The 52,425-nt window shown below is 64.9% G+C and carries 60 protein-coding genes, 1 tRNA gene, 1 pseudogene and 1 riboswitch (2 of these 63 running past the window's edge); of the genes and pseudogenes, 33 read left to right on the plus strand and 29 right to left on the minus strand.

The genetic code is table 11. From position 1 onward, the window contains the following. Together QMG28_RS13820 and QMG28_RS13825 are read right to left on the minus strand one after the other, a co-directional pair. Positions 1–876: pseudogene (locus QMG28_RS13820) on the minus strand (DDE-type integrase/transposase/recombinase); its annotated part reaches 78 nt to the left of the window's first position; the annotation flags it as partial. 57 nt (positions 877–933) lie between these two features. Then, positions 934–1,797 carry a DMT family transporter gene (locus tag QMG28_RS13825; protein WP_281842903.1) on the minus strand — a complete coding sequence of 288 codons (864 nt, stop codon included), beginning with the start codon at positions 1,795–1,797 and terminating at the stop codon, positions 934–936. A gap of 235 nt (positions 1,798–2,032) precedes the next feature. Here QMG28_RS13825 and QMG28_RS13830 point away from each other — a divergent pair, with 235 nt between their 5' ends. The 3 genes from QMG28_RS13830 (at position 2,033) to QMG28_RS13840 (ending at position 4,704) form a co-directional block, all read left to right on the plus strand. Then, entirely contained in the window at positions 2,033–3,208 is a 1,176-nt protein-coding gene (locus tag QMG28_RS13830; RefSeq protein ID WP_281842904.1) for an aspartate aminotransferase family protein, read from the plus strand. 1 nt (position 3,209) lies between these two features. Next, a complete protein-coding gene (argF, locus tag QMG28_RS13835) occupies positions 3,210–4,136 on the plus strand; it encodes an ornithine carbamoyltransferase (RefSeq protein WP_281842905.1) in 927 nt (308 codons plus the stop codon). 64 nt (positions 4,137–4,200) lie between these two features. Then, positions 4,201–4,704, plus strand: a complete 504-nt coding sequence (locus QMG28_RS13840) for an isochorismatase family protein (protein WP_281842906.1) — start codon at positions 4,201–4,203, stop codon at positions 4,702–4,704. On the opposite strand, the gene QMG28_RS13845 is transcribed toward QMG28_RS13840, so the two are convergent. Then, positions 4,701–5,447 carry a GNAT family N-acetyltransferase gene (locus QMG28_RS13845; RefSeq protein WP_281842907.1) on the minus strand — a complete coding sequence of 249 codons (747 nt, stop codon included), beginning with the start codon at positions 5,445–5,447 and terminating at the stop codon, positions 4,701–4,703. The two genes, QMG28_RS13840 and QMG28_RS13845, sit on opposite strands and share 4 nt — an antisense overlap. A gap of 78 nt (positions 5,448–5,525) precedes the next feature. Then, positions 5,526–6,350 (minus strand): sulfotransferase family protein, encoded by an 825-nt coding sequence (locus tag QMG28_RS13850; RefSeq protein WP_281842908.1) that lies wholly within the window; start codon positions 6,348–6,350, stop codon positions 5,526–5,528. A 155-nt stretch (positions 6,351–6,505) separates the two neighbouring features. On the opposite strand from QMG28_RS13850, the gene QMG28_RS13855 reads away from it, so the two are divergent. From QMG28_RS13855 to QMG28_RS13880, 6 genes are all read left to right on the plus strand, one after another. Further along, positions 6,506–8,083: a DUF5928 domain-containing protein gene (locus tag QMG28_RS13855; protein ID WP_281842909.1), complete on the plus strand. Its 1,578-nt coding sequence runs from the start codon at positions 6,506–6,508 to the stop codon at positions 8,081–8,083. An 8-nt stretch (positions 8,084–8,091) separates the two neighbouring features. Beyond that, positions 8,092–8,472 carry an HIT domain-containing protein gene (locus QMG28_RS13860; protein WP_281842910.1) on the plus strand — a complete coding sequence of 127 codons (381 nt, stop codon included), beginning with the start codon at positions 8,092–8,094 and terminating at the stop codon, positions 8,470–8,472. Positions 8,473–8,541: 69 nt separating this feature from the next. After that, positions 8,542–8,724 carry a zinc-finger domain-containing protein gene (locus tag QMG28_RS13865; protein WP_281842911.1) on the plus strand — a complete coding sequence of 61 codons (183 nt, stop codon included), beginning with the start codon at positions 8,542–8,544 and terminating at the stop codon, positions 8,722–8,724. Positions 8,725–8,928: 204 nt separating this feature from the next. Beyond that, positions 8,929–11,733, plus strand: coding sequence for a DNA polymerase I (gene polA / locus QMG28_RS13870; RefSeq protein ID WP_281842912.1), 2,805 nt, complete (start codon positions 8,929–8,931; stop codon positions 11,731–11,733). Positions 11,734–11,956: 223 nt separating this feature from the next. Beyond that, on the plus strand, positions 11,957–12,754 hold the full coding sequence (gene pcaD, locus QMG28_RS13875) for a 3-oxoadipate enol-lactonase (RefSeq protein WP_281842913.1): 798 nt from the start codon (positions 11,957–11,959) through the stop codon (positions 12,752–12,754). Continuing rightward, positions 12,751–13,461 carry an alpha/beta fold hydrolase gene (locus QMG28_RS13880; protein WP_281842914.1) on the plus strand — a complete coding sequence of 237 codons (711 nt, stop codon included), beginning with the start codon at positions 12,751–12,753 and terminating at the stop codon, positions 13,459–13,461. The genes pcaD and QMG28_RS13880 overlap by 4 nt, the downstream gene beginning before the upstream one ends. A gap of 3 nt (positions 13,462–13,464) precedes the next feature. On the opposite strand, the gene QMG28_RS13885 is transcribed toward QMG28_RS13880, so the two are convergent. Beyond that, positions 13,465–14,328, minus strand: coding sequence for a 2-oxo acid dehydrogenase subunit E2 (locus QMG28_RS13885; RefSeq protein WP_281842915.1), 864 nt, complete (start codon positions 14,326–14,328; stop codon positions 13,465–13,467). A gap of 84 nt (positions 14,329–14,412) precedes the next feature. Further along, entirely contained in the window at positions 14,413–15,297 is an 885-nt protein-coding gene (locus tag QMG28_RS13890) for a LysR family transcriptional regulator (protein WP_281842916.1), read from the minus strand. A gap of 182 nt (positions 15,298–15,479) precedes the next feature. Here QMG28_RS13890 and QMG28_RS13895 point away from each other — a divergent pair, with 182 nt between their 5' ends. After that, a complete protein-coding gene (locus QMG28_RS13895) occupies positions 15,480–16,187 on the plus strand; it encodes a DUF4386 domain-containing protein (RefSeq protein ID WP_281842917.1) in 708 nt (235 codons plus the stop codon). Positions 16,188–16,250: 63 nt separating this feature from the next. Further along, positions 16,251–16,934 (plus strand): NAD(P)-dependent oxidoreductase, encoded by a 684-nt coding sequence (locus QMG28_RS13900; protein WP_281842918.1) that lies wholly within the window; start codon positions 16,251–16,253, stop codon positions 16,932–16,934. A 13-nt stretch (positions 16,935–16,947) separates the two neighbouring features. On the opposite strand, the gene QMG28_RS13905 is transcribed toward QMG28_RS13900, so the two are convergent. The 6 genes from QMG28_RS13905 to QMG28_RS13930 all read right to left on the minus strand — a co-directional run bounded on the left by QMG28_RS13905 (position 16,948) and on the right by QMG28_RS13930 (position 19,153). Continuing rightward, positions 16,948–17,024, minus strand: a tRNA-Arg gene (locus QMG28_RS13905). Positions 17,025–17,082: 58 nt separating this feature from the next. Then, positions 17,083–17,265 (minus strand): CTP synthetase, encoded by a 183-nt coding sequence (locus QMG28_RS13910; RefSeq protein WP_281842919.1) that lies wholly within the window; start codon positions 17,263–17,265, stop codon positions 17,083–17,085. 93 nt (positions 17,266–17,358) lie between these two features. Next, a complete protein-coding gene (locus tag QMG28_RS13915) occupies positions 17,359–17,535 on the minus strand; it encodes a CTP synthetase (protein WP_281842920.1) in 177 nt (58 codons plus the stop codon). Next, positions 17,532–18,023, minus strand: coding sequence for a cytochrome b (locus QMG28_RS13920; protein ID WP_281842921.1), 492 nt, complete (start codon positions 18,021–18,023; stop codon positions 17,532–17,534). Before QMG28_RS13920 ends, QMG28_RS13915 begins: the two co-directional genes overlap by 4 nt. A 73-nt stretch (positions 18,024–18,096) precedes the next feature. Continuing rightward, positions 18,097–18,606 carry a PhnA domain-containing protein gene (locus tag QMG28_RS13925; protein ID WP_281842922.1) on the minus strand — a complete coding sequence of 170 codons (510 nt, stop codon included), beginning with the start codon at positions 18,604–18,606 and terminating at the stop codon, positions 18,097–18,099. A 298-nt stretch (positions 18,607–18,904) separates the two neighbouring features. Beyond that, positions 18,905–19,153: a PA2433 domain-containing protein gene (locus QMG28_RS13930; protein ID WP_281842923.1), complete on the minus strand. Its 249-nt coding sequence runs from the start codon at positions 19,151–19,153 to the stop codon at positions 18,905–18,907. An 873-nt stretch (positions 19,154–20,026) separates the two neighbouring features. Between QMG28_RS13930 and QMG28_RS13935 the strand changes: the two genes are divergently transcribed. Both QMG28_RS13935 and QMG28_RS13940 read left to right on the plus strand, forming a co-directional pair. Then, positions 20,027–20,491 (plus strand): hypothetical protein, encoded by a 465-nt coding sequence (locus QMG28_RS13935; protein ID WP_281842924.1) that lies wholly within the window; start codon positions 20,027–20,029, stop codon positions 20,489–20,491. A gap of 366 nt (positions 20,492–20,857) precedes the next feature. Then, positions 20,858–21,031 (plus strand): hypothetical protein, encoded by a 174-nt coding sequence (locus QMG28_RS13940; protein ID WP_281842925.1) that lies wholly within the window; start codon positions 20,858–20,860, stop codon positions 21,029–21,031. Positions 21,032–21,160: 129 nt separating this feature from the next. On the opposite strand, the gene lepA is transcribed toward QMG28_RS13940, so the two are convergent. After that, positions 21,161–22,960: a translation elongation factor 4 gene (gene lepA, locus QMG28_RS13945; protein ID WP_281842926.1), complete on the minus strand. Its 1,800-nt coding sequence runs from the start codon at positions 22,958–22,960 to the stop codon at positions 21,161–21,163. A gap of 108 nt (positions 22,961–23,068) precedes the next feature. Beyond that, on the minus strand, positions 23,069–24,271 hold the full coding sequence (locus QMG28_RS13950; protein ID WP_281842927.1) for a glycerophosphodiester phosphodiesterase family protein: 1,203 nt from the start codon (positions 24,269–24,271) through the stop codon (positions 23,069–23,071). Between the two features lie 236 nt (positions 24,272–24,507). Here QMG28_RS13950 and QMG28_RS13955 point away from each other — a divergent pair, with 236 nt between their 5' ends. Further along, a complete protein-coding gene (locus QMG28_RS13955) occupies positions 24,508–25,455 on the plus strand; it encodes a 1-phosphofructokinase family hexose kinase (RefSeq protein WP_281842928.1) in 948 nt (315 codons plus the stop codon). Between the two features lie 87 nt (positions 25,456–25,542). After that, on the plus strand, positions 25,543–25,857 hold the full coding sequence (locus tag QMG28_RS13960; protein ID WP_281842929.1) for a hypothetical protein: 315 nt from the start codon (positions 25,543–25,545) through the stop codon (positions 25,855–25,857). A gap of 3 nt (positions 25,858–25,860) precedes the next feature. Here QMG28_RS13960 and QMG28_RS13965 read toward each other — a convergent pair whose 3' ends face one another. From QMG28_RS13965 to rpmB, 6 genes are all read right to left on the minus strand, one after another. Beyond that, positions 25,861–26,313 carry a low molecular weight protein-tyrosine-phosphatase gene (locus QMG28_RS13965; RefSeq protein WP_281842930.1) on the minus strand — a complete coding sequence of 151 codons (453 nt, stop codon included), beginning with the start codon at positions 26,311–26,313 and terminating at the stop codon, positions 25,861–25,863. A 39-nt stretch (positions 26,314–26,352) separates the two neighbouring features. Beyond that, the gene (locus QMG28_RS13970) at positions 26,353–26,778 is read right to left on the minus strand and encodes a hypothetical protein (protein WP_281842931.1); all 426 of its coding nucleotides are present in this window, start codon (positions 26,776–26,778) and stop codon (positions 26,353–26,355) included. 54 nt (positions 26,779–26,832) lie between these two features. After that, positions 26,833–27,066 carry a YdeI/OmpD-associated family protein gene (locus tag QMG28_RS13975; RefSeq protein ID WP_281842932.1) on the minus strand — a complete coding sequence of 78 codons (234 nt, stop codon included), beginning with the start codon at positions 27,064–27,066 and terminating at the stop codon, positions 26,833–26,835. Between the two features lie 71 nt (positions 27,067–27,137). Beyond that, a complete protein-coding gene (locus QMG28_RS13980; RefSeq protein WP_281842933.1) occupies positions 27,138–27,608 on the minus strand; it encodes a copper chaperone PCu(A)C in 471 nt (156 codons plus the stop codon). A 47-nt stretch (positions 27,609–27,655) separates the two neighbouring features. Beyond that, positions 27,656–27,997, minus strand: a complete 342-nt coding sequence (locus tag QMG28_RS13985; protein ID WP_281842934.1) for a hypothetical protein — start codon at positions 27,995–27,997, stop codon at positions 27,656–27,658. Between the two features lie 98 nt (positions 27,998–28,095). Next, positions 28,096–28,383 carry a 50S ribosomal protein L28 gene (gene rpmB / locus QMG28_RS13990; protein ID WP_281842935.1) on the minus strand — a complete coding sequence of 96 codons (288 nt, stop codon included), beginning with the start codon at positions 28,381–28,383 and terminating at the stop codon, positions 28,096–28,098. 227 nt (positions 28,384–28,610) lie between these two features. On the opposite strand from rpmB, the gene hypF reads away from it, so the two are divergent. Continuing rightward, entirely contained in the window at positions 28,611–30,848 is a 2,238-nt protein-coding gene (gene hypF, locus QMG28_RS13995) for a carbamoyltransferase HypF (RefSeq protein ID WP_281842936.1), read from the plus strand. Between the two features lie 4 nt (positions 30,849–30,852). Here the strand turns inward: hypF and QMG28_RS14000 are convergent, their stop codons facing one another. Beyond that, the gene (locus tag QMG28_RS14000) at positions 30,853–31,647 is read right to left on the minus strand and encodes a zinc metalloprotease (protein WP_281842937.1); all 795 of its coding nucleotides are present in this window, start codon (positions 31,645–31,647) and stop codon (positions 30,853–30,855) included. A 215-nt stretch (positions 31,648–31,862) separates the two neighbouring features. Here QMG28_RS14000 and QMG28_RS14005 point away from each other — a divergent pair, with 215 nt between their 5' ends. Beyond that, complete coding sequence (locus tag QMG28_RS14005; RefSeq protein WP_281842938.1) at positions 31,863–32,054, plus strand: hypothetical protein; 192 nt, start codon at positions 31,863–31,865, stop codon at positions 32,052–32,054. A gap of 6 nt (positions 32,055–32,060) precedes the next feature. Here the strand turns inward: QMG28_RS14005 and QMG28_RS14010 are convergent, their stop codons facing one another. Both QMG28_RS14010 and fabB read right to left on the minus strand, forming a co-directional pair. Then, positions 32,061–32,849 carry an enoyl-ACP reductase FabI gene (locus QMG28_RS14010; RefSeq protein WP_281842939.1) on the minus strand — a complete coding sequence of 263 codons (789 nt, stop codon included), beginning with the start codon at positions 32,847–32,849 and terminating at the stop codon, positions 32,061–32,063. A gap of 5 nt (positions 32,850–32,854) precedes the next feature. Next, positions 32,855–34,084, minus strand: coding sequence for a beta-ketoacyl-ACP synthase I (gene fabB, locus QMG28_RS14015; RefSeq protein ID WP_281842940.1), 1,230 nt, complete (start codon positions 34,082–34,084; stop codon positions 32,855–32,857). A 205-nt stretch (positions 34,085–34,289) separates the two neighbouring features. Between fabB and QMG28_RS14020 the strand changes: the two genes are divergently transcribed. After that, a complete protein-coding gene (locus tag QMG28_RS14020; RefSeq protein WP_281842941.1) occupies positions 34,290–34,934 on the plus strand; it encodes a dihydrofolate reductase family protein in 645 nt (214 codons plus the stop codon). An 18-nt stretch (positions 34,935–34,952) separates the two neighbouring features. Here the strand turns inward: QMG28_RS14020 and fabA are convergent, their stop codons facing one another. Beyond that, positions 34,953–35,462 (minus strand): bifunctional 3-hydroxydecanoyl-ACP dehydratase/trans-2-decenoyl-ACP isomerase, encoded by a 510-nt coding sequence (gene fabA / locus QMG28_RS14025; RefSeq protein WP_281842942.1) that lies wholly within the window; start codon positions 35,460–35,462, stop codon positions 34,953–34,955. 189 nt (positions 35,463–35,651) lie between these two features. Here fabA and irrA point away from each other — a divergent pair, with 189 nt between their 5' ends. After that, positions 35,652–36,077 carry an iron response transcriptional regulator IrrA gene (gene irrA, locus QMG28_RS14030; RefSeq protein ID WP_281842983.1) on the plus strand — a complete coding sequence of 142 codons (426 nt, stop codon included), beginning with the start codon at positions 35,652–35,654 and terminating at the stop codon, positions 36,075–36,077. 82 nt (positions 36,078–36,159) lie between these two features. Here the strand turns inward: irrA and QMG28_RS14035 are convergent, their stop codons facing one another. Both QMG28_RS14035 and QMG28_RS14040 read right to left on the minus strand, forming a co-directional pair. Beyond that, entirely contained in the window at positions 36,160–36,588 is a 429-nt protein-coding gene (locus QMG28_RS14035) for an FKBP-type peptidyl-prolyl cis-trans isomerase (protein ID WP_281842943.1), read from the minus strand. A gap of 144 nt (positions 36,589–36,732) precedes the next feature. Continuing rightward, positions 36,733–36,978 carry a hypothetical protein gene (locus QMG28_RS14040; protein WP_281842944.1) on the minus strand — a complete coding sequence of 82 codons (246 nt, stop codon included), beginning with the start codon at positions 36,976–36,978 and terminating at the stop codon, positions 36,733–36,735. A gap of 242 nt (positions 36,979–37,220) precedes the next feature. On the opposite strand from QMG28_RS14040, the gene QMG28_RS14045 reads away from it, so the two are divergent. Next, on the plus strand, positions 37,221–37,805 hold the full coding sequence (locus QMG28_RS14045; protein ID WP_281842945.1) for a HupE/UreJ family protein: 585 nt from the start codon (positions 37,221–37,223) through the stop codon (positions 37,803–37,805). 2 nt (positions 37,806–37,807) lie between these two features. Here QMG28_RS14045 and QMG28_RS14050 read toward each other — a convergent pair whose 3' ends face one another. After that, positions 37,808–38,674 (minus strand): hypothetical protein, encoded by an 867-nt coding sequence (locus tag QMG28_RS14050; RefSeq protein ID WP_281842946.1) that lies wholly within the window; start codon positions 38,672–38,674, stop codon positions 37,808–37,810. A gap of 110 nt (positions 38,675–38,784) precedes the next feature. Here QMG28_RS14050 and miaB point away from each other — a divergent pair, with 110 nt between their 5' ends. From miaB to trmB, 9 genes are all read left to right on the plus strand, one after another. Further along, positions 38,785–40,104, plus strand: a complete 1,320-nt coding sequence (gene miaB / locus QMG28_RS14055) for a tRNA (N6-isopentenyl adenosine(37)-C2)-methylthiotransferase MiaB (protein ID WP_281842947.1) — start codon at positions 38,785–38,787, stop codon at positions 40,102–40,104. A 251-nt stretch (positions 40,105–40,355) separates the two neighbouring features. After that, a complete protein-coding gene (locus QMG28_RS14060) occupies positions 40,356–40,874 on the plus strand; it encodes an OmpA family protein (RefSeq protein ID WP_281842948.1) in 519 nt (172 codons plus the stop codon). After that, positions 40,871–41,200 carry a hypothetical protein gene (locus QMG28_RS14065; RefSeq protein WP_281842949.1) on the plus strand — a complete coding sequence of 110 codons (330 nt, stop codon included), beginning with the start codon at positions 40,871–40,873 and terminating at the stop codon, positions 41,198–41,200. Before QMG28_RS14060 ends, QMG28_RS14065 begins: the two co-directional genes overlap by 4 nt. A 167-nt stretch (positions 41,201–41,367) precedes the next feature. Further along, positions 41,368–42,381 carry a PhoH family protein gene (locus tag QMG28_RS14070; RefSeq protein WP_281842950.1) on the plus strand — a complete coding sequence of 338 codons (1,014 nt, stop codon included), beginning with the start codon at positions 41,368–41,370 and terminating at the stop codon, positions 42,379–42,381. Positions 42,382–42,468: 87 nt separating this feature from the next. Then, entirely contained in the window at positions 42,469–42,957 is a 489-nt protein-coding gene (gene ybeY, locus QMG28_RS14075; protein WP_281842951.1) for an rRNA maturation RNase YbeY, read from the plus strand. 23 nt (positions 42,958–42,980) lie between these two features. Beyond that, entirely contained in the window at positions 42,981–43,877 is an 897-nt protein-coding gene (locus tag QMG28_RS14080; protein ID WP_281842952.1) for a hemolysin family protein, read from the plus strand. Beyond that, positions 43,870–45,432 (plus strand): apolipoprotein N-acyltransferase, encoded by a 1,563-nt coding sequence (gene lnt / locus QMG28_RS14085; RefSeq protein ID WP_281842953.1) that lies wholly within the window; start codon positions 43,870–43,872, stop codon positions 45,430–45,432. The genes QMG28_RS14080 and lnt overlap by 8 nt, the downstream gene beginning before the upstream one ends. A 13-nt stretch (positions 45,433–45,445) precedes the next feature. Continuing rightward, a riboswitch (SAM-SAH riboswitch) is annotated at positions 45,446–45,493 on the plus strand. Between the two features lie 6 nt (positions 45,494–45,499). Continuing rightward, positions 45,500–46,681, plus strand: a complete 1,182-nt coding sequence (metK, locus tag QMG28_RS14090) for a methionine adenosyltransferase (protein ID WP_281842954.1) — start codon at positions 45,500–45,502, stop codon at positions 46,679–46,681. A 96-nt stretch (positions 46,682–46,777) separates the two neighbouring features. After that, positions 46,778–47,491, plus strand: coding sequence for a tRNA (guanine(46)-N(7))-methyltransferase TrmB (gene trmB, locus QMG28_RS14095; protein ID WP_281842955.1), 714 nt, complete (start codon positions 46,778–46,780; stop codon positions 47,489–47,491). Positions 47,492–47,589: 98 nt separating this feature from the next. On the opposite strand, the gene QMG28_RS14100 is transcribed toward trmB, so the two are convergent. Together QMG28_RS14100 and QMG28_RS14105 are read right to left on the minus strand one after the other, a co-directional pair. Continuing rightward, positions 47,590–48,360 (minus strand): DUF8453 domain-containing protein, encoded by a 771-nt coding sequence (locus QMG28_RS14100; RefSeq protein WP_281842956.1) that lies wholly within the window; start codon positions 48,358–48,360, stop codon positions 47,590–47,592. Next, positions 48,318–48,527, minus strand: a complete 210-nt coding sequence (locus tag QMG28_RS14105; protein WP_281842957.1) for a DUF6471 domain-containing protein — start codon at positions 48,525–48,527, stop codon at positions 48,318–48,320. Before QMG28_RS14105 ends, QMG28_RS14100 begins: the two co-directional genes overlap by 43 nt. Positions 48,528–48,630: 103 nt before the next feature. Here QMG28_RS14105 and QMG28_RS14110 point away from each other — a divergent pair, with 103 nt between their 5' ends. The 4 genes from QMG28_RS14110 to QMG28_RS14125 form a co-directional block, all read left to right on the plus strand. Continuing rightward, positions 48,631–49,593: an IS1595 family transposase gene (locus QMG28_RS14110; RefSeq protein WP_281842984.1), complete on the plus strand. Its 963-nt coding sequence runs from the start codon at positions 48,631–48,633 to the stop codon at positions 49,591–49,593. 213 nt (positions 49,594–49,806) lie between these two features. Beyond that, on the plus strand, positions 49,807–50,181 hold the full coding sequence (locus QMG28_RS14115; protein ID WP_281842958.1) for a GIY-YIG nuclease family protein: 375 nt from the start codon (positions 49,807–49,809) through the stop codon (positions 50,179–50,181). A 536-nt stretch (positions 50,182–50,717) separates the two neighbouring features. After that, positions 50,718–52,070: a 3-phosphoshikimate 1-carboxyvinyltransferase gene (gene aroA, locus QMG28_RS14120; protein WP_281842959.1), complete on the plus strand. Its 1,353-nt coding sequence runs from the start codon at positions 50,718–50,720 to the stop codon at positions 52,068–52,070. After that, a protein-coding gene (locus tag QMG28_RS14125; RefSeq protein ID WP_281842960.1) for a hypothetical protein crosses the window boundary here: on the plus strand, positions 52,067–52,425 show its 5' portion. It continues 163 nt past the right edge of the window; the window shows 359 of its 522 coding nt (coding positions 1–359); the start codon lies at positions 52,067–52,069; its stop codon lies off the right edge, out of view. The genes aroA and QMG28_RS14125 overlap by 4 nt, the downstream gene beginning before the upstream one ends.

A 52,425-nucleotide genomic window follows, 5' to 3' on the forward strand; every position in this document is an offset into this window, starting at 1 on the left:
GTAAGTCGCCAGCCCGCTGAGTGTCTTCAGCCGACCTGCGAAGTTGTAAGCATCCAGGAAGTCACCGAGATGTCGGCGCAACTGATCGCGGCTGTCGTCGTGACAGCGTTTCAGCGATGCGTCTTTGATCGTGCGGCTCATCCACTCGACCTGGCTATTGCTCCACGGATGATTGGACTTGGTCAGGCGATGTTCAATCCCGTTGGCTTCGCAGATCAGATCAAACCGCATCTTGCGGAACGTGATGCTGCCGCGGTTCCGAGGCTGCTCCGCGACCTGGATGCCGTTATCCGTCAGGATCGTATGGATCTTGTAGGGCACCGCTTCCAGAAGGTGCTCGAGGAACTACCAAGCTGTCTTCCGATTGGCCTTCGCGACCAGTTGGGCCACGGCGAACTTGCTGGGTCGGTCAATGGCCACAAAGAGACAGAGCTTGTCTTCTTCTGTCCTGACCTCGGCGATATCGATGTGGAAATCGCCGATAGGGGAGCGTTCGAACTTCTGGCACTTGGGTTTGTCGCCTGCGACGTCTGGCAAACGGGATATCCCATGCCGTTGAAGACAGCGGTGCAATGAAGATCGCGTCAGATGAGGGATCGTCGGTTGCAGGGCGTAAAGACAGTCGTCCAGCGGTAGCAATGTGTGCCGTCGGAACACAACGATCATGGCTTCCTCTTCTTCGCTGAGAACGGTTGAACGCGGCTTCCGAGGCCCGGTCTTGCGATCCTCGACGGTCTGTCGCTCGTGCCCCCTGGCCACCGGTTTGGGGCTGATCCCCAGCTCACGGCTCAGCTCCGCGATCGAAGCTTGCGATCACTGTATGTGCGGCCTGACTGCGTACGTGGTCGAGGCGCTGCCGGGACGAATTTGTCCCACAGGGCTTCCTCCCATTCCAACGATAGGAGCGCACCATCTAACCATGGGATCAAACGGCTAGGCCCGTCTTCCCTCGCGCCATGCCATAAGCAGCCCGCCGGTGAGGATGATGCCGGCACCGGCGAAAGAGAGCGCATCGGGCACGGCCCTGAACATGCCGAAATCGTAGAGCGTCGCAAAGATCAGCGTGGCGTAGGAAAACGGCATCACGAAGCTCGCATCGGCCCGGCGCAGGGCCTGGATATAGAGCGATTGCGCCGTCGCCATCATCAGCCCGAGCGCGGCGAGGATGGCCCATTGTTCCGGGCTGGGCCATTGCCAGACGAACAGCGCCGCGATGGTGGCGATCACCACGCCAAGGCTGTTGTTGATCAATAGAATCTGGAATGGCTTTTCGCGCCCGGTGAGCGCCTTCAGGATGACGATCTCGGTGCCCATAACCGCCGCCGCGCCGAGCGCGATCAGCGCGCCGGGCTCGAAGGTGCCGGGGCCGGGGCGGATCAGCACCAATGCACCGGCAAATGCGATAGCCGCCGCCAGCCAGCGCCAGGGGCCGACCTTTTCGTGCAGGAACAGGATGGCAAGCAGCATGGCGAAGACCGGGTTGGTGAAGGTGATCGCCGTCGCGTCGGAGAGCGGGATGAACTGCACGGCGGCGAACATCCCCGTCACCCCGGCCCAGCCTGCCAGCGTGCGGGCAAGATGCACCTTCATGTCCGGCCGGGTGAAGCGCGGGCGCAGCACGGCCGCCGCACTCCAGAAGCCGAGGAAGGCGAAGAGGAAGCGCCCCTGGCTGATCTGCAGCGGATGCAGCCCGGCTTCGCCCGCGCCGGCCATCTTGGCAAGCAACGTGGTGCCCGCGATGAAGGCGGTGGCGGCAAGCATGAAGGCCACGGCAACAAGGGGGTGCGATTTATCCATCTCGCCGGGTTACGCGCAAAGCCCGGGCGTGGAAAGGGGATAGACTTGGCCGGCCAAAAGCCCTATCAGCGCGCCATGACCGCAACGCATACATATGCCGAGACCCGACGCCGACGCCTCCGCGCCTGACGTCCCGCTGTCATATCCGCGCCATAGCGGCGCAATCCCCCTCACAAATATTGACATGAGCCTGCCCCTGCGGCACCCAAAGGCTTCTTTTGTAAAGGATGATCCGATGATCCCGTCCGTTCTGCCCACCTATGCGCGCGCCCCTCTCTCCTTCGAAAGCGGCGAAGGCTCCTGGCTGACCACGACGGATGGCCGACGCTTCCTCGATCTGGGCGCCGGCATCGCGGTGAATGCGCTGGGCCATGCGCATCCGGCGCTGGTCGCCGCGCTCACCGGGCAGGCGAATAAGCTCTGGCATGTCTCCAACCTTTACGAGATCCCGGGCCAGAAGGCGCTGGCCGACAAGCTGGTGGCGGCGACCTTTGCCGATACCGTGTTCTTCACCAATTCGGGCACCGAGGCGCTGGAACTCAGCGTGAAGATGGTGCGCAAATACTGGTATGAGAAGGGCCAGCCCGAGCGGATCGAGATCATCACCTTCGAGGGTTCCTTCCACGGCCGTTCGACGGCGGCGATTGCCGCCTCCGGGTCGGAGAAGATGGTGAAGGGGTTCGGGCCGCTGATGCCGGGCTTCACCCATCTGCCCTTCGGCGACATGGAGGCGCTCAAGGCCGCGCTCAGCGACAAGACCGCCGCCGTGCTGATCGAGCCGGTGCAGGGCGAGGGTGGCATCCGCCCGCTGCCCGACGCCGATCTGCGCGCGATGCGGGCGCTGTGCGACGAGGCCGGGGCGCTGCTGGTGCTTGACGAGGTGCAATGCGGCATGGGCCGGACCGGCAAGCTCTTTGCCCATGAATGGGCCGGGGTCACGCCCGACATCATGATGGTGGCCAAGGGCATTGGCGGGGGCTTTCCGCTCGGCGCCGTGCTGGCGACGGAAAGCGCCGCCGGCGGCATGGTCGTCGGCACCCATGGCTCGACCTATGGCGGCAACCCGCTCGGCTGCGCTGTGGGCGGGGCGGTGATGGATATCGTCTCGGACCCGGATTTTCTGGCCGGGGTGAACCGCAAGGCCAGCCATCTGCGCCAGGGCCTTGAAGGGCTGGTGGCGATCCATCCCGACATTTTCGAAGATGTGCGCGGGGTGGGGCTGATGCTGGGCCTCAAATGCAAGCCGACCAACACCGATCTGGTGAAAGCGGGCTATGACCAGCATGTGCTGACCGTTCCCGCCGCCGACAACGTGGTGCGCCTGCTGCCCGCGCTGACCATCTCCGACGACGACATTTCCACGGCGATCGAGAAGCTCGACGCCGCCGCAGCCCAGGTGAAAGGGGCCTGAGATGAGACATTTTCTCGATATCAACAAGACCGACCCCGCCGACCTTCGGCAGATGATCGACCATGCGCGGGAGATGAAGCAAACCCGCGCCGGGCTGCCCAAGGGCACGCCCGACCCCGAGCAGCCGCTGAAGAACCACATCGTCGCGCTGATCTTCGAAAAGCCCTCGACGCGCACCCGCGTGAGCTTCGATGTGGGCGTGCGCCAGATGGGCGGCGAGACCATCGTGCTCACCGGTTCGGAAATGCAGCTTGGCCATGGCGAAAGCATCGCCGACACGGCGCGGGTGCTGTCGCGCTATGTCGATCTGATCATGATCCGCACCTTCGACGAAACCTCGCTGATCGAACTGGCCGAGCACGCCACGGTGCCGGTGATCAACGGGCTGACCGACCGCACCCATCCCTGCCAGATCATGGCCGATGTGCTGACCTTCGAGGAGCGTCACGGCCCGATCGCCGGGGCGAAGGTGGTCTGGGCCGGCGACGGCAACAACGTCGCCGCCTCGATGATCCAGGCCGCCGGGCAATTCGGCTTCGACCTTACCTTCACCGGCCCCGGCCAGCTCGACCCCGAGGCGGTGTTCATCGAGGAGGCGCGGGCGAAAGGCTCGAAGATCGAGATTGTCCGCGATCCGGAAGAGGCGGTGAAGGGCGCCGACCTTATCGTCACCGATACCTGGGTGAGCATGCATGACAAGGTTTCGACCCGCGAGCGGCGCCATAACCTGCTGCGCCCCTACCAGGTGAACGAGCGGCTGATGGGCGCGGCCAAATCCGATGCGGTGTTCATGCATTGCCTGCCCGCGCATCGCGGCGAGGAGGTGACTGACGCGGTGATGGACGGGCCGCAATCGGTGATCTTCGACGAGGCGGAAAACCGGCTGCACGCGCAAAAGGCGGTGATGCGCTGGTGCCTCGGAATGTGATAGATTGGCGAGGCCGGGGGGCGCTGCCCCCCGGACCCCCCGGAGTATTTCCACCAGGAAAAAGATGAATGAGATGCAGACCGCGCTACTGGTGATCGACATGCAGGTGAGCCTGCTGGCTGACGAAACGCCGAACCCCGACGAGATCGTGCCGGCGGTGCAGGCGCTGGTGGCGGCGGCGCGGGCGACCGGGGTCGAGGTGATCTGGATCACCGACAGACGGATCGGCCCAGACGGGGCGCTGATCCCCGATCTCGTGCCGGATGCGACCGAGCTTTGCATCGAAAAAGGGGAATGCGATGCCTTCGACGGCACCGATCTGGAGGCTGAGCTGACCATTCTGGGCGTGGAGCGGCTGGTGATCTGCGGCATGCAGTCCGATGCCTGTATCGACGCCACCACGCGCGCGGCCTCGGCCAACGGCTTTGCCGTGGTGCTGGCGGCGGATGCCCACACCACCCACGCTTTCGATGGTCGCGATTTCCGGGCGGTGATCGCCGATGAAAACGCCGCGCTGGCGCAGGTGGAGCGGGTGACGGTCAAACCGTCGGACGCGATCTTCGCCTAGGACAGCCGCGCCACGATCTGCTTTTCGAGCAGGTAATGGTACGAGACGAGCCTGCCGTCATGCACCAGCGCATAGGTGCCGTAGGGCGAGGGCGACAGCCTGCGCAGGTCGTCGGCGGTTTCGATCACCCGGTCATGGAAGGCGAGGCCGAGCCGGTCGGCGGCGCGGCTTGCATGCATGGCGGCGTCTTCGAGATAGGGGCATTGTGCCGAGCGCAGCACGGTCAGCCCCGGCTCGCAGGCTTCGGCCTTGGTGTGCCAGCCGCCGGAGAGATGCGGAACCGTGCCGCTCTCGAAGGTTTTGGCGGTGAGCTGGAAGCCATGCTCGGCGCGGTCGATGCAGGTGTAACCGCGATGTTCGAGCACACCGGGCGAGATCAGCCAGTTGCCGCTGCCGGTGAGCGCGGCGATGCCGCGAAAGCCAGCCTCCCGCGCCCAGGTTTCGGCGGTATCGAGCAGCGCGCCGGCATGGCCCTGCCCCTTCGAGGCGCCGACCACCCAGAGGCAATGGATCACCATGTAATCCTCGGCGTCGTCGATGGCCCGCCAGCATTTCGCGCCCGGCATGAATTCGATGAAGCCGCGCTCGCCCTCGCCCAGCAGCCGCAGTTGCAGCCCTTCCGCGAAACGGTTCAGAAGCCAGGCACGCTTGGCCTGCCAGGCGGGCGATTTGCGCGCGCTCATCTTGCAGAAGAAACCGTAATCATCGACGGTTTCGGCGGTGACGGTGATGATATCGACCATCGCGGACCTCCCGGAACACAATGTGCCGGGTTCATCCTGCGATGTCGTTGATTCGGGTCAAGCGGGCGCTGCGCGGGCCTAGCCGTTCGGCCCCAGCTTCTTGTGCACTTCGTCGAGGTCGATCTCGCCGATCGGCTTTTTATTGGCCGGATTGTCGAAATCGTATTTGAAGAGCTGGAAATCGCGCTTGTAGATCTCCCACACCAGGTGCTTCGACAGATCGTCGAAATAATCCTCCACCGGATGCGCCCGTTCCGGCCCGTGGCCGGCGCTTTCGTTGAAGCGGGGGATCTTCTTGAGATTGACCTTTTTCGGCGTTTTGATGTTGTCGAGCACCACCTTCATCCCATCGTTGAAGTTCTCGATGTGGAAGATGTGATCGTAGGTGCCGCCATTATGGATGAAGGTCGAGATATGGCCCGACATCGCCGACCAGTGAATATCGGGGTCCATCGGACGGCGGAAGCGGATCGTATCGCGTGCGAAGAGCAGGAAGCGGCGGAAGCTCTCGATCTGGTCGAACTCGAAGTCGTTTTCCGGGCTGCCGACCTCGATGCCGTATTTCTGGATCAGGAGCGGAACGAGGTTGCCCCGGTAGCGCCGCCCGTTGCGCTGGATGCCGCAGATCTTGTCGAAAAAGCTTGAAAGAACACGGGTGTAGGGGTTGCGCACCGCGGTGAAAGCATAGCTTTTGTGGCCGCTTACATTGGCCTCGATCACCGGCTGGCTCGCCTCGATGGACCATTTGTGCAGGCCCTCCTCGGCATCGTGCACATCGCCATCGTAGAAGGTGCCGTGATCGGAATAGAACATGATCTGGCCGATGGTCGAGCAGGCGCATTTGGGCACCACGCGATAGACCACGCTCTCGCTCTGCGTCATCCAGGTTCCGGGGAAGCCCATCTCTGCCGTTTGCTCCTCAAGCGCCCTCTCCGTTCGCGCTTGAGGGGGCAATAGCTTCTTTTGACGCAAAAAAGCAAACAAACCCTGTAAGTTCAATGGTCCTTTACGGTATTGATGGCAACAATCCCCGCTGACTCGTCGTAACGGTTTCCTGCATGGCCAAAATTGCCTTCATCCTGCTCAGCCACAAGGACCCGAGGGCCATCATCAATCAGGCCCAGCGGCTGACCGCGGCGGGGGACTACATCGCGATCCATTTCGACGCGCGCTCGTCCAGGGCGGATTACGAGATGATCCGCGGCGCGCTGGCCGACAACCCGTCCGTCGCATTCGCCAAAAAGCGGGTCAAGGCGGGGTGGGGCGAGTGGTCGCTGGTGGAGGGCACACTGGAGGCGGTGAAGGCGGCGGTGGACGCCTTTCCGCGCGCCACGCATTTCTACATGGTGTCCGGCGATTGCATGGCGATCAAATCGGCGGAATACGCCCATGAATTCCTCGACAGCGAGGATGTGGACTACATCGAGAGCTTCGACTTTTTCGAGAGCGACTGGATCAAGACCGGGATGAAGGAAGACCGGCTGATCTACCGCCACTACTTCAACGAGCGCAGCCAGAAATGGCTGTTCTACAACTCCTACGAATGGCAGAAAAAGCTGGGGCTGAAGCGCGATGTGCCCGCCGATCTGCAGATCATGATCGGCTCGCAATGGTGGTGCCTGCGCCGGCGCACCATCGAGTGGATTCTCGACTTCATCGCGAAGCGGCCCGATGTGATGCGTTTTTTCCGGTCCACCTGGATCCCCGACGAGACCTTCTTCCAGACCCTCGTGCGCCACATGGTGCCGGCGGACGAGATCAGCACCCGCACGCTGACCTTTCTGATGTTCACCGATTACGGGATGCCGGTGACCTTCTACAACGACCACTTCGATCTGCTGCTGAGCCAGGATTACCTGTTCGCGCGCAAGATCAGCCCTGAGGCGCATGAGCTCAAACGCCGTCTTGGCGCGCTCTACGCCGCCGAGGGGGTGGAGTTCAAACTTTCCAACGAGGGGCGCTCGCTGTTCAAGTTTCTCACCGGGCGGGGCCGGATCGGCCAGCGCTTCGCGCCGCGCTTCTGGGAGGCGGAGAGCACGCTTGGGCGCGACCGCGAGCTGCTGATCATCGTGGCCAAGAAGTGGCATGTGGGCAAACGGCTGCTCGACCGGGTGAAGCAGGTGACGAATATTCCGGTCATCGAATACCTGTTCGATGAAGAGGCCACGCCGTTGCCCGATCTCGGCGGCATCCAGTCGACGCTGGAGAAGCGCACCCGCCACCGCCGGGCGCTGATGCGGATGCTCTACGATTACTTCGAGACCGACCGGCTCGCCATCGCGCTCGATCCGAACAACATGGATCTGCTGCGCGATTTCTACGCCGACCGCTCCACCACCCGGCTGCTCGAAGTGGAAAGCGAATTTGCCGATGACTGGATTCTCGGCCATGCGAAGCGGGTGGGGCTGGCGGGCGAGCGCACGCCCGAGGATGCGCTGGCCAAGCTCCTGCCCACGGTGCGCTCGGATTTCTATTTCGAGAGCGACCGGATCCGCGATGCCGACTTTCCCAACGCCTACCTGATGCGTGAGACGGCAAGCCCGGAAGAAAATGCGCCGGCTCTTGCCAAGTTTCTCACGATCCCGGAAGAAAGGGCGCTTGAGATCGCACGCACCGAATATCTCTTCACCGATTAGGGGGCCGCATGGGCTACGATTACGACAGCGACAACATCTTCGCGAAAATCCTGCGCGGGGAGATCCCGAACGATACGGTGCTCGAAACCGCGCACAGCCTTGCCTTCAACGATATCGGCCCGCAGGCCCCGGTGCATGTGCTGGTGTTGCCGAAGGGGGCTTATGTGACCTGGGACCATTTCGCCGCCGAGGCCAGCGCCGAGGAGGTGATGGATTTCACTCGCGCGATTCACGCGGTGATCGAAAAGCTGGGGCTCGATCCGGCCAGCGGCGGTGGCGGCTACCGGCTGATCATGAATACCGGCCCCGATGGCGGGCAGGAGGTGGCGCATCTGCACGCGCATATCCTTGGCGGCAAGGATATCGGCAAGATGGTCAGCGACGGCTGAGCCGCTTCGCCCTTGCCCGCACCATGCGGGGCGTTATCATGCCCCGGCGCAACATCCAGAGGCCCTGACATGACCACGCCCGTTCCCGAGACGAAGATCATCGACAAGAAGAAATTCGCCTGTGATGGCGGCGGCCCGGCGGATGGGCATCCGCGTGTCTGGCTGACCATTCCCGATGACCAGGGCTGGGTCGAGTGCCCCTATTGCGATACGAAATACGTCTACGGCGAAGAGATCAGGGAAGCGGGCTGAGGCTGCGGCGGGCTGGGAGCGGCGGTTGGCGTCAACCTTCCGTCAACCATGCCCGGCGACGAGGTGACCGTAAGAACTCATTGATTTTTCTGGGTTTCTCTGGCGCCTTGCCATCGACCTCAGAATCCGGAAATCCGGATAAGTGGATTTCGAGCGACGGCTGCGCCTGCGGATGCGCCGCGATGCCAAGGAAAGGACAGGCCCATGAGTTTCGGCAAGGGATGCCATCTTCACCTGGTTGACGGATCGGCCTTCATCTTCCGCGCCTACCACGCGCTGCCGCCGCTCACCCGCAAATCCGACGGGCTGCCGATCGGTGCAGTAGCCGGGTTCTGCAACATGCTCTTCAAGCAGGTCGAGGACGCCAAGGGCGACGATGCGCCGACCCATGTTGCGGTGATCTTCGACTATTCCGGCAAGTCGTTCCGCAACGATATGTATCCCGACTACAAGGCCAACCGCCCGCCCGCGCCGGAAGATCTGGTGCCGCAATTCCCGCTTACCCGCGATGCCACCCGCGCCTTCAATATCGCCTGTATCGAGAAGGAAGGCTTCGAGGCCGACGACATAATCGCCACCTATGCCCGCCAGGCGCGCGAGGCCGGGGGGCGGGTGACGATCATCTCGTCCGACAAGGACCTGATGCAGCTCGTCGGCGGCGGGGTCGAGATGCTCGACGCGATGAAGAACAAGCGGATTGGCATCGAGGGGGTGGAGGAAAAGTTCGGCGTCGGCCCGGAGAGGGTGGTGGATGTACAGGCGCTGGCGGGCGACTCGGTCGACAACGTGCCGGGCGCGCCGGGGATCGGGATCAAGACGGCGGCGCTGCTGATCAACGAATACGGCGATCTCGATACGCTGCTGGCGCGTGCCGAAGAGATCAAGCAGCCCAAGCGGCGCGAAGTGCTGATCGAAAAGGCCGACCAGATCCGCATGAGCCGCGATCTGGTGCGGCTCGATGACGATGTGCCGGAGCTCGAACCGCTTGAGGCGCTGGAGCTGAAAGACCCCGACGCCGAGGTGCTGCTGCCCTTCCTCGCCTCGATGGAGTTCCGCTCGCTCAGCAAGCGGATTGCCGACACGCTGGGGGTGGAAAGCCCCGACATTCCCGAGCCGCCCGCGCCCGCCGCATCGTCCGAGGAAGCGGCCGCCCCCGACCTGCCGCCCATCGACCCGGACAAATACGAACGGGTCGACACGATGGCGGCGCTGGCGCGCTGGACGGCGCTGGCGGCGGAGCGCGGCTATGTGGCGGTGGATACCGAAACCACCTCGCTCGACGAGATGCAGGCCGAGCTTGTCGGCATCTCGCTCGCGGTGCTGCCCGGCGAGGCCTGCTACATCCCCGTGGGCCACAAGAAGGGCGGGGCGGACGATCTGTTTGGCTCCGACGAGCTGGCCGAGGGGCAGCTGGGACTCGACGAAGTGCTGGCGGCGCTGAAGCCGGTGCTGGAGGACGCCGCGATCCTCAAGATCGGCCAAAACATGAAATACGACGCCAAGATCTTCGCCCGCCACGGGGTGAAGGTGGCGCCGATCGACGACACGATGCTGATGAGCTACGCGCTCTATTCCGGCCTGCACAATCACGGGATGGATACGCTTTCCGACCGCTATCTGAGCCACGAGCCGATCCCGATCAAATCGCTGCTCGGCACCGGCAAATCGGCGATCACCTTCGACCGGGTGCCGGTCGACGAAGCGGTGAAATACGCCGCCGAGGATGCTGATATCACGCTCAGGCTGTGGCAGAGCTTCAAGCCGCAGCTTCACCGCGCCCAGGTCACCACCGTTTATGAAACGCTGGAGCGCCCGCTGGTGCCGGTGCTGGCGCAGATGGAAATGAACGGCGTGCAGGTGGACCGTGACACGCTCAGCCGCATGTCCAACGCCTTTGCGCAGAAGATGGCCGGGCTGGAGGCGGAAATCCACGATCTGGCGGGCCAGAGCTTCAATGTCGGCTCGCCGGCGCAGCTTGGCGAAATCCTGTTCGAAAAGTTGGGGTTCGAGGGCGGCAAGAAGGGCAAGACGGGCAAATATTCCACCCCGGCGGATGTGCTTGAAGACCTCGCCACCGAGCATGAATTGCCGGGCAAGGTGCTCGACTGGCGCCAGCTTTCGAAGCTGAAATCGACTTATACCGACGCGCTTCAGGCCCATATCAACCCCGAGACGGGGCGGGTGCATACCTCCTACGTCCAGACCGGGGCCAATACCGGCCGGCTCGCCTCGACCGATCCGAACCTGCAAAACATTCCCGTGCGCACCGAGGAGGGGCGGCGCATCCGCGAGGCGTTCGTCGCCCCCGAAGGCAAGGTGCTGCTCTCGCTCGACTATTCCCAGATCGAGCTGCGTATCCTCGCCCATGTGGCCGGGATCGAAAGCATGCGCGAGGCGTTCAGGGACGGCGAGGATATCCACGCCGCGACCGCCAGCGAGATGTTCGACGTGCCGCTTGCCGAGATGACGCCGGAGACCCGCCGCCGCGCCAAGGCGATCAATTTCGGCGTGATCTACGGCATTTCCGGCTTCGGCCTTGCCCGCAACCTGCGCATTCCGCGCGCCGAGGCGCAGGCCTTCATTGACCGCTATTTCGAGAAATACCCCGGCATCAAGGAATATATGAACGACACGGTGGGCTTTGCGAAAGACACCGGCTTCGTCCAGACGTTGTTTGGCCGCAAGATCCACACCCCCGAGATCAACGCCAAGGGGCCGCATGCCGGCTTTGCCCGCCGCGCCGCGATCAACGCGCCGATTCAGGGCACGGCGGCCGATATCATCCGCCGGGCGATGATCCGGATGCCCGCGGCCATCGAGGGATTGCCGGTGAAGATGCTGCTGCAGGTGCATGACGAATTGATCTTCGAGGTGGATGAGGGCGCGGTGGAGGACGCCATCGCCGCGATCCGCGCGGTGATGGAGGGGGCTGCCGATCCGGCGGTGAAGCTTTCCGTGCCGCTGGTGGTGGATGCCGGGCAGGGCGCGAACTGGGCCGAGGCGCATTAACCTTCGTTGAGATGTGCCGGGGAGGGGCCGGGTTTGCCCCGGAATCCGGGATGAAAAACCCTGTAAAACCGGGGTTACTGACCGGCTTGCCGGCGCTGCTCCGTCTCCGGAAATCCGGATAAGTGGAGTTCGGGGCCCGGCAACGCCGCCCCGCCAATGCATTGCCCATTCACCCCGCCCGGCCCGCCGCTTATGATCGTGCCAACCCGCACAGGAGGCCCACATGCATTTTGCCGATCTCGGTGACATCCGCGTTCATTACGACGATCGCGGCCCGCAGGATGGCCCCGCTGTCGTCTTCGCCAACGCACTGGGCACCGACTTTCGCATCTGGGACGGGGTGATCGCGCATCTGCCCGGGGGGCTGAGGCTGATCCGCTACGATATGCGCGGCCACGGCCTCACCACCTGCCCGGAGGCGCCCTATTACATGGGCGATCTCGTGAACGACGCGGCGAAGCTGATGGAGCATCTCGGGGTGAAGGATGCCGTCTTCGTCGGCCTCTCCATCGGCGGGATGATCGCGCAGGGGCTGGCGGCGGAGCGGCTGGATCTGTTGCGCGCCATCGTGCTTTCCAACACCGCCGCCAAGATCGGCACCCACCAGATGTGGCATGACCGGGTGCATGCGGTGCGCGATGGTGGCATCGAGGCGGTGGCGGACGCCAAGTTGGAGCGCTGGTTCGCCCGGACCACCCGCGCCGAGCGCCCCCAGCTTGTGAGCGGCATTCGCGCCATGCTCACCCGTCAGCCGGTGGAGGGCTATATCGGCTGCCTGGAGGCGATCGGCGAGACCGATCTGGTCGAAAGCACCGCCCGGCTGCGCCTCGCCACGCTCGGGATCGCGGCCAGCGAAGATGGCTCGACGCCGCCCGATCTTGTGCGCGAAACCATCGAATCCATCCCCGGCTCGAAATTCCACCTGATCCGCCGTGCGGGCCATCTCGCCTGTGTCGAGGCGCCTGCCGAATACGCCGCCGCGCTGGAAGGGTTTCTGCGCGAGGTGGGGCAGATCGCGTGACGCGCTTCTTGCTTGTCCACGGCTCGGCCCACGGGGCCTGGTGCTGGCGCGATGTGATCCCGGCGCTGGAGGCGCTGGGCCATGAGGCGGTGGCGCTGGATCTGCCGGGCAGCGGCGATGATCCGACGCCGCCGGAGGCGGTGACGCTGGAGGGCTATGGGCAGGCGATCCTCGGCGCGCTCGACCGGCCGAGCGTGGTGGTTGGTCATTCAGCGGGTGGCTTCGCGATCCGGCAGGCGGCGGAGATCGACCCCAGTCACATCCTCCGCCTCGTCTATCTCTGCGCCTATGTGCCCCGCCCGGGTGCGAGCTTGGTCGACTTGCGCAAGGAAGCGCCGGAGCAGCCGCTCGCGGGCGCGCTGGAGCTCAATCGCCCCCGTACCGCCTTCCGGTTCCGCGACGAGGCCGTGCGGCAGAACCTCTGCGCCGATTGCCCGCCCGATGCCACCGACTATGCCCGCCAGCACCTCGGCTGGCAGGCCATTGCGCCACAGGCCACGCCGCTGCGCTTTACCGGCAAAGGCGCGGCGGTGCCTCAGAGCTACATCCTCTGCGAGCAGGACCGCACCATTCCCCCGGCGCATCAGCGCCGGATGTCGGCGGGCTTCGCGCCGGGCGATCTTTACAGCCTGCCCACCGGCCACTCGCCGTTTCTGGCCGCACCGCAAGCGCTGGCGGACGTGCTGGACGGGATTGTGCGGGGGTAGCGCCTAAAGCGCCCCCGGCCCGCTATCCTCCTCCCGCTCCAGAAGCCAGGGCTGCTCGATCCAGTCCTGGATCAGATCGAGCGAGCGGGCGGCGTAATAGCCGTCGACGATGCGTTCGTCGAGCGTATAGCGCACGGTGACGACGGGGCGGATTTCGATCTCGCGCCGCTTGGTCACCACCGCCTCGTCGCGCGCCCGGCCCACCACGGCGAAGATCGGCAGGGTGCCGTGTTCGAACAGGTGGTGATAGGCTGCGTCGATGCCGATGGAGCCGAGGTTGGAGACCATGATGCTCGCATAGAGCGGGTCATTGGCCGAGAGCGAGGCGGGCGTGATGTTGAGCCAGTCGCCCAGCTTCTGCAGCTTCGGCAGCAGCGGGATGAGCCAGCGCGGCAGCATTTTCTGGATCAGCGAAACCTCGCGTTCCGAATGGGTTTTGGCCGCCGCCCGCCCGTCGCCGATCACCGCTTCGGTGCGCTCGAAGGCGCCGGCGAGGCCCAGCCCCTCGGGGTAGGTCTGTTTGACGACCGTGAGCCTGGCATCGTCGTCGCGCGCCTTCAGGACCGAGATCGAGATGGCCACGTCGTCGCGCTGATAGAGCCGCCGCCCGGCGATGAAACGGTTGATCCGGGGGCGTTCATGCATCACCCGGGCGATGGCGGCGAGGTAGATGTGGAAGAACCTGAGCGGCACGCGGGCGCCGCCCTCGTTCCAGCGTTCGAGGTAGTCGAGCGTTTGCGAGATGTCGATTTTCTGTTCGTAGAACACCACGGCATCGCCGCGCCGGGGCAGCAGGTAGGGCATGAACAGGCGAACCTTGGGCGCCTTGCGCACGCGGGTGCCGTCCGGCCGGTCGCCTGAGAACATCGCTTTTCCTCCCCCCGAGGGCGCGCAAGCACCGCGCTGGCTCAGACATTGCGCGCAAATTGGATTTGCGGTCAATGCCTTGGGCTATTTCAACCCATCGGCCAGAAAGTCGAACACGAAGCGCAGGCGGCGGTTGCGGTGAATCTCGCGATGCGCCACCAGCCAGACCGGAAAGGGCATCGGCGCGAGGCCGGGCAGGGCGCGGCGCACGCGTGGTTCGGCGTCGCCGATCCGCTCGTCGATGATGCCAAGCCCCATGCCGCGCTTCACCATCTCCCACATGACGAGAAAATCGGCGCATTGGAGGGGGAAGTTGCCCTCGGTCAGTTCCATCCCGAAACGGTTGAGCAGGCCGAGCAGCACGCCGGGATTGTCGGGGGCGATGAAGCTGGCGCGGGCAAGGTCGCGCGCCTCGTGGAGCGGGCCGAGACTGTCGAGATAGGCGTTGCTGCCATAGAGCCGCGCCCCGGCCTCGCGGATCTTGCGCGCCACAAGGTCCGGCTCTTCGGGGCGGAAGTTGCGCACGGCAATGTCGGCCTCGCGGCGCAGGAGATCGGAGGCGCTGTTCGACACGACGAGTTGCACCCTGATCCGGGGTTCGGCCTCGCGCAGCTTTTCGAGGATCGGCGGCAGCAGCAGCCCGGCATAGGCATCGGAGGCGGCGATGGAAACCTCGCCTTCCATCGCCTCGTTCTGGCCGAAGGCGGTCATCGACATCCGGCTCGCCGCCTCGCCCATGACGCGGGCGTGGTCTATCAGCTCATGGCCTGCCGGGGTGAGCCGCAGGCCCCGCCCGACCCGCTCGAACAGCACCACGCCAAGCTCCTGCTCCAGCGCATCCACCTGCCGCCCGAGCGTGGGCTGCGCCAGACCCAGCGCCCGCGCCGCCGCCGAGAGCGAGCCCTCTTCCGCCGTCACGAGAAAGGCCCGCGCCCTGTTCCAGTCGAAATTCACCGAACGCCAATCCATGCGTATGTGCATACCAGATCGGCAAGGCTGGTCAATTTTATTGAGAGCGCCCTTGCGGTAATGTGAGGTCAAGGTCGGAACAGACACCGGCCACATGACAACCAGACCAGAGACCAGACCTTCACCCGCAGCCCTCCCCGGCACGGGACGGGAAAGCTCTACCCTATTGAAAGGAAACGATCATGTCCGTCTTCTCCGATCCCCAGTCGCGTGGCTTCGCTCGTGTCACCGGCCTGTTCTATCTCTCCGTCGCCTTCATCGGCCCCTTCGCCATTCTCTATGTGCCCGCCCAGATCGGCGTGCCCGGCGACGCGGCGGCAACCCTGAACAACCTGATCGCCAAACGCGGGTTGTTCATGGCCGGCGCTGGCGGCGAAGCGGCGATCATGCTGATCGAGGTCGTCCTCGCTGCACTGCTCTACACCATGTTCCGCGTGGTGAACCCGACCCTCTCGGCCATGGCCGGGCTGGCGCGCTTCGGCGAGGCGGCGGTGATGGGGGCGATGCTGCTGTTCTCGGCGGCCGCGCTCAGCGTCGCCGATCCGGCCACGGCGTTCGGCGGGATCGACGAAGTACAGCGCGCCGGGCTCGCGGCGACGATGGTGCACGCGCATGATGCCGGCGTCTGGGTCTGGCAGCTCTTCTTCGCGCTGCACCTGGCGATCCTCGGCCAGCTCGTCGCCCGCTCGGGGCTCTACCCCCGCCTGATCGGCCACGCGATGACGCTCGGCTCGGTCGGCTATGTGCTCGACACGATGTCGGCCTTCGCCTTCCCGAACTCCGGGGCCCTCGCCATGGTCACCGGCGTATTCCTCGCCATCGTCACCCTCGCCGAAGTGAGCTTCGCGCTCTGGCTGATCATCCGCGGCCCGCGCCGGGCCGCCGCCTGACCCCAACCGGTGCGGGGCCCCGTGCCCCGCACCGACCGCAACTCCCACAGAAAGGTTCATCCCATGAAACGCATCTGCATCATCGGCATCTCCGGCAAACTCGGCCAATACATGGCCCAACACGCCCTCGACCGCGGCTTTGACGTGGTCGGCGTCTGCCGCCCCGAAAGCCTGGGCAAGCTCGACCGTTTCGGCGACAGGATCAAAGTCTATCCCGGCCGCACCAACGACCGCGCGGTGATCGAACAGGCGGTGAAGGGCTGCGATGGCGTGCTCACCGTGCTCGCCCCCTGGGGCACCGACGATTACGCCTCCGGCACGGCCAAAGCGGTGCTCGACTTCGCCGAACCCGGCGCGCGGCTGATCTTCTCCTGCGGCTGGCATATCAGCCGCGACGGCAAAGACCGCTATTCCTGGAAGCTGAAAACCTTCGTCGCCGTCTTCGGCAAGCTCGCCAAATGGATGCGCGCCGTCGACCTCGACGACCAGGTCCGCGCCACCGACATGATCTTCGCCTCCGACACCGCCTGGACCGTGGTGCGCGGCTCGGATCTGGAAGAGGGCGACAGCGAGGGCCTGCCGGTCTGGTCCGCCCATGTCGGCGACCCGGTGCTTGCCTCCAATCGCACGCGCCGCACCGACTTCGCCCTGTTCATGGTCCACGCCCTGACCGATGACCGGCTGATCCATGAGGCCCCGGCCATCGTCAGCCGCCTGAGCGCTTCGGCGCGGGCCATGGCGGCGTGACAGTGTGAGAGACTGGCGACCCCTGAAGGACTCGAACCCTCAACCTGCGGATTAGAAGTCCGCTGCTCTATCCAGTTGAGCTAAGGGGCCGCACCCGGTGAGATAGCCTCACGGGTCGGCCCCTTGCAAGTCATTCAGGTGGGAAGGCTCAGACGTTTTCGCGGATCTTCCTGGCGACCACCCAGGCCACCGGGATCGCCACGACGAAACCCGCGAGCGACGACCACAGCACCGGCTGCATCGTCGTCATGCCCATGGTGAGTGCGGCGACCATGAAAGAGCCGGCGAGGGTGGCGCCGACAAAGATATACACGAGAAAGAAAAGACCCATTGGTTACGTCCTTTTGGCTCTGCGCGATCTCGCGGAAAAGCTGCAGGGCAGATGTGCCTTTGTCCTTGATCCAGATCATGCCCGACCGGCGCTTCAGCGCATCCGCCGGGCCACCAGCAGGGCAATGGGCCAGCTTGCCGCATAACCGGCAATGGCCGCCCCGAGGAGCGGCCAAAGCCCGGTGACCCCGGCCACCAGCGCGACGACGACGAAGACGAAAGCCAGCGTCGAGCCGATCATCGAGCCGAGAAACAGGATCAGCCGGCTCATGCCTCCGGCTTGCCCATCCGCGTCATCACATCGGATTTCAGCACGAGCTGCTGATAGAACGCGCCGGCGATATGCAGCAGCACGAGGATCAGCACCAGCGCCCGGAGCACGCCATGGACCTGCGCCGCCGCCTCGACGCTGCCGAACCACGCCACAGCGCCGGACAGGGCGGTGAGCAGCAGCAGCAGGTACAGCCCGATATGGGTGAGGTTGGCGGCAAGCTTGAGCATCGGCGGCTCGTTCTCCGGCAGTTCCGGCGCGCCGCGCTTCACCTTGATCGCCATCCGCCAGATGACCAGCAGCAGGATCAGGATGCCGCCGATGACATGCGAGAAGACAAGCGCCGAAGGCTCGAACGTGCCGTCACGCAGATAACTGCCCCAGGCATCGACGATGTTGTTGTGAAACAGGAACTGCAGGGCAACGAGCAGAAATACGACCCAGTGCAGGGCGATCTGGGTGCGGGTGTAACCTTTTGGCGCGGACATGAAAGCCTCCGATGTTGAAACGGGTACAGGTGGTACGAAGACCCTGCCCGGTTCCGTCGCACGGAGCAATGGGTCACTTTTTCTTCACGAAGCGGGTCAGGATCACGATGCGCTGGCCTTCGACCCGGCCTTCGATCTGGCCGGGATTGTCCGCCACGAGGGAAATGCCGCGCACGGCGGTGCCCCGCTTGGCGGTGAAGCCCGCGCCCTTCACCGGAAGGTCCTTGATCAGCACCACGGTATCGCCAGCGCTGAGCGGCGCGCCATGCGCATCCGCATGGCCGCTGCTGGCGGCGACGGTGTCGGCCCAGGCTTGAGTGTCGTCGTCGAGATAGAGCTGGTCGGCGAGGTCGCGCGCCCAGTCTTCGTCGGACAGGCGGGCGAGCATCCGCGCGGCGAGCACCTGAATGGCCGGCTCCTCCGACCACATCGCGCTGGCGAGACCGCGCCAGTGGTTCGGCTCGGGCGTGCCGTCGATCTGCTCCGCGCAGGTGGCGCAGATCTGCGCGGTGGCGTCAGCCGGGCCACCCGGGACGGCAAAGGCGGCAAGAGGCGCATCGGCGCCGCAGAGAGGGCAGGTCATGGCAGGGCTCCTTTGGGGGTGGGGCGGGGATAGGGCGGATTGGGGGGAGGGGCAAGGGTGGGATGTGAGAACACGCGCCCTGCGGGGGAGCCGGCACGGCGATTGATCCCGGAGACGACCGTGCCCCCGCGTGATCCCGTTTGGCCTCAGCGTCCTCGTGCTGGCCCCTTGCGAAGCCCTCAGGAGCGCAGACCGGCATCCCCGGCCCCCGGAACGGCGGCCGGGGATGCCGCGCAATCGGTGTAGCGCGCGTCATCCATTTTCGGCAGAGGCGCCGACGACGAGACGCGCGGAGCGGCTACATCGCGGTGAGGCCGAGCAATTCCAGCGCCTTGTGCAGCGCATCGACCGACGCCTGATGCTCGCCGGCACCATGCAGCCGTTCACCTTCGGCGCGCAGATCCATGACCTCGGCCAGTTGTTCCTCGTTCAGATCCGTTCCGGCGGCCAGCGCCGCGTCGATCTCGGCCATGTCGGCGGGGCATTGAAAGGCAAAAGCCGGGCTGGCCAGAACTGCGACCGCGGCGGCGATGAGGTACTGTTTCATGACATTCCTCCCTGTTGACCGGCCGTTCCGGTCACGACCGGTACGGGCAGGATACCACAGTGCGGGGGCAGGGCGGGGTCACGTCTTGGTGCTGGGCGGAATTGCGCGCGGTGAAACAGGTCGGGCAAGATATGTGGACGGAACGGGCCATGTCTTGCGTAGGCCGGACTTCAGCCCGACATATTGACTGCTTGCCCTCACCCTCCTCACGCTGGCGTCGTGCGAAACCATCAAGGGGGCGGGGCGGGATATCTCGACCGCGGGGATGTGGTTGAGGGGACGGCGAGGTCAGTGCAGCGGGCGATTTGAGGGGGGGGTGTGCAGGTGAGACTTTAGGGGAGCAGTAACCGACCTTTCAGACGCACGAAGATAGACCGGTGGGTTGTCTCCGCCTATTCTTGCTGGCCGGCAAGGTTGCAGACCCAGTCCTCGTCCGACAGGCGCATGAGCATCCGCGCGGCGATTTTCTGCAAGGCGGGCTCACCCGGCGACGTCGCCCCCCCCCAATGGATCGGCCCAGGCTTCCCATCGATTCCGCTCCGCACCGGTGGTGCAGATATCAGCAGAGGCATCGGCAGGGCAGCCGGGGATAGGGAAGGGTTGGGTAGGTGCTCGTGATTTGGCAATAGTCTCACAGAATTCTTAGGAGCGTGATTCTTACTTTGTTCTCGCTTCGCGAAAGAAAAATTGTTGCTAAAATACAACAAAATTTCAGGAATAGAATTCTCAAAAAGTCGGTTTGACACAATATTTAGTGTGGAGTCAAAAAGAGATACTATATATTGTATCGACTCCATGGTTCCGTCGCGAACAAAGTCTGTCACTTGCGCGTTTGGCCTGCTAAGTCTACATTGGCCGAAAGGAGGCAAGGCAATGTCTGACGAAATGGATCTATGGCAGTTTCTTGAGGCTCGCGAAGAGGAAATTGTGAGGAAACGGAAAGAGCTTCTAACTGAGCTGGAGGCACTCAGAAATGCCCGCGCGTCTTTGGAGAAAGAACGGCGCGACAAGGATCGAGAAGACGGCTCCGAACGAATGACCATCAAGGAGATGGTTCGGAGCGTTTTGTCCAGAAACCCAGAAGGTGGAACCTCAGATCAAATAATCAACTGGATCAACCAAATTCACGCGTCTGAGGTCGCGAGAACAAGCCTTTCTCCGCAGTTATCTCGTTTGAAAGCGGACGGAATCGTGATGCTGGATGAAGACACGGGGATTTGGAAGCTGCGGAACGAGGAACTGCGGATGGAGCAGTTGCTACGATCGAATAGATCGACGCACGAAAGGTCCCGGAATATGCTGAGATACTTTGAGGATGAGCAGAAAAGGAGATCTTAAGACAGAAACAACCAGAAAAAGAAAAGGCCAGCCAAGCCGGCTGACCCTTCCCTCAACGTGCGAGATGCCTCGCGAAGTCGACTAGCAATCAACTCTTCGCAGACTCTCGCGCCAAATTCAATACGCCAAGTCCAAAGGAGACATTTAATGGCGCGATACTACGTAAACAAAAATGCACAATCGAATGGTGACCACGAAGTGCACAAAGTTGGCTGCGCTTGGATGCCCGAGCAGGAAAACCGCATCTATTTGGGCGATTTCAATTCCTGCCAAGAAGCCGTCCGAGCGGCCAGGCAGTACTTTCCTAAATCCGACGGGTGCGCGTTCTGCTCGCCTGCGTGTCACACGAGATAGGAAGGAATAGAAATGGCAACCAACCCTCCCTCTGGTGATGGCCACCGCAACGGCATGGTCAAGGGCCGGTCGCAGACAAGGACGTCCTCGGGCAACTACGTCAAACGTGACACGAAGACCGGACGCTTCATGGATGTGAAAAGCTCCAGCAAGACGCCCTTCAAAGGTGTTCGCAAAGAAAAGTGAAGTGCGGTGAGCGGCTCTAGGGTCGCTCACCCATCCATCTTCAACGCCAAGCCCATCACTCAACCCCACCGGGGTGCGCCCGCAGAGTTTCTGTGAAACTCGCTTCCGCGCACTCACCCTGAAAATGGATCAGGAATCCATTTTGAGTGCGGAAATAAACGCCTCCTGCGGGATATCCACCTTCCCGAACTGGCGCATCTTCTTCTTACCCGCTTTCTGCTTCTCCAGCAGCTTCTTCTTCCGGGTCGCGTCGCCACCATAGCATTTCGCCGTCACGTCCTTGCGCAGCGCCGAAAGCGTTTCCCGCGCGATCACCTTGCCGCCGATCGCCGCCTGGATCGGGATCTTGAACATGTGGCGCGGGATCAGGTCCTTCAGCTTCTCCACCATCGCCCGGCCGCGCGTTTCCGCGCGGTCGCGGTGGACCATGATCGAGAGCGCGTCCACCGGCTCTTCGTTCACGAGGATCTGCATCTTCACCAGATTGTCGGCGCGGTAGCCGGTCAGCTGGTAGTCGAAGCTGGCATAGCCTTTGGTGACCGATTTCAGCCTGTCGTAGAAGTCGAACACCACCTCGTTCAGCGGCAGATCGTAGACCACCATGGCCCGCGAGCCGGCATAGGTGAGGTCAAGCTGGATGCCGCGCCGGTCCTGGCAGAGTTTGAGCACGTCGCCGAGGTAATCGTCGGGCACGAGGATCGTCGCCTTGATGCGCGGCTCCTCGATGGTTTCGATATGCGACGGGTCGGGCATGTCGGCGGGGTTGTGCAGCTCGCGCAGCGTCCCGTCCTTCATGTGGATCTGGTAGACCACGCTGGGCGCGGTGGTGATGAGGTCGATATCGTATTCGCGCTCCAGCCGGTCGCGGATCACCTCAAGGTGCAGCAGGCCGAGAAAGCCGCAGCGGAAGCCGAAGCCGAGCGCGGCGGAGGTTTCCATCTCGTGGCTGAAAGAGGCGTCGTTCAGCGCCAGTTTCTCGATCGCGTCGCGCAGGTCTTCGAACTCGTTCGAATCGACCGGGAAGAGGCCGCAGAACACCACCGGCACCGAGGGGTGGAAGCCCGGCAGCGGCGCCTCGCAGCCCTTCTTTTCGGTGGTGATCGTGTCGCCCACCTTGGTGTCGCGCACCTGCTTGATCGAGGCGGTGATGAAGCCGATCTCGCCGGGGCCGAGCTCATCGACGGGCATCATGCCGGGGCGGAACACGCCGACGCGGTCGACGGGGTAGATCGCGCCCGTCTGCATCATCCTGATCCGGTCGCCCTTGCGCAGCTTGCCGTCCATGATCCGCACCAGCACGACCACGCCGAGGTAAGGGTCATACCAGCTATCCACCAGCATGGCCTTGAGCGGCGCATCGAGCGTGCCGGTGGGGGCGGGCAGGTGGGTGACGATGGCTTCCAGCACCTCGTGGATGCCCACGCCGGTCTTGGCGCTGACCTGGATCGCGCCGGACGCGTCGATGCCGATCACGTCTTCGATCTGCTCGGCCACCCGTTCGCAATCCGAGGCGGGCAGGTCGATCTTGTTGAGCACCGGCACGATCTCGTGGTCGGCGTCGATGGCCTGGTAGACATTGGCCAGCGTCTGCGCCTCGACGCCTTGCGTCGAGTCCACCACCAGCAGCGAGCCCTCGACCGCGCGCATCGAGCGCGAGACTTCGTAGGCGAAGTCCACATGGCCTGGGGTGTCGATCAGGTTCAGCACGTATTGCTCGCCGTTATCGGCCTCGTATTCGAGCCGGACGGTCTGCGCCTTGATGGTGATGCCCCGCTCGCGCTCGATATCCATCGAGTCGAGGAGCTGCTCTTTCATGTCCCGGTCGGCGACGGTTTTCGTCTCCTGGATCAGCCGGTCGGCAAGGGTGGACTTACCGTGGTCGATATGGGCCACGATGGAGAAATTGCGGATATGAGCGAGGTCTGTCATGCGCCCGGATATGCGGGGGATTTCGCAATCCGTCAATGGGGGACAGATGGGCGCGCGGGCAGGTGGCGAAGGGCGGCCACGGGGCCGCCCTTCGCAGCGGCGTGAGCCTCAGAGGCCCATGCAATTGGCGTAGTAGGTCACCGTGGCCGGCCAGTCGGAGAACATGCCGGCGATGCCCACATCCTGCGCCAGAACGTCGAGCACGGTGAGGTAATAGCCGTCATTGTCGATCACGTCGGCCGCCGACTGGTAGTACCAGCCGCCGCCGGTGGCGAGCGGGCCGGAACGTTCGAGCGTCCAGCCGATCAGGGTAAGCCCGGCCTCCTTCGCGGCCTTGGCATAGGCGGAGGCGGCGACCGCGCCGTTCTGCGAGGTGATCATCATGTTGATCGAGGGCGCGAGGTAATTCACCCCCGCCTCGACCAGCGCGGCGAAATCCTCGTTCCAGGTTTCCGGGTTCTGCTCGTCGAACCCGTCATGCCATTCGACGAGATAGACCGCCTGAGCTCCGAAGTCCGGCTCGTTTTCGACCCAGTATTTCACCACCGACAGATCAAAGCTCTGCGGCCAGACATCGGCCGGGTCGATGCCGGCGGCCTTGTATTCGTCGATCATCTTCTGGGCGTAGGCATCCATCGTGAAGCCGTCGAAGGGCATCTCTTCGGCGGGGGTCTTCAGCTCGGGGGTGAACTTGCCGCCGAGGGATTTGATCAGCTCGATTGATTGCGCGTGGGTCAGCAGCGTGCCGCCGGCCGCCGCATAAAGATCGGTGCGCCAGGCGGGGGTGGCATCCATATAGGCGTCCACCGTGGTGGCCTTGGCATTGGCCGCGTCCATCTTGCCGGTAAGGCTCAGGAATTCGGTGAGGGTGATGTCGGAGGTGCGGCACTCGGCCTTGGCGTTCGCATCGCCCGAAGCCGGGGCGAAGGGCGTGGTGCACTTCGCCGCGAGGTCGGTGGCGAGAATGTTGGTGGTGGTGTGCAGATCGTTCTGCGCATGACGGCAGACCAGTTCCTTATCAGCGGTGAACGCCACGTCGCATTCGATGATGCCCGCACCCTGACGGGCGGCGGCGGTGTAGCTCTCGGCGGTGTGCTCGGCAAACATCAGCGCCGCGCCGCGATGGCCGATGGAGAAGAGCGTGGGGCTGGGTTCGGTCCCGGCGCAGGCGGCGAGCTTGTCCTTCAACGCGCCGTCATTCATCTGGTCGACGAGGAAGAGCGGACGCGAGCCGAGCTCGACGGGCTCGGCGAAAGCGGCGCCGGCGGCCAGTGTCGCGGCGACGGCAAGAGCGATGGGTTTGGTGAACATGGGATGTCCTCTGAGAAATCTGCGATGGCCCTCACAATGCGCGGCGATGAAACAGCGGCGTGACGGGCGGGCAAAAGCTTCGTGAAATCGTGCCGGGGGCCGGGCCGGTCGCCGCACTCGACTGCGGCAAAAGGGCCTGGCCGCCGCATTGCGGCAAGCCCGGCCAGATCGCGGTTGTGACCGCAGGCTGCCGCTTGTAATGTTCGCGCTAACGATCTCGGACGGACGAGTCAGCAATGAGCAACATCCTCACCGTTACCCTCAACCCGGCGCTCGATATGTCGACCACGGTCGACCGCGTGCTGCCGGAGGAAAAGCTGCGCTGCGAGGCGCCGGTGCTGGAAGCCGGCGGCGGCGGGATCAACGTGGCGCGCGCGATCGGCGCGATGGGCGCGCGTGCCCATGCCTTCGTGGCGATCTCGGGCTATCACGGGCAGCAATTCCTCGACATTCTGCGCCAGGAGCCGCTGGTGCCCGAGGTGTTTCACACCCATGGCGAGACCCGCCAGTCGCTTGCGGTGATCGACCGGACGACGGGCGAGCAATACCGCTTCGTGATGCCGGGGCCGGGCTGGTCGCCCGAACAGGCGCAGGACGCGCTCGATGCGATTGCCCGGGTAACGCCGCAACGTGGCTATGTGGTTCTGTCGGGCAGCCAGCCGCCGGGCGTGCCCCTGCACTTTCCCACCCAGCTTGCGGCGCAGATGCAGGATCACAGTGCCCGGCTGATCCTCGACACTTCCGGCAAGCCGCTGAAAGCGTTGCTCAATGTGGGCTCCGCCCGCCAGCATGTGCTGCGGCTTGACGGGGCCGAGAGCGAAGATCTTGCCGGGCGGCCGCTCAAAGACCATCACGCGGTGGCGGATTTCGCGCAGGAACTGATCGCGCGCAACGTGGCCGAAGCGGTGGTGCTGGCGATGGGCGGCGAGGGCTCGATTCTCGTGGAAGACGGTCACCGCTGGCACGCCAGGACGGTGCCGGTCAAGGTGCGCTCGAAGGTGGGGGCGGGCGACAGTTTCGTCGGCGTTTTCACCTGGGCGCTGAGCCAGGGCGCGGCCTGGGAAGAGGCGCTGCGCTATGGCGTGGCGGCGGCCTCTTCGGCGGTGACGACGGATGGCACCGAGCTGTGCCGGCGCGAGGATGTGGAAGAGCTGGCCAAAACCGCCACGCTCACGCGAATCTGACCATCGGGCCAAATTGATGGAATCGCGAAGGTCTGCTATGGGCGGATGGCGCGGAAGGGCGCGCCGGTTTGCCTTGGGGCGAAAAACATGAAGCATCTTTTTCTCGCGGCGGGCCTGGGCCTGTCGATTGCCGCGTCCGGCGCGGCTCCGGCAATGGCGAGCGGCGTGATCCAGAACGCCTGCCTGAAATCCGACCGCCCCGCCGCCAACCGCGAGCTATGCGCCTGTCTGCAGGTTGTGGCCGACGCGGTGCTGACGCCGAGCTACCAGAAACGCGGCGCCGAATTCTTCACCGACCCGCATAAGAGCCACGAAACGCGCGCCTCGGGCCGCGTGGCGGATGAAAAGTTCTGGGAACGCTGGGAGGTGTTTGCCGCGACGGCGGTGAAACACTGCCAGTAAGGCTCAGGTGCGGGTGAGATCGCGCATCAGGCCGGCGGCGCAGGCTTCGATAAGATCCAGCGCGCCGTCATAGTCGCGGGTGTAATAGGCGTCGGGCACGTGATCCATGCCGGTTTCGGGCGCGTAATCGGTAAACAGGCGCACCGGTACGCCGGAGCCCGCGGGGCGCAGCGCTTCGATATCGGCGATATTCTCGCCATCCATGCCGATGATCAGATCGAACCGGCCAAAATCGGTGCGGCTCATCTGGCGCGCGCGCAGGGCGGAAATGTCATAGCCCCGCCGGGCGGCGGCGCGCACCATCTGCGGGCAGGGCGGCTCGCCTTCATGCCAGTTCGAGGTGCCGGCGCTGTCGAGCGTGAGGCTCTGCCCCTGCGACAGATGCCGCATGATGCCCTCGGCGCTGGGCGAGCGGCAGATATTGCCAAGGCAGACAAAGAGAATACGGCTGGTCATGGCGTCAGGATAGCCGCGCGCCGGGGCGGGGCAAGGCCCTCAGCGCAGCACCTGCCTGCGGGCCATCGCCCGGGCGTAGAGCCACAGGCCAAGCGCCACGACGATGAGAAGCGCGGTGAAGGCCAGCGCCCCCCGGCCCATGAGATCGACCGCCGCTGACCCCTGCGAGGCGAAGAGGTGTATGGTGTTGACGAGGAGGCCGATCAGCGAAACGGCGAAGGCCGCCGCGGCATATCGCGAGCGCAGCAGCAACAGCACCGACCCGGCAAGCGCGCCCCAGACGCCGAGCGCCCAGAACACCACCGCCCAGGTCGGGAAGCCGTCGAAATAGGCGCGCTGTTCGGGCGTCATCGCGCCCATGTAGCTTTCGACATTGAGTTGCGACATCAGGTAGTCGAAGACGCCGCCGAGATTCCACAGCAGCGACAGCACGCCGATCAGCCAAAGATGCCAGGGTGTCTTCATGGCGCTTCTCCTCGCAGGTCTTTCATCCAGCCTGCCGCCGAAGGGGCGGAGCCGTCAAGAGCGCGGAGACCAGGCCATGTTCATGTAGCGCCTGCCGCCCGCAAGCTCGTCGAGCATCTGGTTGAGGCGCTTCTCGCGGGTTTCGGAGCGTTTCGCGCGGGCGATCCAGCCGAGGTAGTCGTTGCGCTGATAGGGTGGGCGGGCCTCATAGGCCGCGCGCAACCCGGTTTCCGCCAGGCGGGCGGCGATATCGTCGGGCATCGGGTTCAGGGCACGTCTGAGGTTCATGGCATGAGCATAGCATGAAGATCCGGCGAGCGGCAAAGGCGGGGCGTGTGTGCGCCCCGCCTCGCCGTTTGTCAGTGCGACATGCCTTCCATCGGCATCATGTCATTGCGCTCGTTGTCGACGGGAATATCGAGCTCGACACGCCCGGCCTTTTCGAAGACGAGCGTGACATGGACGGTCTCGCCCTGCACCATCGGGCCGGTCAGCCCCATGAACATGACGTGATCGCCGCCGCGTTGCAGCCGGTGCATCCCGCCGGCGGGCACTTCGAAGCCTTCCGGCACCTCGACCATGCGCATCACGTCGCCTTCGGCGATGTGGGTGTGCAGCTCGACGCGCTGGGCGATGCCGCTTTCGGCGGCGATCAGGCGGTCGTCTTCATCGCCCATGTTGTGGATCACGAGGAAGGCGGCCCCGGCCACGGCGGTTTCGCCCGCTGCGCGGGCATAGGGGTCTTCGATGGAAATCTCCGGGCCGGCGAAGGCGGGGAGCGCAAAGATGGCGGCCACGAGGGCCGAGCTGGCAAAGCTCTTGAAGGACATGGGATTCTCCTGTTGTCCGCGTGTTGTCTGGTCTGATTGTGGTGCGATCAGGCCAGTGCGGGCGGGCCGCGCGCGGTGGGAGAAAGTTCTTCACGCGCCGCCGGGGCGATCGCGGCGGCAAGGTGGATGATCGTCAGAAGGCGCGGCGCGGGTTCGGCCAATTCGGGCAAGGCAAAGCTGGCGGCGAAGATCGAGGTGCCGTCGGGGCAGGGTTCAACCTGTTCCACCGGCTGGCCGTCGGCGCCGATGGTGATGGTGATCATGCCCGCGCCGGAACAGACGACCATCTCGCGCCCGATATCGCGGTTCGCGCCGCGTGCTTCGGCAAGCACGAGGCCCGCGAATATCAGCGCGGATATGGCGAGATATGTGACGACGCCCTTGAGCATGGCCCAATGAGGTAGCGCCCGGCCGCGTCTTGGGCAAGCGCAAACGAGAACGGCCCCGCCGTGAGGCAGGGCCGTTGTGAAATTGTCGGGCGCAGAGCTCAGGCGGCGGCCTGGGCCTTCGCGATCTCTTTCTTGATCTTCAGCGCATTGGCCGAGAGATCGGTATCTTTCGCCTTGGCGAGGAAGGCATCGAGCCCGCCCCGGTGATCGACGGTGCGCAGCGCGGCGGCCGAGATGCGCAGCCTGAAGCCGCGGCCGAGGGTCTCGGACACGAGCGTCACGTCGTTCAGGTTCGGCAGGAACCGGCGACGGGTTTTGTTGTGGGCGTGGCTGACATTGTTGCCAGTCATCGGGCCCTTGCCAGTCAGTTCGCAGACGCGCGACATGGGGTCTTCCTCATCTTCCGGGCTGGTTCCGGGGCGTTCCCCGGCCTGGCCTGTTCAACACAAATGGGCGCCGCGACCGGGCGCCCCGAATTCCGTTCCGCGCGTTTAGGCGCATTTTGGCGGGGCGTCAAGTGAGTCGGGGCGGAATCGCCGGTTGGCGCCGGTGCAGAGATTCTTGCCTCCGGCGGGGATATTTGTAGCAAGATGAAAGGGCAAGGGAGCATGTGATGCAGGGCTGGCAGATCAGGGTGCGTGGGCAGGTGCAGGGCGTGGGGTTTCGGCCCTTCGTCTGGGGGCTGGCGCGCCGGGCCGGGCTGGTGGGCCACGTGCTGAACGATGCCGAGGGCGTGCTGGTGCGGGTGGCCGGGCCGCGCGCGGCGCTGGAGGCGATGCGGGCGGCGCTCGAAGACGAGGCGCCGGCGCTTTCGCGGGTGGATGCGGTGGAACTGGCCGATTGGGCCGTGCCCGATCCGGCGCCCGAGGGGTTCGACATTGCCGCGAGCGGCCCCGCTGGCGCCGAGACGCGGGTAACGCCGGATGCGGCCACCTGCCCTGATTGCCTGGCCGAGATCCGCGATCCGGGCGCGCGGCGCTATCGTTACCCGTTCACCAATTGCACCAATTGCGGGCCGCGCTTCACCATCATCGAGGGGCTGCCTTACGACCGGCCAAAGACCACGATGGCGCCGTTCGGGATGTGTCCGGCCTGCCGCGCGGAATACGAAGACCCGGGCGACCGGCGCTTTCACGCCCAGCCCATCGCTTGCCCCGATTGCGGCCCGCGCGCCTGGGCCGAGGCGGACGGCGCCGAACTGGAGGGCGAGGCGGTGGCGCTGGCGGCGGAGGCGCTGCTGGCGGGCAAGATCGTGGCGGTGAAGGGGCTGGGCGGCTTTCACCTTGCCTGCGACGCGACCGATGCGGCGGCCATCGAACGGCTCAGGGCGCGCAAGCACCGCCCGGCCAAGCCGCTTGCCCTGATGGCCGCCGCCGGGGTGCTGGCCCGCCATGCCGCGCCGAATGCGGAAGAATGGAGCCTGCTGCGCGAACCCGCCGCACCCATCGTGCTGATCGACAAGGCGGGCGACCCGCTGCCGGATGCGCTCGCGCCGGGGATGGCGGCGCTGGGCTGGATGCTGCCCTACACCCCGCTGCACCATCTGCTCTGCGCGGCGGTGGGCCGGCCTTTGGTGATGACCTCGGGCAACATGTCGGGCGCGCCGCAGGCGGTGGGGAACGACGAGGCGCGCAGGGCGCTCGCGGGCCTCGCCGATCTGTTCGTGATGCATGACCGCACCATCGCCCGGCGGCTCGACGACAGTGTCGAGCGGGTGCTGCCGTCGGGGCCGGTGGTGCTGCGCCGGGCGCGGGGCCGGGTGCCGGGCACGCTGCCCTTGCCGGAGGGGTTCGGTTCTGCCGGGCAGGTGCTGGCGCTGGGCGGGCAGATGAAGGCGGCGCTGTGTCTGACCAAGACCGGGCAGGCGCTGCTCGGCCACCATCTCGGCGAGCTGGATGTGGCCGAGACGTGGAGCGCGTGGCAACAGGCGCTTGCCGATTACCGGGCGCTGTTCGATCACCATCCGGACGTGGTCGCCGTCGATCTGCATCCGGGCTACCGGGCGACGCAGGCGGGCGAGGCGATGGGCCTGCCGGTGATCGGCGTGCAGCATCACCACGCGCATCTGGCCTCGGTCATGGGCGAGAACGGCTGGCCGCTCGATGGCGGGCCGGTGGCGGGGATCGTGCTTGACGGGTTGGGGCTGGGCGCGGATGGCACGATCTGGGGCGGCGAGCTGCTGCTGGGCGGCTATCGCGGCTTCGAGCGGGTGGCCTGGCTGAAACCGGCGCCCCTGGCCGGGGGCGATGCGGCAAACCGCGAGCCCTGGCGCAACACGCTGATGCGGCTCGATCAGGCGGGGCTGGGCGCGCTGGCCGATGCGCTGATGCCGGACAAGCCGCGCGAGGTGCTGCGCAGGGCGGTGGCTTCGGGGGTGAACGCTCCGCTCTCGTCCTCCGCCGGGCGGCTTTTTGATGCCGTCGCCTTTGCGTTGGGCGCCGCGCCGGAGCGGATGAGCTACGAGGGCGAGGCGGGAATGCGGCTGGAGGCGCTGGCGGCGACGTCAGGCACGCGGCAAAGCTGGCCTTTTGCCGTCGCGGGTGGCGAGATCGACCCGGCGCCGATGTGGCGGGCCTGGGCCGCAGAGCGTGACCGCCCGGCTGCGGAGGCGGCGATGATGTTTCACCGTGGTCTGGCGGCGGCCTTTGCCGGCGAGGCGCGGGCGCTGGTCGCGGCGGGCCGGGCGGAGGCGGTCGCGCTTTCGGGTGGGGTGATGCAGAACGCGGTGCTGCTGGCGGCATTGCTTGAGGCGCTGGAGGGGGTGCCGGTGCTGCTGCACCACGGCGTTCCGGCGGGCGATGGCGGGTTGGCGCTCGGTCAGGCGCTGGTGGCGGCGGCGCGGTCGGCCTGAACCGTCAGAACAGGGCGGGGAAGACCTGCAGCACCCACCAGCCGCCCATGAAATAGGCCGCGATCGACGCGAAATAGGCGAAGAACCCGGTCCGCGCCTGCGCCCGGCTCAGCCGGGGGCGGGTGCTCTGCATATCGCCCGGTCGCAGCACGAGGGCGAGCGCGGTCAGCAGGCCGACGAGAAAGAGCAAGCCCGAATGCAGGGTGAGCGAAAGCCCGATGGCGAAGGCCGTGAGCGCGGCTGCGACGAGGCCGCGAAGATGCGGAAAGCGCGCGCGCATCAGAAGCTGCAGCAGCCGCCCGCCCGGCAGCGGCCAGAGCGGCAGCAGCGCGATGAAGTTCACCGCGCCAGCCGCGAGCGCATAGCTGCGTGCCGTATCGGCCAGAGCGGGGGCGGTGGACTGGAGCGCCGCGCCGAGGGCGAAGGCGAGCACCATCGGGGCAAGGCCGAAGCCCGGCCCCATCAGCAGGATAAAGAGTGCCGCGGCGTCATTGGCCGGGGCGCGCGCCGAGATGCCGGGGCCGCCCGGCAGCGGCAGCAGCCGCAATTGCGCATCGTCATGTCCGGCCAGGCGGTAGCCGAGAACATGGCCCATTTCCTTGACCAGCAGCGCGAGGATCAGCGCCAGCGCGAAGGTCAGCCCGAAGACCAGCGTGACAGAGAGGATCGCGGGGAACAGCGCGACCAGCACCCGCGTGTCGGTGACGCTCACCGACAGCTGGTGGGTCGCCGCCAATGCGGGGCGCACGAGATGCGCCGTGGCGGCGACCAGCAATATCGCTAGCAGAAGGTAGGTCATCTGCCCCCGGATGTTCACAGGGGGCCGCACGCCAGAGATGATCGAGGGAGAGATCGGCGTGCGGCCCGTGGCGGGAATGTGCCGAATTTGCGGCAGGGTGACAACGCGCAAGGCGGAAATAGTCTGTTTCGCTCCGGCGCCGCCCGCCGCGCCGCCCGGCCGCATGGACCTTGGTCGCAAACCGTGCTTGTCTTTGCGGCAGGAAGGGACGGCGTATGGGACGTGTGATTGCTTATATTATTGGTGCTGCGCTGATCGTTGTCGGCGTGATCGCGCTGTTCGGCGCGGTCGAGGTGGTGCGCGGCGGCGGCAACGCCGAAGCCATCGCGCAGGGCTTGCTGGTGCCCGCGTCGCTCTTCGTTGTCGGCGGTTTCGTGATCTGGATGGGGCGCGGCCGGAACGACTGAGCCCGCTCAGAGATTCTCCGATTGCGGCATCCCGAGCACGTGGAAGCCCGAATCGACCGTGATGATCTCGCCGGTGGTGCAGTTGCCCCAGTCGGATGCGAGGTAGACGGCGGTGCCGCCGATGGATTCGAGTGTCGCGTTGTGGCGCAACGGTGCGTTTTCCTCGGTGTGGCGGTAGGTCTTGCGCGCGCCGCCGATGGCCGCGCCGGCAAGCGTTTTCATCGGGCCGGGCGAGATCGCATTCACGCGGATGCCGTCGGGGCCGAGATCGTTGGCGAGATAGCGCACGCTCGCCTCCAGCGCTGCCTTGGCCACGCCCATCACGTTGTAGAACGGCGTGACCCGGTTGGAACCGCCATAGGTGAGGGTGAGCATCGTGCCGCCCCCGGTCATCTTCGGTGCGGTGCGGCGGGCCACTTCGATGAAGGAATAGCAGGAGATATCGAGCGAATTCTTGAAATTCGCCCGGCTCGTGTCGATGAAGCGCCCGGTCAGCTCGGCCTTGTCGCTGTAGGCGATGGCGTGGATGAGAATGTCGATCCGGTCCCACTTCTGCCAAAGCGCGTCGAAGCCCGCATCGAGGGCGGTATCGTCGGTCACGTCCATGTCGACGAGAAGGGTCGAGCCGAGCGAGGCGGCGAGCGGCTCGACCCGTTTGCCGAAAGCGTCGCCCTGATAGGAAAAGGCAAGCTCCGCGCCCTCTCCGGCCAGCGCCTTCGCGATGCCCCAGGCGATGGAGCGGTCATTGGCGACGCCCATGACCAGTGCGCGCTTGCCCTTCAACAGATCCGCCATGTGCCTTACTCCCTGAACTTGCTGAGCAACATCGACCCGTTGGTTCCGCCGAAGCCGAACGAATTGGTCATGACCGTGTCGAGCCCCGCATTTTCGACCAGCGCCGTTGCGATCTCGTCCGGGTGGATGGCCGGATCGAGAGTTTCGACATTGATCGACGGGGCGATGAAATCGTTGTCGAGCATCAGCAGGCAATAGATCGCCTCCTGCGCGCCGGTGGCGCCCTGGCTATGGCCGGTCATCGACTTGGTCGAGCTGATCGGCGGCGTCTGGCCCTCGCCGAAGACGCGGCGCACGGCTTCAACCTCGCCGACATCGCCGACCGGCGTCGAGGTGCCGTGGGCGTTGATGTAGGACACCTGCCGGCCTTCGGGCAGCTCGTTCAGCGCCAGCCGCATGGCCCGCTCGCCGCCCTCGCCGGACGGGGCGACCATATCGTGCCCGTCGGAGGTGGCGGCAAAGCCGGTGACCTCGGCATAGATCTTCGCGCCGCGCGCCTGGGCGTGTTCAAGGCTTTCGAGCACCACGATCCCGCCGCCGCCGGCGATAACGAAGCCATCGCGGTCGGCGTCGAAGGCGCGCGAGGCTTTCTCGGGTGTATCGTTGAATTTCGAACTCATCGCGCCCATCGCGTCGAACAGGCAGGACAGGGTCCAGTCCAGCTCTTCGCCGCCGCCGGCAAACATCACATCCTGCTTGCCCATCATGATCTGCTCGGCGGCGTTGCCGATGCAGTGCAGCGAGGTCGAGCAGGCGGAGGTGATCGAGTAGTTGATGCCCTTGATCTTGTAGGCGGTGGCGAGGTTGGCCGAGATCGTCGAACTCATGCATTTCGGTACGGCGAAGGGGCCGATGCGCTTGGTCGCGCCGGTATCGAGCACCGATTGATGGGCGGCGAACATCGCGCTGGTCGAGGGGCCGCCGGAGCCGGCGATAAGGCCGGTGCGCTCGTTCGAGACGGTGGCCTCGTCCAGCCCGGCATCGGCGATGGCCTGCGCCATCGAGATATAGGCATAGGCCGCGCCCGGCCCCATGAAACGCAGCGTGCGCTTGTCGACATGCTCCCTGATGTCGATCTTCAGATCGCCCGCCACCTGGCTGCGGAAGCCACGCTCGGCCATCTCTTCATTGAACGAGATCCCGGACTTGCCCGCTTTCAGCGCGGCGAGCACTTCTTCGGCGTTGTTCCCGATGGGAGAGACGATGCCCAACCCGGTGACGACGACGCGACGCATGGTGTTCTCCATTTCTATGTCCGTTCGTGTGTAGGACATGGGGGTGAGGTGGGGCAAGCGGATTGGGGGGTGAATCCGGTGCTGGCCGGCGTCGCGGTCGTCCGAACGCCTGGCATTTGCGGCGTCCGGCCATGAAAGATGGCAACGCGATACCACTCTGGTAGATTTGAACGATCTGCAGACTACAGGATGGAGGGATGCGACGATGGGCAAGGTGATCGTTTCGGGCTTCTCGCTGTCGCTCGACGGGTTTGGTGCCGGGCCGGAGCAGAGCCTCGATAACCCGCTCGGCAAGCGCGGCGGCGACATGTTCCAATGGTTCTTCCCCACGCGGACATTCCGCGCGATGCAGGGCCACAATGACGGCACCGAGGGGGTCGATAACGACTACGCCGTCCGGTCGATGGCGGGGTTCGGCGCCTTCATCATGGGCCGCAACATGTTCGGCCCGGTGCGCGGCGACTGGCCTGACGAGAGCTGGCGAGGGTGGTGGGGCGACGAGCCGCCCTATCACGCGCCCACCTTCGTGCTCACGCACCATCCGCGGGCACCGCTTGAAATGGCGGGCGGCACGACCTTTCATTTTGTCACGGACGGGATCGAGGCGGCGCTCGACCGGGCGCGCGCGGCGGCAGGCGGGAAGAACGTCAAGATCGCCGGCGGCGTGTCGACCGTTCGCCAGTATCTGCTCGCCGGGCTGGTCGACGAGGTGCATTTCGCAGTCGCGCCGGTGGCGCTCGGGCGGGGGGAGGCGATGTTCCGGGGGGTCGATCTGCCGGGCCTCGGCTTCACCGTCCGCGAGCATGCCACGACCGACGCCGCGACACATATCGTATTTGCGAAGGAGTGACGGGACCGGCAGGGCAGCTCAGCTCTCGCTCAGCGCCACCTTCATATCCTTCACCTCGTAGATCACCTCGCCATCGGCCTCGACGATGCCGTTGGCCACGCCCATGGTGAGGCGGCGGGTCTGGATCGCCTTGGTGAAATCCACGTAGTAGGTCAGCATCTTGCGGTCGGGGCGGACCATGCCGGTGAGCTTCACCTCGCCCACGCCGAGGGCGTAGCCGCGGCCCTGCCAGCCGCGCCAGCCGAGGTTGAAGCCGGTGAGCTGCCACAGCCCGTCGAGCCCGAGGCAGCCCGGCATGATCGGGTTGCCGGGAAAGTGGCATTCGAAGAACCACAGCTCGGGATTGATATCGAATTCGGCGACGACGTGACCTTTGCCGTGCTTGCCGCCATCGCCCGAAATCTCGGTGATCCGGTCCATCATCAGCATCGGCGGGGCGGGGAGCTGCGCATTGCCGGGGCCGAACAGCTCGCCGGCGGCGCATTTGAGGAGGTCTTCCTTCGTAAAACTCGTGGGATAATCCGCCATGTGGCTCCGTCTGCCTTTCGTTCGTTCGGGTTTCCAATCCGTCTAGCACCCGCCCCGGCAAGCTGGCAAGGCCGGTGGAATCGGCCCTGAATGCCTGTGAAATCGGGCAAATACGTAAAACCAATTGAAATGCCCGTGGGGTTGGCCCTATATTTCGTTTCCATGATATTCATGGGGTGAACCATGGCGATGATCGAAGCGAAACGCAGAGGGGCCATGTGGCTCGAAAGCGGCGGCGTGCGGCCGACGAAGCAGCGCGTCTGCCTGGCCGCTCTGCTGGTCGGAGACGGGCATCATCGCCACGTCACCGCCGAAAGCCTGTTCGACGCGGTGCGCGCCTCGGGCGAAAAGGTGTCGCTGGCGACGGTCTACAACACGCTGCGCGCGTTCTCGGATGCGGGCATCCTGCGCGAGATCACGGTGAACGGGACGAAGAGCTACTTCGATACCGACACCTCGAACCACGCGCATTTCTATTGGGAAGACAGCGGCGAGCTGGCCGATGCCGGGCATGACAGCCCCGATCACGAAGTGCGGGTGTCGAACCTGCCGGCGCCGCCGGATGGGGCCGAGATCACCAAGGTGGATGTGGTGATCCGCCTGCGCCGGACCTGACCGGCATCGGGCATCAGCGATGAAAAAGGCCGCGCCCGGAGCGCGGCCTTGTTTTTTCTGGCGTGGCGTTGCCGCTGCGGCGTCAGCCGATGGCGACCAGTTCGATATCGAAGATCAGGTCTTGCCCGGCGAGGCGGTGATTGGCGTCGAGCTTCATATGGGTCTCGGTGACATCGACCACCTGAACCGGCATTTCCTGCCCGTCTTCGCCGCGCATGGCCAGCGTGATCCCCACTTCGCGCGGGATGTCGGGCGGGAGCTGTTCGAGCGGCACCTCGATCTCGCGGTCCGCGTGGCGCGGTCCGTAGGCCTGCATCATGCCGATCTCGACGCGCTTCTTATCGCCAACCGCCATGCCGGGCATCGCCTTGTCGAGTCCGGGGATGATCTGGCCGGAGCCAACGGTGAATTCGAGCGGATCACGCCCGTCTGAACTGTCGAACACCGAGCCATCGGTGAGCGTGCCGGTGTAGTGAATACGGACGGTGTCGCCGTCTTTGACCTGGGTCATCGGTCGTCTTTCTATGTCAGGGGTGAATTCGGCAAGGCCGGGCAATCCGGGTACTTGCGGGGTTTCCCCCAAGATAGGGATGAGGCGCGCGATGTAAACCCGCGGCCCGGGGCGCGATCGCCGCAGGCCCGGCGGCGGCGGCGCTCAGGCGGTGCCGTCGGCCTCGTCGGACGGTGTGGCACGCCTGTAGGCACGGGCATAGCCGGTTGCCTCGCAATGGCGCGCGCAGCGCAGAAAGGTATACATCCCGATCCCGCCACCCATCGCCGCCAGCGCGCCGGCGATCATGATGCTGCGGCTGTCGGACGGATCGGCGGTGAGGGCAAGAAAGCCGAAGGCCCAGAACCCCGCCCAGGCGCTAACATTGACGACCGCGACGAGCTTGGTCATTGCGAATTCTCCCTGACTTTGGCCCGCGTCATTGACTGCGCGGTGTTTGTGATGGGACGCTAACTCACCTGCGACAATCTGTCCAACCCGTTATCGGCCCGTCGGGCAGCGCGGGCCTTCGCGCCGGGCGCGGCGGCTGGCGGGCGGCGATGGGGGGCTTGCTGCGGCGCGGCGCCGGCCCCATACTGGCCGGTGATACGACCCGGACCGGGGTATCAGGTTGACCCAGAAAGGAACCACCTATGAAACGACTTCTCCCCCTCGTTCTTGCCTTGTTTGCCACGCCGGCCTTCGCGCATCTGCCGCCCGGCGAATACGGCTCTTTTGCCGCCGGGATTTCGCATCCGCTGTTCGGCCTCGACCATATTCTTGCGATGGTCGCGGTCGGCCTGTGGGCGAGCCAGCTCGGCGGGCGGGCGCTCTGGGCGGTGCCCGCGGCCTTCGTCTCGGTCATGGTGCTGGGCTTCGTGCTCGCGATTGCCGGACTGCCGCTGCCTTTCGTCGAGCCGATGATTCTGGCCTCGACCGTGGTGCTTGGCCTTGTCGTGGCGATGGCGGTGCGCACCGAAATCTGGGTTGGCGCCGCTCTGGTGGGGCTGTTCGCGCTGTTTCACGGCCATGCGCATGGTGGCGAGCTGGGTGACGCCGGGGCGCTGCGCTTCGGGATCGGCTTCGCGCTGGCGACGGCGGCGCTCCATGCCGCCGGGATCGGGCTTGGCCTCTGGGTTGGCCGCCTCGGCGCCCGGCTGGGCGGCACCGGCGCGATCCTGCCGCGCGGCCTCGGCGCACTGACGGCGCTGGCCGGGCTCGGCCTCGCCTTCGGCTGAGTTCAGAACCACTGCCCCGGTTCCATCAGCCCCAGATCGAGGAGCTGCTGCGAGTTCCACTCGAAGGGCACCGAATTGTGCCATTTGAAGGTCTGGATATCGAAGGTGGAGCCGGGGTTCGTCTTCAGCGCCTTGGCGGTGCGGAAGCTGACGATCGCGGCCGTCAGGTTGTTGTGCCAGGGGCAGGCATAGGTGTTGTATTCTTCGTCGTTGAAGGTGTGATCGGGCCTGAGCCGCAGGCCGGGCCTGGCGCGGAACAGCGCGATCCGGTCGATCTTGCGCCGGTCGCGCGGGATGTGCTCCTCGAAGCGCCAGCGCAGCCCGCCGAAAAAGTCGAGCTGCCGGTCCTTCGGGTTGCCGGTTTGCGGGTCCGGCCGCCCCAGCGCGTAATAGCCTGACTTGTCGATCCATGTGTCGTCGAGCGAGACGGCGTCGGGGTTTTGCTCAAGGTCGCTCGCGTAGATGTCGAGCGCATAGACCAGCATCGCGTCGCGCCGTTCCTCGGTGTGGAAGGTGAGCATCTCGCCGATCTTGCGGGTCTCGCAGAACGGGTGGAACAGATACTCGGCATTGTAGCAGTAGTAGAGCCAGATCCCCGGCGCGGCGTCGATCACCGCGTTCACCGCCTGTTCCAGCGCGTGATCGGCGGACATGTCGTAATCGACGCGGTAGATCGTATCGTCCAGGGCCGGGGGCAGATCGAGTTCCGGCGGGGCGAAGGCCACCACGGCGCGGAAGCCCGCGAGCTGGTGATAGCGGATCGTGCTTTCGACCTCGATGAGATCTTCGACCATGATCAGCGCCACGGGGCCTTTCACGAGCGCATCGCCGCCCTTGGCGAGAAAGTCCTTCAGCGACGAATACCGCATACCTGCCCCATCGTTATCGCCGGCAGATTCTCCGATCCGCAGGTGCAATGCAACCGTTGCGGGCGAGGGGGTGTTGCGTTAGGACAGCGCCTTGTTATCCGGAGCGCGACATGACCGACATCAAGAAGCTCTTCATCCGCACCTATGGGTGCCAGATGAACGTCTATGACAGCGAGCGCATGGCCGAGGCGCTGGGTGCGGAGGGCTATGTCGAGACCGACAGCCCGGACGACGCCGACATGATCCTGCTCAACACCTGCCATATCCGCGAGAAGGCGGCGGAGAAGGTCTATTCCGAGCTTGGGCGCTACAAGGATCTGAAGGCGGCGAAGCCTGACCTCAAGATCGGCGTCGCCGGCTGTGTGGCGCAGGCCGAGGGCGAAGAGATCATTGCCCGCCAGCCGATGGTGGACCTCGTCGTCGGGCCGCAGACCTATCACCGCCTGCCCGATATGGTGGCGAAGGCGGGCAAGGGCGAAAAGGTGGTCGACACCGACTTTCCCGCCGAAGACAAGTTCGAGGAGCTGAAGGCGCGGCCCAAGGCCAGGCGCGGGCCAACGGCCTTTCTGACCGTGCAGGAAGGCTGCGACAAGTTCTGCGCCTTCTGCGTCGTGCCCTATACCCGTGGCGCCGAAGTGAGCCGCCCGGCGGAGCGCATTCTGCGCGAGGCGCGCGACCTGGTGGAAAAGGGCGTGCGCGAGATCACGCTTCTGGGCCAGAACGTGAATGCCTATCACGGCGCGGGCGAGGATGGCGACTGGTCGCTCGCCCGGCTGATCCGCGAACTGGCGCGGGTGGACGGGCTGGAGCGCATCCGCTTCACCACCAGCCACCCCAACGACATGTCGGACGATCTGATCGCCGCGCATGGCGAGGTGGACAAGCTCATGCCCTACCTTCATCTGCCGGTGCAGTCGGGGTCTGACCGCATCCTCAAGCGGATGAACCGCAGCCATACCGCCGAGGAATATCTGCGGCTGATCGAGCGCATCCGCGCCGCCCGGCCCGATATCCTGATCTCGGGCGATTTCATCGTCGGCTTCCCCGAAGAGACGGCAAAGGACTTCGAGGACACGATGGCGCTGATCCGGGCGGTGCATTACGGCCAGGCCTTCAGCTTCAAATACAGCCCGCGCCCGGGCACGCCGGCGGCGGAACGGCCGCAGGTGGATGCCGCCGAGGCCAGCGACCGGCTGCAGCGGCTGCAGGCGCTTATCAATGAGCAGGCAGCGGCGGTGATGGCCGGGATGGTCGGGCGCGAGATCGGCGTGCTGTTCGAAAAGCCGGGCCGGATGGCGGGGCAGATGGTGGGCAAGTCCGATTATCTGCACGCGGTTCACGTCACCGCCGATGGGATTGCGCCGGGTGATCTGCGCCGGGTGAGAATCACCGAAGCCGGGCCGAATTCGCTCGCCGGGGCGCTGGTCTGAGCCAGCCGCGGGCCGCTGCTTCGCGCCGCCCTTTGTCGACACGTCGCGCTGCCGAATGACGGGATGCGCTCATTTTGCACAGGCTATCTTGCGGGTGGGCATTTACACCCGAATGCGCTTCGGTCTAACCTGATGCGCACAAAGCACTTTGTCGCGATAAACGCGGCGATCTTGGGGGATATAGCGTGCAATATCAGTTTCTTTCTCGGTTCAGGACGGCTGCGCTTGCGGTTGGTCTGGGCCTCGCCGCCGTGGCGACATTCGGGACGGCTGCCACCGCCCAACAGGAAGTCACCGTAACGAGTGCCATCAAGTGGGGTCTCTGGGTCGATCCCGACGGATGTATGCATTGGTGGGCCGATGGCGGCCTCGAAGGCTACATGACGCCGCGGCGCGATCCGAAGACGGGCCAGCATATGTGCCTTGAGCGCAATACCTGCGCGGTGCCCAACACCGACGTGCTCTTCGCCACCGACAGCGCCCAGCTGACGGCGACGGGCCGCAAGTGGCTGCAGGACTTCTTCGCTTCGGCGGGGGCCTTCGCCTATGCGATCTACGGCCATACCGACAGCCGCGCATCGGACGAGTACAACATGCGTCTTTCGCAGCGCCGCGCCGACGCGGTGGCCGCGGTTGGCCGCGGCTCCGGCGCCATGATCGACCGGGTGCTCGGCTTCGGCGAGCGCCGTCCGCTCGCGCCGAACAACTCGGCCGCGAACATGCAGAAGAACCGTCGTGTTGAAATCGTTTGCTACAGGTACCCGCAATGACCCGGAAACTCTTTCTTGCCGCGCTGATCGCGCCGATCGCCCTTGCGGGCTGTATGTCGACCACCACCTCCAACGGCGTTCCGCTGATCGCGCAGGACCGTGACAGTTCCTTTGGCGACGGGCTTGGCCCGCGCGATGGCAAAGCCGCCGTGGCGGTGACGCCGGATGGCTGCCAGGCCTGGATCGTGGACGAAGGGGTGGAAGGCTATGCCTCGACCCGCTCCGATCCGCGCTCGGGCCTGCCGGTCTGCGACAACCGTATTCCGCGTGGCGCCGTGGTCGGCGATCACCGGGCGTCGGACGACCTGTTCGACATCCTGCCGTAAGGCGGTGGGCCGCAACGGCCTTGTACAAATGCACCGGAAATGGCCGCGGGAGCACAGCCCGCGGTCATTTTTGTATCAGCCATGTGAAATTTTCCCACAATATCTTGCGTGACTCACCAAGCGGGTGCACCATCCAGGCACGGGCACCTATTTCACGGAGACCTTTATTGGGCATTGATGCGCTGAGCACCCCGCCGAAGATCGAAGACAGTCACGAAACCCTGCTGGAGTTTCCCGACAATCGCCTGCTCATCGACCTGTGCGGCCAGTTCGACCGCAACCTCGCCCAGATCGAACACCAGCTCGACGTGCAGATCCTGCGCCGCGGCAACCAGCTTGCGATCCACGGCGATCCGCTGGCGCGCGGGCAGGCGGCCAATGTGCTGCACGCGCTCTACGACCGGCTCGAAACCGGGCGCAGCGTCGAGGCGGGCGATATCGACGGCGAGATCCGCATGGGCGGAACCGACGATGACAGCCATGACGGCGACCAGATGGAGCTGTTCAAGGGCGGGCGGGTCGAGATCAAGACCCGCAAGAAGCTGGTGGAGCCGCGCACCGAGGCCCAGAGCGCCTATGTGCAGAACCTGTTCCGCAACGAGCTTGCCTTCGGCATCGGCCCGGCGGGCACGGGCAAGACCTATCTGGCCGTGGCGGTCGGGGTGAACATGTTTATCGGCGGCCATGTCGACCGGATCATCCTCAGCCGCCCGGCGGTGGAAGCGGGCGAAAAGCTCGGCTACCTGCCCGGCGACATGAAGGACAAGGTCGATCCCTACATGCAGCCGCTCTACGACGCGCTGAACGATTTCCTGCCCGGCAAGCAGGTGGCCAAGCTGATCGAGGAAAAGCGCATCGAGATCGCGCCGCTCGCCTTCATGCGCGGCCGCACGCTCAGCAATGCCTTCGTGGTGCTCGACGAGGCGCAGAACGCCACGACCATGCAGATGAAGATGTTTCTCACCCGTCTGGGCGAGGGCAGCCGGATGGTGATCACCGGCGACCGCTCCCAGGTGGACCTGCCGCGCGGCGTGGATTCGGGCCTGCGCGACGCCGAGAGCCTGCTGAAAGGCATCGACGATATCAGCTTCAACTACTTCACCTCGAAAGACGTGGTGCGTCATCCGCTTGTGGCCAAGATCATCGAAGCCTATGACGCCGCCGACCCCGCGCGCCGGTGATCCGGCGGAGCGGCTGCGCCGCACAGCTTTGCCGGAGGGGGGCGCTGCCCCCCTGTGACCCCCCGAGGTATTTGAAGAACGAAGAAGATGAGTGTCGATCTGATCATCGAGGATGAGCGCTGGGCCGGGCTGGATTTGGAGGCTTTGGCCGGGCGCGCCTGTGGCGCGGCGCTGGAGCATCTCGGGATCGCCGGGGCGGAGATCAGCCTGCTCGCCTGCGACGATGCGCGGATCGCCGTGCTCAACGGCGATTTCCGCGACAAGCCCATGGCGACCAACGTGCTCTCCTGGCCGAGCGAGGAGCGGGGCGCCGAAGAACCCGGCGGCGACCCGCTGCCGCCCGGGGACATGGAGCTGGGCGATATCGCCATCGCCTGGGAGACCTGTGCGCGGGAAGCCGCCGCGGCGGGTAAGGAAATGGAAACCCATGTGAGCCATCTTCTGGTGCATGGCACCCTGCATCTGTTGGGTTATGACCACATCGACGACAAAGATGCGGCCCTGATGGAAGGGTTGGAGGTGGAAATACTTGGCAAACTGGGGATCGCGGACCCATATGGGGATGCGGGCGCATGATGCCCGGTGAAACGGAAGGACAGATGGGCGACAGTATCGAGGGCTCTTCTAGCGCAGCGCAAAGCGCGCTGGACGATGAGAGCGACGAACGACGCGGCGGATTTTTCGGCCGCATTATCGGGGCGCTCAGCCCCGGCGAGACCGGTGGGCCGGTGCCGGAAGCTGCCGAGCGGGCGGCGCAGGCGGCAAATGCAAGCCCTGTTCCCGGCATGGTCAATCTGCGGCGGATGCGCGTCGAGGACGTGATGATCCCCAAGGCCGAGATCGTCTCGGTGCCGGTCAGCATCTCGAAGAATGATCTTGTGGAAGTGTTCCGCCAGTCCGGGCTGAGCCGGGTGCCGGTGTTCAATGGCACGCTCGACAGCCCGGCGGGCCTTGTCCATCTGAAGGATTTCGCGCTGACCCATGGCTTCGACGGCAAGGGCGAACGCTATGTGTTGCGCAAGCTGCTGCGCCCGCTTCTCTTCGCGCCGCCCTCGATGCCGATCGGCGTTCTGCTTCAGAAGATGCAGACCGAGCGCACCCACATGGCGCTGGTGATCGACGAATATGGCGGGGTCGACGGGCTGGTTACCATCGAAGACCTGATCGAACAGGTGATCGGCGAGATCGAGGACGAGCACGACCTGGAGGAAGGCGCGCTTTGGCTGAACGAGGCGCCCGGGGTGTATCTTGCCGAAAGCCGGGCGCCGCTCGACGAGTTCGAGGCCGAGATCGGAATGCCGCTTCGGGGCATGGAGCCGGACGAGGATGAGGTGGACACGCTGGGCGGCCTCGTCTTTCTGATCGCCGGCCATGTGCCGGCGCGTGGCGAGGTGATCCTGCATCCCAGTGGCGCGGAGTTCGAGATCGTCGATGCCGATCCGCGCCGGATCAAGCGGCTGCGCGTGCAATTGCCCAAATCGCTCGTTCATGCCTGATCGCGGCCCGGGCTGGACACGGCTGCCCGCCTGGCTGGAACGGCGCTGGTGGCGCGTGCTCGCCGCCGGGTTGGCGCTGGGCGTGCTGGCGGCGCTGGGGCAGGCGCCATTCGGGCTCTGGCCTGCGACGGTTCTCGGCCTGGCCGGGGCCTATGCCCTGCTCGGGGCCGCGCCCCGGCTGCGCAAGGCGGCGCTGACCGGCTGGGCCGTGGGCCTTGGCTATTTCGGGCTGACGCTGGTCTGGATCGTGCAGCCCTTCCTTGTCGATATCGGCCGCCACGGCTGGATGGCCCCGTTCGCGCTGATCTTCATGGCCGGGGGGATGGCGCTGTTCTGGGGGCTTGGTTTTGCCCTCGCGCGCTGGCTCGCGCCTTCGGGCCGGTTCGGCTGGCTCGGGTTCGCTGCCGCGATGGGGGCAGCGGAATATGCGCGCGGCACGGTGTTCACCGGCTTTCCCTGGGGCGGGCCGGGGCTGGCCTGGGTCGATACCGGGGCGGCGCAGCTTGCCGGGGGCGTCGGGGCCTTTGGTCTGTCGGTGCTCACCTTCCTTGGCGCGGCGGCGCTGTGGACGGCGCTCGCGCGCCGGCATGTGCCCGGCGGCATCGCGGTGCTGGCCGGGTTTGCGGCGGCGCTTGTCATCGGCGGCGCGATTGGCCGGGGCGCGGTGCCGGATCGGGCCGGGCCGGTGATTCTGCGGCTTGTCCAGCCCAATGCGCCGCAGCATCTGAAATGGGAGCCGGACTGGATCGGGGTGTTTTACGATCGCGCCATGGCGCTGACCGGCGAAGCGGCGGAGGGCCCCGCGCCCGATCTGGTGATCTGGCCGGAGACGGCGGTGCCGACGCTCCTGGGCGATGCGCCGGATATTCAGGCCGAGATTGCCGCCGCCGCCGCCCCGGCCCGGGCGATTGCCGGAATTCGCCGGCTGGAGGGGCGCCGGGGCTATAACACGCTGGTGCTGTTCGACGCGGACGGCAAGGCCGGGCAATATTACGACAAGCATCAGCTTGTGCCGTTTGGCGAATATATGCCGCTGGGCGATCTGCTTGACGGCTTCGGCATCCACGGTCTCGCCGCGCGCGAGGGCTATGGCTATTCGCCCGGCCCCGGCGCGGCGCTTCTCACCTTGCCCGAGCCGCTCGGCACCGCGCTGCCGCTGATCTGCTACGAAGCGATCTTTCCCGCCGATCTGCGCGCCGCGCCGGGGCGGGCGGACTGGATTGTGCAGCTCACCAACGATGCCTGGTTCGGCACGTTCTCCGGGCCGCAGCAGCATCTGGCGCAGGCACGCTTCAGGGCGATCGAGTTTGGCCTGCCCTTCGTGCGGGCGGCCAATACCGGCGTGAGCGCGGTGATCGACGCGCGCGGCCATGTCACCGCGGCGCTGCCGCTCAACGTCGCAGGCAAGCTCGATGCGCCGCTCCCCGGTGCGCTGCCGCCCACCTTCTATGCAGACTGGGGCGATCTGCCGCTTGGCGCTGCAATCGTGCTTGTGCTTGGATGGTTCGCGGTGGCACGGCGGAATCCCGTTGACCCATCCCGTAGGGCCGGGTAACGCAGGTCTGTCGCAACCGTCACAACGGCTTCCTGGCGTGACGGATTTACATATTGGAGCATCCCTCATGGCACGGCAAAACTACACGTTCACTTCGGAATCCGTCTCCGAAGGACACCCAGACAAGGTCTGCGACCGGATTTCCGACGCGGTCCTCGACGCGATCTTTTCCGAGGAGCCCGAAGCACGGGTAGCATGCGAGACCTTTGCCACGACCAACCGCGTCGTCGTTGGCGGCGAGCTCAAGATGTCGACCGAGGAAAAGGTGATCGACTTCAAGGATCGGGTCGATTCCATCGTGCGCGATTGCGTGCAGGAGATCGGCTATGAGCAGGACGGGTTCGACTGGCGCAATCTGGAGGTGACCAACCTCCTGCATGCCCAATCCGCCGATATCGCCCAGGGGGTCGACGCGGCCCATGACAAGGACGAGGGCGCTGGCGATCAGGGCATCATGTTCGGCTATGCGGTGAACGAAACGCCCGAGCTCATGCCCGCCCCGATCCTCTATGCCCATGCCATCCTGCGACGGCTTTCGGAGCTGCGCAAGACCGGCGCCGAGGGCTGGATGGGGCCGGATGCCAAGAGCCAGCTTTCGATCCGCTATGAAGATGGCCGGCCGGTGCGGGCGAGCCAGATCGTGCTGTCGACCCAGCATCTCGATGCCTCGATGACGCCGGAGGATGTGCGCGCCATGGTCGCGCCGCATATCGTGGATGTGCTGCCGGAGGGCTGGGTGACGCCGGAGACGGTGTGGCATGTGAACCCGACCGGCAAGTTCGTGATCGGCGGGCCGGATGGCGATGCAGGGCTCACGGGCCGCAAGATCATCGTCGATACCTATGGCGGCGCCGCGCCGCATGGGGGCGGGGCGTTTTCCGGCAAGGACCCGACCAAGGTGGACCGCTCGGCGGCCTATGCCGCGCGCTACCTTGCCAAGAACGTGGTGGCGGCGGGGCTGGCCGAGCGCTGCACGCTGCAGCTTTCCTATGCCATCGGCGTGGCCGAGCCGCTGTCGATCTATGTCGACACGCATGGCACCGGCGAGGTCGGCGAGGCCGAGATCGAGCGTGCAGTGCGCGCGGTGATGGACCTGACCCCGCGCGGCATCCGCACGCATCTGGGGCTGAACCGGCCGATCTACCAGCGCACGGCGGCCTATGGCCATTTCGGCCGCGCGCCGGAGGCGGACGGGGCGTTTTCCTGGGAAAAGACCGATCTGGTGGCGGCGCTGAAGGCGGCTGTCTGAGGCGTTGGCCGGGCGCGGCCGGGCGTTTGACGGTGCGACGAGCCGCGCGGCACCGCGAGGCTTGACCTCTGCGGGCGGTCGGCTAGACAGCGCGCCATGACCAAACGCACCCATCCCACCGGCGCGCCCTGGCGCAACTTCTATGGCCGTCTCAAGGGCAAGCACCTGCGCGACAGCCAGCAGACCTATCTGGACGAAGACCTGGCCGCGCTCTCGCCGGGCGCGGTCGGCTGGGAGGAAAACCCCGACCGCACGCCGCTCGACCTGACGGCGCTGTTCGGCGGCAGGCCGCTCTGGCTCGAAGTGGGGTTTGGCGGTGGCGAACACCTGGTGCATCAGGCTGCCATGCACCCCGAAGTGGGGATCATCGGCTGCGAGCCCTATATCAACGGCGTTGCCATGCTGCTGGGCAAGATCCGCAAGGCGGGGGTGGAGAACCTGCGCGTTCATCCCGGCGACGTGCGCGATCTGTTCGACGTGTTGCCGGACGGAGTGGTGGAAAAGGCTTTCGTGCTCTACCCTGACCCCTGGCCGAAAAAGCGCCACCACCGCCGCCGCTTCGTGACGCCGGATTATTTGGGCGAGTTGGCGCGGGTGATGACGCCGGGCGCCGAGCTGCGCATCGCCACCGATATTCCCGATTATGTGCGCCAGGCGCTGGAAGAGGTGCCGCGCGCCGGGTTCGTCTGGCAGGCCGAGCGCCCGGCGGATTGGCGCGCGCCCTGGGATGACTGGATGTCCACCCGCTACGAGCAGAAGGCGCTGCGCGAGGGGCGGGTGCCGCATTACCTGACCTTCCGGCGGGATTGAACTTTCTTGCCTCCGGCGGGGATATTTCCGGCCTTATGTATCAAACGCACCAGCCAGAGGGTTGAGTGATGATTGGGGCGCTGATCTTCGTGCTGGCGCTATGTCATGTCGTTACCTGTACTGCAGATCCTCAAGACCCAGCGACCGTGTTGCTGGGAAGCAAATCCGCAGATGGTAGATACGGCATTGATCCTTTCGAGTGTTCGATATGTGATTTCTCCGAATATCCAGAATGTAGAACTACCAGCGTTGATGTTATTGATTTCAGCGCGGCTAAGTTGGTACTCGATTTGTTTGACATCAAGCGTGTTCCCATCGTGGGTCACGTAGCTTCCCGGAGGAATTGGACCGATGCTATGGCCGTCCCCCAAGTCACTCATCCATTGTTCTTGGAATTCTCCTTCGGAGACCTCCCAAGAAATGCGCGATCTTATTTGCGTTGCGGGCGAATGACCGAAGTTCTTGATCTTCAAATTGTATCTGATCACGTCAGCGCTGACGTCAATGGTGCACGATTCGACGGCAACGTATGCCCTTGTTTGGGCATCCCCAATGCGCCTGGTGTCCTTCACCATATCCTGAGTAGAAATGAGAGTGCGCCAAACCAAATACACGGCCCCAATAGTGAAGAACGCCATAACCCACTGAGCGATGGTGTCAGGACCACCTACCCACGGGCGACTCCAGTCGATATAGGGTTTTTGATAGCTTTCTTGGCCTGCGGAACTGGTGTGGCGATAGCTATCCTGCGTGGTCTCGGTTGGATTCATGACAGGATGGAAGGAAAGCCAAGATACAAAAAGTAGGGTCAGCCCAATTCCGACCGTCAGTCCAAGTGCAAAACCGTTGCGCCAACTGTGTTCAGACATTGAATGAGAAAGGCCGCGCTGAATTTACCACGCGACAACTTGTTCCTGATGTTGACCTCTTTGTCTCCGATCATGTCGGCCAATTGAGCGTATGTCACGCCCTTCCGCTTCAACTCAGACTTGAGAAGATTTGCGGCCCGGCTTTCCCATTCTGTTTGCGTCGGCATATCTCACCTATTTTGATAAAAGTATCGTATTTGATGATATATGCCCTTGAAATGGATACGTCTAGGTATCATATCTGTTACGTAAGTAATGGAAATGATGACAATGGCACAACACTTTCTCCTCTCGGCAGCGTCCCGCACCCTTAGCCTTCGCTCGATCTACAAGGCAGGAGAGGAAGCCGCGTATCGCACGTTCTGCGAAATGCGCTGGCCGGAGAATGGCGGAGAGGCGGTTTGCCCACGTTGCGGCCATGAAGAAACCTACGACATTTCGACCCGTCGCAAGTTCAAGTGCAAAGCCTGCCACCACCATTTTTCGGTGACGAGCGGCACCATCTTTGCTTCGCGCAAGATGGACTTCGTGGATCTTCTGGCGGCGATCTGCATCATCGTGAACGCCTCAAAGGGCGTTTCGATGGTCCAGCTTTCGCGCGACCTGGATTGCCAATACAAGACGGCCTTCGTGCTGGCGCACAAGCTGCGTGAAGCGATGGCGCAAGAGGTTCACACCGGCGAGGTTCTTGACGGCCACGTTGAGGTTGATGGCGCGTATTTCGGCGGCCATATCCGCCCCGCCAATCGCCGCGAAGATCGCAAGGACCGTCGCCTGCGTATCCACCAGACCGGCAAGCGCCGCGTCGTGGTGGCCTTCCGTGAGCGTCACGGTGATACTGTCCCGTTCGTCGCCAAGTCGGAAGCAGATGGCGTTGAGTTGGCGAAGGTCCACGTTGACCGCATGGCGACGATTTCAGCCGACGAGGCGAGCCATTGGGACTTGCTGCACGCCGGTTGGGACGTCCAACGCATCAACCATTCGGAAGCCTACAGCCTCAACGGCGTTCATACGAACTGGGTGGAAAGCTTCTTCTCGCGCCTGCGTCGGATGATTGAGGGTCAACACCATTTCGTCTCGCCGCAGTACCTACACCAGTACGCGAACCACGCCGCGTGGCTGGAAGACAACCGCCGCACCGACAACGGGTCGCTGGCGCGCGGTCTGGTAGCGGAAGCGATGGGCGCGCCGGTCAGCCGTCAGTGGAAAGGCTACTGGCAGCGCGCGGCGTGACACAACTTGTTGTGGGGGGGAAACAGGAACGCCGCTAGACCATGCAAGCGATTCTTGGTAAAGAAAAAAATTGGAGCGGTCAGGTCTGCGAACCTGCCGCTCCTATTTTCAACCTCAGTCGGGTCGGACTGAGAAGTGTGATCACCCCTTTTAGTTCGCATACAGGGTGACTCGCGTCAAGTCCGATCCGGCGCATCGCAAGGAGAAAAAGCGATGAGCATTGGATGGAACTGGCCCGGCCTTAAAGGGCAACACTATAAATTTTCACTTTGGCAGATTCCGGTTGTTCTGCCGCAAAAGAGTGGCGTTTACATCATCAGCAGGAAAGTCACTGGCGGTTTCGCTCCACTGTATGTTGGCGAAGCTGGCGACCTCTTTGATCGCCTCAATACCGGGGCGAGTGCTCACGAAGGCTTGGAGCGCGCCAGCAGGCTCGGGGCAACGCATATCGGTTATCTCCTCGCAGGGCCAGCCGAGCGTCTTCGGATCGAAACTGAACTTAGACATTCGTTGAATCCTCCATGCAACAAACAATCCGTTCCTGTGAACGCATTGAGTCTGTTTGATATTGCTAATTTCGGCAAGTAACAGATCGGCTGGCCCTACGGGGCCAGCCTCCACACCCATCGCCCCGCAGCGCCCTTCTCCCGTATTACGTGCCACGCACCCAGCATACGCCTCAACGCAAGGTCAGCCCGATGGTTGGCCTGCCTTTTCGTCAGTCGTGGGTTGATAGCCAGAACGCGCTCGCCAACCTGCGCCGTTGTCTTGGGGCCATCTTGAAGCGCCTGATACGCAATCCGGCGTGTTCCGTTCCGGCCCAAGCTGCCTTTCGGTGAAAGACGCTGGAAAGCTGGCTCGATGCCGCGCAATTGCAGAAGCACCTGGATATGCTCTAGCCCACCGTGCTTTCCGTTCATGGCCAGCCTGTGAAGGCGCAACAGCGCGTTGTCTATCGTCTTGTCCTGCATGGGCGCAGGATAGCGCAGTCCCCTAGCCGGGGATTCCGTTTTCTTGGTGCGCTTGATACATAAGGCCGGATATTTCTGGCAAGATGAAAGGGTGGGGAATGGACCCGTTCTGCGCCTTGGGCTATCTCCGGTCCAAGCAATCTGGAGACGCATATGTCCGGCCACGGTGATCCCATTCCCATGACCTCGCGCAAGGCGGGGCCGCTGACAGGCGAGGCGCGTGTGCCCGGCGACAAGTCGATCAGCCACCGGGCGCTGATCCTCGGCGCGCTGGCGGTGGGCGAAACCCGCATCACCGGGCTTCTGGAAGGCGAAGACGTGCTGGGCACCGCCGCCGCGATGCGCGCCTTTGGCGCCGACGTGGCGCGGCTCGGAGAAGGCGAGTGGCGCGTGCATGGCGTGGGTGTCGGCGGTTTTGCCGAACCGGAAGACGTGATCGACTGTGGCAATGCCGGCACCGGCGTGCGGCTGATCATGGGGGCGATGGCGACCTCGCCGATCACCGCCACCTTCACCGGCGATGCCAGCCTGCGCGCGCGCCCGATGGCGCGGATCACCGACCCGCTGGCGCTGTTCGGCGCGCAGGCGGTGGGGCGCGCGGGCGGGCGGCTGCCGATGACCATCGTCGGTGCTGCCGAGCCGGTGCCGGTGCGCTACGTCACCCCGGTGCCGAGCGCGCAGGTGAAATCGGCGGTGCTTCTGGCGGGGCTGAATGCGCCGGGGCAGACGGTGGTGATCGAAAAGGAAGCCACCCGTGACCATACCGAGCGGATGCTCGCGGGCTTCGGCGCCGAGATCGGTGTGGAGGAGACCGCCGAGGGGCGCGTGATCACCCTCACCGGCCAGCCGGAGCTGATGCCGCTGAGCATTGCCGTGCCGCGCGATCCCTCTTCCGCTGCCTTCCCGGTCTGTGCCGCGCTGATCGTCGAGGGGTCGGATGTGCTGGTGCCGAATATCGGCCTGAACCCCACCCGGGCGGGGCTGTTCGAGACGCTGCGCGAGATGGGGGCGGATCTGACTTATGAGAACCCGCGCGAGGAAGGCGGCGAGCCGGTGGCCGATCTGCGCGCGCGCTATTCGCCGAACATGAAAGGCATCCGTGTGCCGCCGGAACGCGCCGCCAGCATGATCGACGAATACCCGGTGCTTTCGGTCGTCGCCGCCTTCGCCGAGGGCAAGACCGAGATGGTCGGGGTGAAAGAACTGCGCGTGAAGGAAAGCGACCGGATCGACGCGATGGCGCGCGGGCTGGAGGCCAATGGCGTGACCGTCGAGGAGGGCCCCGACTTCATGGTGGTGCAGGGTATGGGGCCCGGCGGCGTGCCGGGTGGCGGCACCGCCGCGGCGCGGCTCGATCACCGGATCGCGATGAGCTTCATGGTGCTGGGGATGGCGGCGCAGAAGGCTGTGAGCGTGGATGACGGCAGCCCGATTGCCACCAGCTTCCCCGGCTTCGAGCCGCTGATGGCGGGGCTGGGCGCACGGATCGAGAGGGCGAACCGGTGAGCCTGCGCGCCGCCTTCTGGCTCAGCCTCGCGCTGATGATGGCCGGGGTGGCGCTGATGGTTTTGTGGTCCGCGCCCCGGATCGAGGCGGGCGGGCTTCGGCCGTTCGACATCCGGACCGGCGGCTATACCTATGACGAGGCGCGGGCCTTTCTGGCCGCGCTCACGCCGGAGGGGCTTGCCGCCTATCTCGGGCCGCAACGGCTGGCGGACACGATCTTTCCCATCGGTTTTCTCGGCGTGCTCGCGCTTGGGATCGTGCTGGGGCTGCGGCGCTGGTCGGTTGCGCTGGCGGTGGCGCTCGCGCTGGTGCCGCTTGGCTATTTCGTGCTCGACATGCTGGAAAACGCAAAGGT

It is taken from the genome of Sinisalibacter aestuarii, from assembly GCF_027923545.1.
GTDB classification, from domain to species: Bacteria; Pseudomonadota; Alphaproteobacteria; order Rhodobacterales; family Rhodobacteraceae; genus Sinisalibacter; species Sinisalibacter aestuarii.

What these genes read in the sequence shown, in the direction of transcription:
- QMG28_RS13825 (WP_281842903.1), bottom strand. Translation starts at nt 1,797, where the DNA reads ATGGATAAATCGCACCCCCTTGTTGCCGTGGCCTTCATGCTTGCCGCC.
- QMG28_RS13830 (WP_281842904.1), top strand. Translation starts at nt 2,033, where the DNA reads ATGATCCCGTCCGTTCTGCCCACCTATGCGCGCGCCCCTCTCTCCTTC.
- argF (WP_281842905.1), top strand. Translation starts at nt 3,210, where the DNA reads ATGAGACATTTTCTCGATATCAACAAGACCGACCCCGCCGACCTTCGG.
- QMG28_RS13840 (WP_281842906.1), top strand. Translation starts at nt 4,201, where the DNA reads ATGAATGAGATGCAGACCGCGCTACTGGTGATCGACATGCAGGTGAGC.
- QMG28_RS13845 (WP_281842907.1), bottom strand. Translation starts at nt 5,447, where the DNA reads ATGGTCGATATCATCACCGTCACCGCCGAAACCGTCGATGATTACGGT.
- QMG28_RS13850 (WP_281842908.1), bottom strand. Translation starts at nt 6,350, where the DNA reads ATGGGCTTCCCCGGAACCTGGATGACGCAGAGCGAGAGCGTGGTCTAT.
- QMG28_RS13855 (WP_281842909.1), top strand. Translation starts at nt 6,506, where the DNA reads ATGGCCAAAATTGCCTTCATCCTGCTCAGCCACAAGGACCCGAGGGCC.
- QMG28_RS13860 (WP_281842910.1), top strand. Translation starts at nt 8,092, where the DNA reads ATGGGCTACGATTACGACAGCGACAACATCTTCGCGAAAATCCTGCGC.
- QMG28_RS13865 (WP_281842911.1), top strand. Translation starts at nt 8,542, where the DNA reads ATGACCACGCCCGTTCCCGAGACGAAGATCATCGACAAGAAGAAATTC.
- polA (WP_281842912.1), top strand. Translation starts at nt 8,929, where the DNA reads ATGAGTTTCGGCAAGGGATGCCATCTTCACCTGGTTGACGGATCGGCC.
- pcaD (WP_281842913.1), top strand. Translation starts at nt 11,957, where the DNA reads ATGCATTTTGCCGATCTCGGTGACATCCGCGTTCATTACGACGATCGC.
- QMG28_RS13885 (WP_281842915.1), bottom strand. Translation starts at nt 14,328, where the DNA reads ATGTTCTCAGGCGACCGGCCGGACGGCACCCGCGTGCGCAAGGCGCCC.
- QMG28_RS13890 (WP_281842916.1), bottom strand. Translation starts at nt 15,297, where the DNA reads ATGGATTGGCGTTCGGTGAATTTCGACTGGAACAGGGCGCGGGCCTTT.
- QMG28_RS13895 (WP_281842917.1), top strand. Translation starts at nt 15,480, where the DNA reads ATGTCCGTCTTCTCCGATCCCCAGTCGCGTGGCTTCGCTCGTGTCACC.
- QMG28_RS13900 (WP_281842918.1), top strand. Translation starts at nt 16,251, where the DNA reads ATGAAACGCATCTGCATCATCGGCATCTCCGGCAAACTCGGCCAATAC.
- QMG28_RS13910 (WP_281842919.1), bottom strand. Translation starts at nt 17,265, where the DNA reads ATGGGTCTTTTCTTTCTCGTGTATATCTTTGTCGGCGCCACCCTCGCC.
- QMG28_RS13915 (WP_281842920.1), bottom strand. Translation starts at nt 17,535, where the DNA reads ATGAGCCGGCTGATCCTGTTTCTCGGCTCGATGATCGGCTCGACGCTG.
- QMG28_RS13920 (WP_281842921.1), bottom strand. Translation starts at nt 18,023, where the DNA reads ATGTCCGCGCCAAAAGGTTACACCCGCACCCAGATCGCCCTGCACTGG.
- QMG28_RS13925 (WP_281842922.1), bottom strand. Translation starts at nt 18,606, where the DNA reads ATGACCTGCCCTCTCTGCGGCGCCGATGCGCCTCTTGCCGCCTTTGCC.
- QMG28_RS13930 (WP_281842923.1), bottom strand. Translation starts at nt 19,153, where the DNA reads ATGAAACAGTACCTCATCGCCGCCGCGGTCGCAGTTCTGGCCAGCCCG.
- QMG28_RS13935 (WP_281842924.1), top strand. Translation starts at nt 20,027, where the DNA reads ATGTCTGACGAAATGGATCTATGGCAGTTTCTTGAGGCTCGCGAAGAG.
- QMG28_RS13940 (WP_281842925.1), top strand. Translation starts at nt 20,858, where the DNA reads ATGGCAACCAACCCTCCCTCTGGTGATGGCCACCGCAACGGCATGGTC.
- lepA (WP_281842926.1), bottom strand. Translation starts at nt 22,960, where the DNA reads ATGACAGACCTCGCTCATATCCGCAATTTCTCCATCGTGGCCCATATC.
- QMG28_RS13950 (WP_281842927.1), bottom strand. Translation starts at nt 24,271, where the DNA reads ATGTTCACCAAACCCATCGCTCTTGCCGTCGCCGCGACACTGGCCGCC.
- QMG28_RS13955 (WP_281842928.1), top strand. Translation starts at nt 24,508, where the DNA reads ATGAGCAACATCCTCACCGTTACCCTCAACCCGGCGCTCGATATGTCG.
- QMG28_RS13960 (WP_281842929.1), top strand. Translation starts at nt 25,543, where the DNA reads ATGAAGCATCTTTTTCTCGCGGCGGGCCTGGGCCTGTCGATTGCCGCG.
- QMG28_RS13965 (WP_281842930.1), bottom strand. Translation starts at nt 26,313, where the DNA reads ATGACCAGCCGTATTCTCTTTGTCTGCCTTGGCAATATCTGCCGCTCG.
- QMG28_RS13970 (WP_281842931.1), bottom strand. Translation starts at nt 26,778, where the DNA reads ATGAAGACACCCTGGCATCTTTGGCTGATCGGCGTGCTGTCGCTGCTG.
- QMG28_RS13975 (WP_281842932.1), bottom strand. Translation starts at nt 27,066, where the DNA reads ATGAACCTCAGACGTGCCCTGAACCCGATGCCCGACGATATCGCCGCC.
- QMG28_RS13980 (WP_281842933.1), bottom strand. Translation starts at nt 27,608, where the DNA reads ATGTCCTTCAAGAGCTTTGCCAGCTCGGCCCTCGTGGCCGCCATCTTT.
- QMG28_RS13985 (WP_281842934.1), bottom strand. Translation starts at nt 27,997, where the DNA reads ATGCTCAAGGGCGTCGTCACATATCTCGCCATATCCGCGCTGATATTC.
- rpmB (WP_281842935.1), bottom strand. Translation starts at nt 28,383, where the DNA reads ATGTCGCGCGTCTGCGAACTGACTGGCAAGGGCCCGATGACTGGCAAC.
- hypF (WP_281842936.1), top strand. Translation starts at nt 28,611, where the DNA reads ATGCAGGGCTGGCAGATCAGGGTGCGTGGGCAGGTGCAGGGCGTGGGG.
- QMG28_RS14000 (WP_281842937.1), bottom strand. Translation starts at nt 31,647, where the DNA reads ATGACCTACCTTCTGCTAGCGATATTGCTGGTCGCCGCCACGGCGCAT.
- QMG28_RS14005 (WP_281842938.1), top strand. Translation starts at nt 31,863, where the DNA reads ATGGGACGTGTGATTGCTTATATTATTGGTGCTGCGCTGATCGTTGTC.
- QMG28_RS14010 (WP_281842939.1), bottom strand. Translation starts at nt 32,849, where the DNA reads ATGGCGGATCTGTTGAAGGGCAAGCGCGCACTGGTCATGGGCGTCGCC.
- fabB (WP_281842940.1), bottom strand. Translation starts at nt 34,084, where the DNA reads ATGCGTCGCGTCGTCGTCACCGGGTTGGGCATCGTCTCTCCCATCGGG.
- QMG28_RS14020 (WP_281842941.1), top strand. Translation starts at nt 34,290, where the DNA reads ATGGGCAAGGTGATCGTTTCGGGCTTCTCGCTGTCGCTCGACGGGTTT.
- fabA (WP_281842942.1), bottom strand. Translation starts at nt 35,462, where the DNA reads ATGGCGGATTATCCCACGAGTTTTACGAAGGAAGACCTCCTCAAATGC.
- irrA (WP_281842983.1), top strand. Translation starts at nt 35,652, where the DNA reads ATGATCGAAGCGAAACGCAGAGGGGCCATGTGGCTCGAAAGCGGCGGC.
- QMG28_RS14035 (WP_281842943.1), bottom strand. Translation starts at nt 36,588, where the DNA reads ATGACCCAGGTCAAAGACGGCGACACCGTCCGTATTCACTACACCGGC.
- QMG28_RS14040 (WP_281842944.1), bottom strand. Translation starts at nt 36,978, where the DNA reads ATGACCAAGCTCGTCGCGGTCGTCAATGTTAGCGCCTGGGCGGGGTTC.
- QMG28_RS14045 (WP_281842945.1), top strand. Translation starts at nt 37,221, where the DNA reads ATGAAACGACTTCTCCCCCTCGTTCTTGCCTTGTTTGCCACGCCGGCC.
- QMG28_RS14050 (WP_281842946.1), bottom strand. Translation starts at nt 38,674, where the DNA reads ATGCGGTATTCGTCGCTGAAGGACTTTCTCGCCAAGGGCGGCGATGCG.
- miaB (WP_281842947.1), top strand. Translation starts at nt 38,785, where the DNA reads ATGACCGACATCAAGAAGCTCTTCATCCGCACCTATGGGTGCCAGATG.
- QMG28_RS14065 (WP_281842949.1), top strand. Translation starts at nt 40,871, where the DNA reads ATGACCCGGAAACTCTTTCTTGCCGCGCTGATCGCGCCGATCGCCCTT.
- ybeY (WP_281842951.1), top strand. Translation starts at nt 42,469, where the DNA reads ATGAGTGTCGATCTGATCATCGAGGATGAGCGCTGGGCCGGGCTGGAT.
- QMG28_RS14080 (WP_281842952.1), top strand. Translation starts at nt 42,981, where the DNA reads ATGGGCGACAGTATCGAGGGCTCTTCTAGCGCAGCGCAAAGCGCGCTG.
- lnt (WP_281842953.1), top strand. Translation starts at nt 43,870, where the DNA reads ATGCCTGATCGCGGCCCGGGCTGGACACGGCTGCCCGCCTGGCTGGAA.
- metK (WP_281842954.1), top strand. Translation starts at nt 45,500, where the DNA reads ATGGCACGGCAAAACTACACGTTCACTTCGGAATCCGTCTCCGAAGGA.
- trmB (WP_281842955.1), top strand. Translation starts at nt 46,778, where the DNA reads ATGACCAAACGCACCCATCCCACCGGCGCGCCCTGGCGCAACTTCTAT.
- QMG28_RS14100 (WP_281842956.1), bottom strand. Translation starts at nt 48,360, where the DNA reads ATGTCTGAACACAGTTGGCGCAACGGTTTTGCACTTGGACTGACGGTC.
- QMG28_RS14105 (WP_281842957.1), bottom strand. Translation starts at nt 48,527, where the DNA reads ATGCCGACGCAAACAGAATGGGAAAGCCGGGCCGCAAATCTTCTCAAG.
- QMG28_RS14110 (WP_281842984.1), top strand. Translation starts at nt 48,631, where the DNA reads ATGGCACAACACTTTCTCCTCTCGGCAGCGTCCCGCACCCTTAGCCTT.
- QMG28_RS14115 (WP_281842958.1), top strand. Translation starts at nt 49,807, where the DNA reads ATGAGCATTGGATGGAACTGGCCCGGCCTTAAAGGGCAACACTATAAA.
- aroA (WP_281842959.1), top strand. Translation starts at nt 50,718, where the DNA reads ATGTCCGGCCACGGTGATCCCATTCCCATGACCTCGCGCAAGGCGGGG.